55 protein-coding genes (1 of these 55 running past the window's edge) are annotated in these 56279 nt (G+C 68.6%); 22 read left to right on the top strand and 33 right to left on the bottom strand.

Annotated elements, in window-relative coordinates; translation table 11 throughout:
• Together DW307_RS09495 and DW307_RS09490 are read right to left on the bottom strand one after the other, a co-directional pair.
• On the bottom strand, positions 1–269 hold the beginning of the coding sequence (locus tag DW307_RS09495) for an alanine racemase (protein WP_051667882.1). It extends 991 nt beyond the left edge of the window; 269 of the gene's 1260 nt are visible here — the first part of the coding sequence; it begins with the start codon at positions 267–269; its stop codon lies beyond the left edge, outside the window.
• Positions 266–1615 (bottom strand): MFS transporter, encoded by a 1350-nt coding sequence (locus tag DW307_RS09490; protein WP_029265625.1) that lies wholly within the window; start codon positions 1613–1615, stop codon positions 266–268. The genes DW307_RS09495 and DW307_RS09490 overlap by 4 nt, the downstream gene beginning before the upstream one ends.
• A gap of 157 nt (positions 1616–1772) precedes the next feature.
• Between DW307_RS09490 and DW307_RS09485 the strand changes: the two genes are divergently transcribed.
• Genes DW307_RS09485 through DW307_RS09475 form a run of 3 tightly spaced genes read left to right on the top strand, consistent with a single transcriptional unit; the run spans position 1773 to position 3528 of the window.
• On the top strand, positions 1773–2489 hold the full coding sequence (locus DW307_RS09485; RefSeq protein WP_021200172.1) for a helix-turn-helix transcriptional regulator: 717 nt from the start codon (positions 1773–1775) through the stop codon (positions 2487–2489).
• Complete coding sequence (locus DW307_RS09480; protein ID WP_240750593.1) at positions 2486–3124, top strand: bifunctional 4-hydroxy-2-oxoglutarate aldolase/2-dehydro-3-deoxy-phosphogluconate aldolase; 639 nt, start codon at positions 2486–2488, stop codon at positions 3122–3124. The genes DW307_RS09485 and DW307_RS09480 overlap by 4 nt, the downstream gene beginning before the upstream one ends.
• Entirely contained in the window at positions 3121–3528 is a 408-nt protein-coding gene (locus tag DW307_RS09475) for a rhodanese-like domain-containing protein (RefSeq protein WP_136024585.1), read from the top strand. Before DW307_RS09480 ends, DW307_RS09475 begins: the two co-directional genes overlap by 4 nt.
• Before the next feature lie 150 nt (positions 3529–3678).
• Here DW307_RS09475 and DW307_RS09470 read toward each other — a convergent pair whose 3' ends face one another.
• The 5 genes from DW307_RS09470 to DW307_RS09450 all read right to left on the bottom strand — a co-directional run bounded on the left by DW307_RS09470 (position 3679) and on the right by DW307_RS09450 (position 9026).
• Positions 3679–5154: a lipase maturation factor family protein gene (locus DW307_RS09470; protein ID WP_036331186.1), complete on the bottom strand. Its 1476-nt coding sequence runs from the start codon at positions 5152–5154 to the stop codon at positions 3679–3681.
• A 149-nt stretch (positions 5155–5303) separates the two neighbouring features.
• A complete protein-coding gene (locus tag DW307_RS09465; RefSeq protein WP_029258842.1) occupies positions 5304–6512 on the bottom strand; it encodes an ABC transporter permease in 1209 nt (402 codons plus the stop codon).
• On the bottom strand, positions 6509–7219 hold the full coding sequence (locus DW307_RS09460; RefSeq protein WP_029265630.1) for an ABC transporter ATP-binding protein: 711 nt from the start codon (positions 7217–7219) through the stop codon (positions 6509–6511). Before DW307_RS09460 ends, DW307_RS09465 begins: the two co-directional genes overlap by 4 nt.
• On the bottom strand, positions 7216–8271 hold the full coding sequence (locus tag DW307_RS09455; protein WP_081859691.1) for a peptidoglycan-binding protein: 1056 nt from the start codon (positions 8269–8271) through the stop codon (positions 7216–7218). Before DW307_RS09455 ends, DW307_RS09460 begins: the two co-directional genes overlap by 4 nt.
• The gene (locus tag DW307_RS09450; RefSeq protein WP_029265632.1) at positions 8268–9026 is read right to left on the bottom strand and encodes a hypothetical protein; all 759 of its coding nucleotides are present in this window, start codon (positions 9024–9026) and stop codon (positions 8268–8270) included. The genes DW307_RS09455 and DW307_RS09450 overlap by 4 nt, the downstream gene beginning before the upstream one ends.
• A 136-nt stretch (positions 9027–9162) precedes the next feature.
• Here DW307_RS09450 and DW307_RS09445 point away from each other — a divergent pair, with 136 nt between their 5' ends.
• Both DW307_RS09445 and DW307_RS09440 read left to right on the top strand, forming a co-directional pair.
• Positions 9163–9828 carry a response regulator transcription factor gene (locus DW307_RS09445; protein ID WP_021200164.1) on the top strand — a complete coding sequence of 222 codons (666 nt, stop codon included), beginning with the start codon at positions 9163–9165 and terminating at the stop codon, positions 9826–9828.
• Between the two features lie 5 nt (positions 9829–9833).
• Complete coding sequence (locus DW307_RS09440; protein WP_168441012.1) at positions 9834–11111, top strand: sensor histidine kinase; 1278 nt, start codon at positions 9834–9836, stop codon at positions 11109–11111.
• 6 nt (positions 11112–11117) lie between these two features.
• Here the strand turns inward: DW307_RS09440 and DW307_RS09435 are convergent, their stop codons facing one another.
• From DW307_RS09435 to DW307_RS09410, 6 genes are read right to left on the bottom strand one after another with little or no spacing between them, the layout of a single operon-like run.
• Positions 11118–11972, bottom strand: coding sequence for an ABC transporter ATP-binding protein (locus tag DW307_RS09435; RefSeq protein ID WP_051667784.1), 855 nt, complete (start codon positions 11970–11972; stop codon positions 11118–11120).
• Positions 11969–12763, bottom strand: a complete 795-nt coding sequence (locus DW307_RS09430) for an ABC transporter ATP-binding protein (protein ID WP_136024583.1) — start codon at positions 12761–12763, stop codon at positions 11969–11971. The genes DW307_RS09435 and DW307_RS09430 overlap by 4 nt, the downstream gene beginning before the upstream one ends.
• Positions 12764–12766: 3 nt before the next feature.
• The gene (locus DW307_RS09425; RefSeq protein WP_136024582.1) at positions 12767–13615 is read right to left on the bottom strand and encodes an ABC transporter permease; all 849 of its coding nucleotides are present in this window, start codon (positions 13613–13615) and stop codon (positions 12767–12769) included.
• The gene (locus DW307_RS09420; protein WP_029258835.1) at positions 13612–14562 is read right to left on the bottom strand and encodes an ABC transporter permease; all 951 of its coding nucleotides are present in this window, start codon (positions 14560–14562) and stop codon (positions 13612–13614) included. Before DW307_RS09420 ends, DW307_RS09425 begins: the two co-directional genes overlap by 4 nt.
• Positions 14563–14567: 5 nt before the next feature.
• Entirely contained in the window at positions 14568–16211 is a 1644-nt protein-coding gene (locus tag DW307_RS09415) for an ABC transporter substrate-binding protein (RefSeq protein WP_136024581.1), read from the bottom strand.
• 34 nt (positions 16212–16245) lie between these two features.
• Positions 16246–17430 (bottom strand): C45 family autoproteolytic acyltransferase/hydolase, encoded by a 1185-nt coding sequence (locus DW307_RS09410; RefSeq protein WP_136024580.1) that lies wholly within the window; start codon positions 17428–17430, stop codon positions 16246–16248.
• A 103-nt stretch (positions 17431–17533) separates the two neighbouring features.
• Between DW307_RS09410 and DW307_RS09405 the strand changes: the two genes are divergently transcribed.
• The gene (locus DW307_RS09405) at positions 17534–18421 is read left to right on the top strand and encodes a MurR/RpiR family transcriptional regulator (protein WP_021200156.1); all 888 of its coding nucleotides are present in this window, start codon (positions 17534–17536) and stop codon (positions 18419–18421) included.
• A gap of 97 nt (positions 18422–18518) precedes the next feature.
• On the opposite strand, the gene DW307_RS09400 is transcribed toward DW307_RS09405, so the two are convergent.
• The 4 genes from DW307_RS09400 to DW307_RS09385 form a co-directional block, all read right to left on the bottom strand.
• On the bottom strand, positions 18519–19427 hold the full coding sequence (locus DW307_RS09400) for a glycine betaine ABC transporter substrate-binding protein (protein WP_136024579.1): 909 nt from the start codon (positions 19425–19427) through the stop codon (positions 18519–18521).
• Between the two features lie 52 nt (positions 19428–19479).
• Entirely contained in the window at positions 19480–20475 is a 996-nt protein-coding gene (locus tag DW307_RS09395; RefSeq protein WP_136024578.1) for an ABC transporter permease, read from the bottom strand.
• Entirely contained in the window at positions 20475–21776 is a 1302-nt protein-coding gene (locus DW307_RS09390) for a quaternary amine ABC transporter ATP-binding protein (protein WP_021200153.1), read from the bottom strand. Before DW307_RS09390 ends, DW307_RS09395 begins: the two co-directional genes overlap by 1 nt.
• 353 nt (positions 21777–22129) lie before the next feature.
• Positions 22130–23341, bottom strand: coding sequence for a class I SAM-dependent methyltransferase (locus tag DW307_RS09385; protein ID WP_029264728.1), 1212 nt, complete (start codon positions 23339–23341; stop codon positions 22130–22132).
• A gap of 90 nt (positions 23342–23431) precedes the next feature.
• Here DW307_RS09385 and DW307_RS09380 point away from each other — a divergent pair, with 90 nt between their 5' ends.
• The 7 genes from DW307_RS09380 (at position 23432) to DW307_RS09350 (ending at position 30041) form a co-directional block, all read left to right on the top strand.
• Positions 23432–24424, top strand: a complete 993-nt coding sequence (locus DW307_RS09380) for an ABC transporter ATP-binding protein (protein WP_136024577.1) — start codon at positions 23432–23434, stop codon at positions 24422–24424.
• Positions 24424–26046, top strand: a complete 1623-nt coding sequence (locus DW307_RS09375) for an ABC transporter permease (RefSeq protein WP_029264727.1) — start codon at positions 24424–24426, stop codon at positions 26044–26046. Before DW307_RS09380 ends, DW307_RS09375 begins: the two co-directional genes overlap by 1 nt.
• A gap of 10 nt (positions 26047–26056) precedes the next feature.
• On the top strand, positions 26057–26572 hold the full coding sequence (locus DW307_RS09370) for a GbsR/MarR family transcriptional regulator (protein WP_029264726.1): 516 nt from the start codon (positions 26057–26059) through the stop codon (positions 26570–26572).
• 187 nt (positions 26573–26759) lie between these two features.
• Positions 26760–27149: a GntR family transcriptional regulator gene (locus tag DW307_RS09365; RefSeq protein WP_029258829.1), complete on the top strand. Its 390-nt coding sequence runs from the start codon at positions 26760–26762 to the stop codon at positions 27147–27149.
• Positions 27146–28060, top strand: a complete 915-nt coding sequence (locus tag DW307_RS09360) for an ABC transporter ATP-binding protein (protein WP_136024576.1) — start codon at positions 27146–27148, stop codon at positions 28058–28060. Before DW307_RS09365 ends, DW307_RS09360 begins: the two co-directional genes overlap by 4 nt.
• Entirely contained in the window at positions 28060–28746 is a 687-nt protein-coding gene (locus DW307_RS09355) for a hypothetical protein (protein WP_021200146.1), read from the top strand. Before DW307_RS09360 ends, DW307_RS09355 begins: the two co-directional genes overlap by 1 nt.
• Before the next feature lie 185 nt (positions 28747–28931).
• Positions 28932–30041 carry an FUSC family protein gene (locus DW307_RS09350; protein WP_031207473.1) on the top strand — a complete coding sequence of 370 codons (1110 nt, stop codon included), beginning with the start codon at positions 28932–28934 and terminating at the stop codon, positions 30039–30041.
• Between the two features lie 14 nt (positions 30042–30055).
• Here the strand turns inward: DW307_RS09350 and DW307_RS09345 are convergent, their stop codons facing one another.
• Entirely contained in the window at positions 30056–30646 is a 591-nt protein-coding gene (locus DW307_RS09345; RefSeq protein WP_136024575.1) for a winged helix-turn-helix domain-containing protein, read from the bottom strand.
• 74 nt (positions 30647–30720) lie between these two features.
• Here DW307_RS09345 and DW307_RS09340 point away from each other — a divergent pair, with 74 nt between their 5' ends.
• The gene (locus tag DW307_RS09340; RefSeq protein WP_136024574.1) at positions 30721–32034 is read left to right on the top strand and encodes an MFS transporter; all 1314 of its coding nucleotides are present in this window, start codon (positions 30721–30723) and stop codon (positions 32032–32034) included.
• Positions 32035–32067: 33 nt separating this feature from the next.
• Here DW307_RS09340 and DW307_RS09335 read toward each other — a convergent pair whose 3' ends face one another.
• A complete protein-coding gene (locus tag DW307_RS09335; protein ID WP_029258825.1) occupies positions 32068–32286 on the bottom strand; it encodes an SCO4848 family membrane protein in 219 nt (72 codons plus the stop codon).
• Between the two features lie 69 nt (positions 32287–32355).
• On the opposite strand from DW307_RS09335, the gene DW307_RS09330 reads away from it, so the two are divergent.
• The 4 genes from DW307_RS09330 to DW307_RS09315 all read left to right on the top strand — a co-directional run bounded on the left by DW307_RS09330 (position 32356) and on the right by DW307_RS09315 (position 37711).
• Positions 32356–33036, top strand: coding sequence for an RNA polymerase sigma factor (locus DW307_RS09330; protein ID WP_231479796.1), 681 nt, complete (start codon positions 32356–32358; stop codon positions 33034–33036).
• Positions 33033–33488 (top strand): hypothetical protein, encoded by a 456-nt coding sequence (locus DW307_RS09325; protein ID WP_021200140.1) that lies wholly within the window; start codon positions 33033–33035, stop codon positions 33486–33488. The genes DW307_RS09330 and DW307_RS09325 overlap by 4 nt, the downstream gene beginning before the upstream one ends.
• A gap of 57 nt (positions 33489–33545) precedes the next feature.
• Positions 33546–35117, top strand: coding sequence for a S8 family peptidase (locus tag DW307_RS09320; protein WP_136024573.1), 1572 nt, complete (start codon positions 33546–33548; stop codon positions 35115–35117).
• Positions 35118–35260: 143 nt separating this feature from the next.
• Positions 35261–37711: a CHAT domain-containing protein gene (locus DW307_RS09315; protein ID WP_136024572.1), complete on the top strand. Its 2451-nt coding sequence runs from the start codon at positions 35261–35263 to the stop codon at positions 37709–37711.
• A gap of 253 nt (positions 37712–37964) precedes the next feature.
• Here the strand turns inward: DW307_RS09315 and DW307_RS09310 are convergent, their stop codons facing one another.
• Genes DW307_RS09310 through DW307_RS09290 form a run of 5 tightly spaced genes read right to left on the bottom strand, consistent with a single transcriptional unit; the run spans position 37965 to position 42446 of the window.
• Positions 37965–38741 carry a DeoR/GlpR family DNA-binding transcription regulator gene (locus DW307_RS09310; protein ID WP_021200137.1) on the bottom strand — a complete coding sequence of 259 codons (777 nt, stop codon included), beginning with the start codon at positions 38739–38741 and terminating at the stop codon, positions 37965–37967.
• Positions 38741–39595, bottom strand: a complete 855-nt coding sequence (locus tag DW307_RS09305) for a class II fructose-bisphosphate aldolase (RefSeq protein ID WP_136024571.1) — start codon at positions 39593–39595, stop codon at positions 38741–38743. Before DW307_RS09305 ends, DW307_RS09310 begins: the two co-directional genes overlap by 1 nt.
• The gene (locus DW307_RS09300; protein WP_136024570.1) at positions 39592–40536 is read right to left on the bottom strand and encodes a 1-phosphofructokinase family hexose kinase; all 945 of its coding nucleotides are present in this window, start codon (positions 40534–40536) and stop codon (positions 39592–39594) included. The genes DW307_RS09305 and DW307_RS09300 overlap by 4 nt, the downstream gene beginning before the upstream one ends.
• Positions 40533–41525 (bottom strand): ROK family protein, encoded by a 993-nt coding sequence (locus DW307_RS09295; RefSeq protein ID WP_081859622.1) that lies wholly within the window; start codon positions 41523–41525, stop codon positions 40533–40535. The genes DW307_RS09300 and DW307_RS09295 overlap by 4 nt, the downstream gene beginning before the upstream one ends.
• A gap of 24 nt (positions 41526–41549) precedes the next feature.
• Complete coding sequence (locus tag DW307_RS09290) at positions 41550–42446, bottom strand: SIS domain-containing protein (protein WP_021200133.1); 897 nt, start codon at positions 42444–42446, stop codon at positions 41550–41552.
• Between the two features lie 325 nt (positions 42447–42771).
• On the opposite strand from DW307_RS09290, the gene DW307_RS09285 reads away from it, so the two are divergent.
• Genes DW307_RS09285 through DW307_RS09275 form a run of 3 tightly spaced genes read left to right on the top strand, consistent with a single transcriptional unit; the run spans position 42772 to position 45948 of the window.
• Positions 42772–44016: an extracellular solute-binding protein gene (locus DW307_RS09285; protein ID WP_021200132.1), complete on the top strand. Its 1245-nt coding sequence runs from the start codon at positions 42772–42774 to the stop codon at positions 44014–44016.
• Positions 44017–44047: 31 nt separating this feature from the next.
• Positions 44048–45019 (top strand): carbohydrate ABC transporter permease, encoded by a 972-nt coding sequence (locus tag DW307_RS09280; protein ID WP_029264718.1) that lies wholly within the window; start codon positions 44048–44050, stop codon positions 45017–45019.
• Between the two features lie 2 nt (positions 45020–45021).
• Positions 45022–45948 (top strand): carbohydrate ABC transporter permease, encoded by a 927-nt coding sequence (locus tag DW307_RS09275; RefSeq protein WP_205810450.1) that lies wholly within the window; start codon positions 45022–45024, stop codon positions 45946–45948.
• An 81-nt stretch (positions 45949–46029) separates the two neighbouring features.
• On the opposite strand, the gene DW307_RS09270 is transcribed toward DW307_RS09275, so the two are convergent.
• The gene (locus DW307_RS09270; protein ID WP_029258817.1) at positions 46030–47196 is read right to left on the bottom strand and encodes an ROK family protein; all 1167 of its coding nucleotides are present in this window, start codon (positions 47194–47196) and stop codon (positions 46030–46032) included.
• 164 nt (positions 47197–47360) lie between these two features.
• Positions 47361–47660 carry a chorismate mutase gene (locus DW307_RS09265; RefSeq protein ID WP_021200128.1) on the bottom strand — a complete coding sequence of 100 codons (300 nt, stop codon included), beginning with the start codon at positions 47658–47660 and terminating at the stop codon, positions 47361–47363.
• A gap of 62 nt (positions 47661–47722) precedes the next feature.
• Here DW307_RS09265 and DW307_RS09260 point away from each other — a divergent pair, with 62 nt between their 5' ends.
• Complete coding sequence (locus DW307_RS09260) at positions 47723–48940, top strand: AI-2E family transporter (RefSeq protein ID WP_029258816.1); 1218 nt, start codon at positions 47723–47725, stop codon at positions 48938–48940.
• A gap of 63 nt (positions 48941–49003) precedes the next feature.
• On the opposite strand, the gene DW307_RS09255 is transcribed toward DW307_RS09260, so the two are convergent.
• From DW307_RS09255 to DW307_RS18225, 7 genes are all read right to left on the bottom strand, one after another.
• Positions 49004–49918 (bottom strand): ABC transporter substrate-binding protein, encoded by a 915-nt coding sequence (locus tag DW307_RS09255; RefSeq protein ID WP_029258815.1) that lies wholly within the window; start codon positions 49916–49918, stop codon positions 49004–49006.
• Positions 49919–49999: 81 nt separating this feature from the next.
• Positions 50000–50725, bottom strand: a complete 726-nt coding sequence (locus tag DW307_RS09250; protein ID WP_136024569.1) for an ABC transporter permease — start codon at positions 50723–50725, stop codon at positions 50000–50002.
• Positions 50722–51405, bottom strand: coding sequence for an ABC transporter permease (locus tag DW307_RS09245; protein ID WP_021200124.1), 684 nt, complete (start codon positions 51403–51405; stop codon positions 50722–50724). The genes DW307_RS09250 and DW307_RS09245 overlap by 4 nt, the downstream gene beginning before the upstream one ends.
• The gene (locus DW307_RS09240; protein ID WP_021200123.1) at positions 51402–52274 is read right to left on the bottom strand and encodes an ABC transporter ATP-binding protein; all 873 of its coding nucleotides are present in this window, start codon (positions 52272–52274) and stop codon (positions 51402–51404) included. Before DW307_RS09240 ends, DW307_RS09245 begins: the two co-directional genes overlap by 4 nt.
• 79 nt (positions 52275–52353) lie before the next feature.
• Positions 52354–52656: a DUF427 domain-containing protein gene (locus DW307_RS09235; protein ID WP_021200122.1), complete on the bottom strand. Its 303-nt coding sequence runs from the start codon at positions 52654–52656 to the stop codon at positions 52354–52356.
• Between the two features lie 177 nt (positions 52657–52833).
• On the bottom strand, positions 52834–54270 hold the full coding sequence (locus tag DW307_RS09230) for a dihydrolipoyl dehydrogenase family protein (RefSeq protein WP_136024568.1): 1437 nt from the start codon (positions 54268–54270) through the stop codon (positions 52834–52836).
• A 1442-nt stretch (positions 54271–55712) separates the two neighbouring features.
• Positions 55713–56279: hypothetical protein (locus DW307_RS18225; RefSeq protein ID WP_205810449.1), on the bottom strand; the 567-nt coding region annotated here is incomplete at its 5' end.

The following is a 56279-nucleotide window of genomic DNA, read 5'->3' as shown; positions in this document are numbered from 1 at the left end:
AGCGCGCCCGCATCCCTCTGCCGCTTCCACAGCGCAGGCGCCATGGTGGTCTTGCCGTGGGGCATGAGGGCGAGGCCCCGCTCCGCGCACCACTGCGCCATCGTGGCGACGTTCGCCGTCATCGCTGCGTCGTCGAGCACGATCAGCGGAGTCCAGAACTCCTCGAGTCGTGGGGCTGTCGCGAGGAACTCCGTCACCGTCAATCCGGCCGCACGCCCAGGTAGGCCCTTGTCGCGCGCGGTGAGCACTCCTGCGTCATCCATCGTCATCGCGTCTTCACCGGCGTGCTCGTCTTCAGCTCGTGCAGGCGCCCCGCACCCTCGACATCGGGCTGGACCGAGGCGACCAGTGTGGCGATCACACCGACCACCGCGATCACCGCCGCGTACACGACGACCGGCCAGAAGGCGCCTCCGGCAGCCGCCACCAGTGCCGTGCAGATCAGCGGGGCGAGGCCGCCGCCGAGGGTGTTGGAGATCTGGTAGCCGATGTTCACGCCTGTCGTCCGAGCCTCCGGATCGAACATCTCCACGAGCATCGTCGAGAGGGTCGCCTGCATCGCAACGCCGAAGACGACGAACCCGAGGATCTGTCCGAGCCAGATCAGCCACATGTTCCCCGTGCTGAACATCATGAAGGCCGGATAGACCATGGCCGCGAAGCCGAGACAGCCGATGATGTAGACCGTCCGCCTGCCGATGCGATCGGAGATCGCACCCCACAGCGGAGCGACGACGATCTGCAGCAGACCCACGAGCATGGTGCCGGCGAACCCCATCCAGGCCGGCAGATGCTGGTTCGACACGATGAACGCCAGACCGTACGTGAGGATGACGTAGCCGGCGATCGACTGCGGCAACCCGATGAGGATGCCCATGATCGCGTTCTTCGGGTGACGGAAGACCTCGATGAGCGGGTTGGGCTTCTTGCCCGTGGTGGCGAGGAGAAGCGTCTGCGTGTCGGTGAACGCCTCAGACTCCTCGAGCTGGCGACGAAGCAGCACTGCCGCGATCGCGAGCACGATCGAGAAGACGAACGGGATGCGCCACCCCCACTGCAGGAACCACGATTCCGGCGTGAGCCCGAGACCTGCCATCAGACCGCCCGAGACCACGTTGGCGACACCCGCACCGCTGATGAGGAAGGCTCCGTAGAGCCCTCGCTTGCCGGTCGGCGCGGCTTCGACGACCATCGTGGCCGCACCGCCCATCTCGCCGCCGACGAAGAAGCCCTGGCAGAGCCGGAAGAACAACAGCAGCAGCGGTGCAGCGATGCCGATCATCTGGTCGGAAGGGATCAGGCCGATGCCCGTGGTCGCTACCCCCATGCCGATGACCGTGCTCATGAGCACGACCTTGCGTCCCCGGCGGTCGCCGACGATACCCCAGATGATGCCGCCGACCGGACGGAGGAAGAATCCGACGGCGAAGGTCGCGAACGACGACAGCTGGGCGATGACGGGGTCGTTCGAGGAGAAGAACACCGCGGGGAACACTGCCGCAGCCGCGAGGCCGTAGAGGTAGTAGTCGTAGTACTCGATCAGCGTTCCGATCGCCCCACCGGCGATCGTCTTGCGCTGCTTCGGGGTCAGGCCAGATGAGGCGACAGTGGCCATCCGGGGCTCCTTCTTCGGGGAATGCAGGGCCGCATACGTTGCGGTCCGGCCTCGACGGATCGTCTGGGCGTGGATAAACTAACAGCGGAATAGACAATCTGTCTATCACTCGTATTTTTTGTACGCCTGTATCGTTGCTCCGGATTGGAGTCACAGAATGTCGACATCGACGACAGCAGAGAACGCGGTTGCAGCCCTGGCCGATGATCTCGCACGGGAGACGTACGAGAGTGCAGAAGAGGTCCTCCGCCTCTATCGACCCGTGCTCCGTGCCCTCGCCACCGCGGCCGGACCGACCGTCGAAGTCGTGCTCCACAATCTCGACGGCACCGACGTCGACCTGGGTCACACGATCATGGCCATCGAGAACGGGCACGTCACCGGGCGCGCTGTCGGGGGCCCCTCGACCTCTCTCGGTCTGGACGTGCTCAAGGACCGCCGGGGGAACCACGACGCCTTCGGCTACACCGGCTACACCAGCGACGGGCGGGAACTGCGCTGTTCCTCGGTCTACTTCCACAATGGCGCCGGCGACATCATCGCGTCGCTGTGCGTGAATGTCGACCTCAGCCCGCTGCTCCTCGCCCGCAAGACGCTCGACGCGCTCCTCCCGGCGCCCGTACCCGCGAACGCTCCGAAGGAGCACTTCGGCGCCGACCTCGTGTCGGTGATGGATTCGATGATCACCGAAGCCATCCGCGAGATCGGGCGACCCCTCGAGAGCATGTCGCGCGATGACAAGATCACCGTGCTGGAGCGGCTGGATCAGCGTGGTGCCACACAGATGCGCAAGTCGGTGGAGGCCATCGCCAAGCGCCTGGGCATCTCCCGGGTGACCGCCTACTCGTACCTCGAAGAGGCCAGGACGCGATGACAGGACCGACAGGGAACATGATGGACAACTCCGGCTTTGATGCGATCTTCGGTGGCACGCGCCTGATGGCGATCCTGCGCGGCATGGGGGCGGAGCACAGCCTCGCCCTGTCGACCACCGCGTGGAACCTCGGGATCGACGTCGTAGAACTCCCCATCCAGACCCCCGACGACGTCGAGGCGCTGCGCGTGGTCGCCGCCGCCGGACGCACGCGCGGCAAGGCCGTCGGCGCCGGCACCGTAGTCTCGGCCGAGCATGTCGCGCAGGCGCTCTCCGCCGGCGCCACGTTCACCGTCAGCCCCGGGCTCGATCTCGACGTCGTGCGCGCCTCGCACGAGGCCGGAATGCTCAGCCTTCCCGGTGTCGCCACGGCCAGCGAGGTGCAATCCGCCACTTCCGCGGGACTCACCTGGCTCAAGGCGTTCCCCGCGTCCGTACTCGGTCCGCAGTGGCTCACGGCGATGAACGGCCCCTTCCCCCAGGCACGATTCGTGACCACGGGTGGCATGAACGCGGCCAACGCCGCCGAGTACCTCGACGCCGGCGCCAGCGTCGTCGCCGTCGGCTCGGCGCTGGAAGACGCCGCGCAGCTGCCGCAGCTCGCCGCGCTGCTCGGTGCGGGCGCGCGGCGATGAGCTCTCTCGACGCGAGGCTCGCCCACGTTGACGCGCGTCTCGCGTACGAGATCGATGTGGTCGCCGCCCGCGAAGCCGTGGCCTCCGGAGAGGCGGTGCTGGTCGATACGCGGCGCCTCGAGTCGTGGAATCACGGCCACATCGCCGGGGCGATGCATCTGCCCAAGACCGCGGTCGACGCACGGCTCGCGACGCTCCCCCGCGATCGCACGCTCATCGTCTACGGCTGGGGCCCCGGGTGCAACGGCGCCACCTCGACCGCCCGAGTGCTGCTCGCCGCCGGGCTCGATGTGCGCGAGCTGCTCGGCGGCTACGAGTACTGGGTGCGCAACGGCTTCGAGGTCGAGTCGTCCGGGGTCGTCTCCCGGCGTCGTCCCGACCCTCTGGTCACGGCCGAGCCCTGACGGCGTCCCGGCCCGTCCGCCCTCTCGTTCCGGTCGCACTTACTGTCGCCAAAAGGCCGCCCGCACGACAGAAAGTGCGACCGGAACGAGGGAGCGGGAGCGCCGGAGGGGACGGAGTTGGAGGGAAGGGACCGAGGACTGGGGGAGGCGTCACCGGAGCCCGAAGGGCGCGAGCACCACACGGCGGTCCGTCCGCACCCACACCGCACCATCGGCACGCTTCTCGGCGCGGGTGGCGAAGCGGTAGCGGTACGACACCGCACGCACCCACCGCGGTCTTTCGCCCTCGAACGGGTCGATGCGCAGCAGCGCGAGGGTCGGAGCATCCGCTTCCAGCAACCGCACCAGGAACGCGGTGAACCAGTCGTCGAGCGAATGCCCGAGCGGAAGGAACCACATCAGCCAGTCGAGCCGCAGATGGTAGGGAGCGAACTGTCGCGGCATCCTGCGCACATCACCGGGCTTGCCACGGAACTCGTACTCGCGCCACTCCACCCCCTCTTCGTCGGCTGAGCCCTCGACGATGATCTCGATGCGCTCCTTCGTGACCGTGCCGAATGCGCCGTAGGCGTTGGCGAGCTGCCAGCGGTTGAAGCTCGCGTTCATCAGCTGCCGCCGCGCGAAGAGGTTGCGCAGCGCCGGCACGCTCAGCACGACATACAGCAGCCCGACCGCCGAGGTGACCACGACCCAGGCCAGCGGCATCCCGTCGATGATCCAGGGAGGATCGGTCCGCGGGGCGGCCACGGGCATCCCGACTCCCGGCAGCCCGATCACGGAGAACGCGATGACCATCGTCGCCGCGTTCAACCACGCGAAGTTTCCGGTGACGACGAGCCACAGCTGCGTCAGGATCACGATGGATGCCGCCACCGCACCGACGACCTGCGGTACCGGGCCGCGCACCCACAGCGCCAGGACCGGCGCGAACAGGAAGATCGGCACGACCAGCTGCGCGAAGTGGTTGCCCAGCACCTCGCCGCGATGGAACCAGCGCGGCAGCAGATGCGCCTGCCTGCTGAGCGGACCCGGCATGGGCTGCGTCTCATGGTGGTACATGAGTGCCGTCAGGTCGCGCCATTCGCGTCCGCCGCGGATCTTGATCATCCCGGCACCGAACTCGAGCCGGAAGACCAGCCACCAGAACAGGACGATCACGACGGTGGGCGGCGGCTGATCGCCCGAGCCGAGGAACGCCGCGAGGAACCCCGCCTCCAGCAGCAGCATCTCCCACCCGAACGAGTAGAACGTCTGCCCGATACTGACGATCGACATGTACCCGAGCCACAGCGCGAGGAAGCACAGCATCGGAACCCACGGCGGCCCCCACTGCGGGATGCCGACCACGAGAAGTGCCGCGACCACGATGCCGGCCGCGCACAGCAGCACGAGGCGGCGGTCGGTATAGCGGATGCGCGAGAACAGGGTCGGATGCAGCATCCGTCGTCTCGCCTTGTCGCGGCCGACCCATTCGAGCAGCGCCGGCGCGGGAAGCAGTCCGTGTTCGCCCAGCAGCGGCCGGAACTGGTTCAGGCTGGAGACGAACGCGACGAGATACAGCGCCGCGATGCCGCGCTGCAGCACCTCACGCGCGAATCCGAAGTCGACCGCCGCGAACCCGTCCACGGCCACAGGCTACGCCCGGGCTCGTGAACGGGTCAGGGGGTTGCACCGCGTCGGGAGGAGGTCTCCTCGTCGGGAGGAGGTCTCCGCGTCGGGAGGAGCCTCGAGGTCGAGATCTCCGCCCGAACGCGAGATCTCCTCCCACCGCGCGCTCACACCGTGCGCAGCGCCGACGTGGGCGAGAGGCGGGCGGCGCTGATCGCCGGATACAGCCCCGCGATCACACCGACCACCAGCGCCACGGCCGGGCCCCCGACGAGCACCACGAGGGGTATCGTCGCCGCCTGCCCCTGGATGCCGGCGTAGACGAACACCCCTGCGGCCCCCAGCAGCAGACCGGCGACGCCCCCCAGGCCGCCGAGCACGATCGCCTCCGCCACGAACTGACCCGCGATCTGACCCGAACGCGCGCCGAGCGCCCGCCGGAGTCCGATCTCGCCACGCCGCTCCAGCACCGCCACCACCATGGTGTTCGCGATGCCGATCCCTCCGACCAGCAGCGCGATCGCCGCGAGACCGACCGCGAGGCCGGACAGCGAGTCATCCGCGGTGTCCCGCGCCCCGGCGAGGTCGCCGAGTCCGGTCACCTGCACGTACGGGGACGACGGATTCGCGGCGCGCGCGATCGCGTCTCGGACCTTCTCGCCCGTGCCGCCGTCGGCCATGCGCACGTAGATCGAGGCGATCGTGTCATCGCCCTTCGCCGACACGTGCTCGGCCGCCCAATGATCGCCGAGGAAGGCACTCGCGTCGATGTCCTCCGCGAGCCCGGCCGAGTCGAGGATCCCGATCACGGTGTACCACTGCTCGCCGATCCACACTCGCACGCCCGGCTCCGTGATGCCCATGCGCGCAGCTGCCGCTGACCCGAGCACGGTCACCGGCAGGGAGCGGTCGGTCTCGTCGAACCACGACCCCTTCGCGACCGATCCCTCCACCGACGAGAGGAAGTCGGGACTCGCCGCATACGCGGTCAGCCCGTTGCCCTGGCTCTTCGGCATGAGGTCGTTGCGATACACGCCGGTACCGTCCGGCACCTTCTCGAGCACCCCGACCTGCTCCACCCCCGTCACCCGCTCGATCATCCCGCCGGCCGTCTCGGGCAGTGCGACCGGTTTGTTGTCCGGCCCGTACCCCGGCTGCACCACGATCATGTTGGCGCCGAGCGCGTCGAGCTTGGCCAGCAGCTCCGCCTGGTTCGATGCGGCGATACCCGTGATGGCGGTGAGTGCCGCGATGCCCACGGCGACGCCGAGCGCCGACAGGGCCGTGCGCATCTTGCGGCTGCGCGGCCCGATGAGCGCCGTGCGGATGCTGTCCGCGACGCTCAGCCGCGGCATCCGCTCCCCTCGGCGCCTCATGCCGCGACCTCTTCCCGATCCGGTGAGCCCGTATCGCTCACGATGCGTCCGTCGTGGATGCCGACCTGCCGCTGCGTGCGCTCCGCGATGTGCGGGTCATGAGTGATGATCACGACCGCAGTGCCGGAGTCGGCGATCGAGGTGAGGAGTTCGAGGATGCGTTCGCCCGTGGTGGAGTCGAGCGCCCCCGTGGGCTCGTCGGCGAAGAGCACCGACGGATTCCCGACGATCGCGCGGGCGATGGCCACCCGCTGCTGCTCCCCGCCGGAGAGCTGCCCGGGACGGTGCTTCATGCGGGCGCCGAGACCGACCCGTTCCAGGGCGGCCGCCGCACGCACCGAGCGCTCCGCCGCGGGCACTCCCGAGTAGAGGAGCCCGAGCGCCACGTTGTCGACCGCGCTGAGCGCCGGCAACAGGAAGAACTGCTGGAACACGAACCCGATGCGGCGAGCGCGCAGCACCGCCCGCTCGCGCTCGGCGAGGGCTGCGGCATCCGTCCCGTCGATCAGCACGGTGCCGCTGGTGGGATCGTCGAGCGTGCCCATGATCGAGAGCATCGTGCTCTTGCCGGATCCGGATGCCCCGACCACGGCCACCAGTTCTCCGCTCTCGATCGCGAGACTCATGCCGTGCAGCACGCGCAACGGTGGACTTCCCGGATACTCCTTGATCACGTCGACGAGCTCGACCACGGTGTCCGGCGTCATCGCGCCACCACCACGGCGTCGCCGGCAGCGAGGTCTCCGCCCGTGACCTGCACCTTGGTGTCGGCGATCAGTCCGACCTCCACGGCGACCCGTTCGACCTTGCCGCCCTTGCGCAGCACGTCGACCGCATAGCCTCCGTCGGTCGTCGCCACCAGGGCGGTGACCGGCACGACCAGCGCGTCCTTCACCTCCGAGGTCGCGAACACGACCTTGACCGCACGCAGTCCGATGCCCTCGGCGACGGCCGGATCGTCGAACTCCACGTTCGCCGTGGCGGGCGTGGTCTCGCCCTCCTTCTCGGTCGGCTGACCACCGGGGTCGACGGCGGTCACCGTCGCGGGCACCTCCGTCCCGTCCGGCAGCACCACGGTCACCCGGGTCCCCGGCAGGATCTCGCGGGCCTGCGCGTCGGTGAGCTTGGCGACCACACGCAGGGTGGTGCTGGTGTAGGTCAGCGGACTCGTCCCGGCGGGGTCTCCCAGCTTTCCCTTCACCGACTCGATGCGCACCGATGCGGCGGTGATCGCGACCACGTCTCCCAGCTTCACGATGCCGTCCTGCGGCACCCCGAGCGACTTCTGCCAGGCCTTGACGTTGGTCTCCGTGACCGCGGTGAACTCGTCGTCCACCGTCATGTTCCTGCCGAAGCCGAGGTCGGCGAGCGCCTGCTCCAGCTGGCGCACATCCGGGCCCTTCTCGACGCCGACGCCGAGGTCGCGCCAGAACGGACGGTCGCCGCGCATCGCGATCACCGGCTTCCCGTCGACCTCGTAGATCGCCTGGCCGACGCCGATCACCTCACCCGCGGTGGGCAGGCGTGTGATGGTCCCCCCGCGCCCCGGCAGCGCGATGGATGCTCCGTAGCTGAGGGTGCCGTTCAGCCGCAGGTCGGAGGTCAGCGTGGTGAGCTCGGCCGTGGCGGTGACCGGCTTCTCGGCGTCGTCCGGAGACTCGGCCACCGAGCTCCACGGCTGCAGCACAGCGAGTGCCACCGCCGCGGCCACGAGCAGCACCCCGACCGGCAGCAGCACCTTCGTCACCCGGCGGCTCATTCCTCGCCTCCGGAGGGCATGACGGTCCCCGCGGTGAAGGCGCCTTCGAAGTATTCGCTCATCAGGGCGAACCAGTCGAAGTCGACGGCTTCGATGCTCTCCTGCGTGAACATGGGCGGCATGTCGCCCGCCTTCTCCGCACACGCCTCGAGGAGGGTGCGCGCCTCGTCTTCGGTGATGCCCGTCGGCAGCGTCAGCATGCCGTCGGAGTCGGGGTCGGCGAAGTCCGTGAAGCCGTTGTCCCGTGCGCACGACGCGAAGGCGAGCCCGGCCTCCGTGAGCTCCTCGGGGGAGATCATCTGCGTCTCGGCGCCCGCCTTCATCGAGATGTCCGGCTCCGGCTGCGTGAACTCGGGGACCTTCTCCTCGCACGCCTCCCACGCCGCGCGCTGGCCGCCGTCCTCGGGGTAGCCGGATGCAGCTGTCGAGGCCATCCACGTGCCGTCGTCGTCCGTGAAGATCATCGTCATCGCCATCTCCTCTCCGGCGCCGGCAGAGGCGGTACTGTCGCTCAGCGTGCCCATCGCCCCGTCACCGGGAGCATCCGGCATCAGCAGCCCGACCTGACCGCCTTCGACGATCTTCGCCGTCTGGCCCTCGTCGGTCAGGCAGCTCACGAACCGCGCAGCGGCCGCATCGTTCGCGCCGTCCTTCGCCTTGTCGTCCCCGGACGGGGCGGTGCACGCAGAGAGCGCGAAGAGCGCCACGACAGCGGGCATCACCACCATGGACCGGCGTGCTTTCGAGTCGAACATGACTTTCCCTTTCTCGCGGTCGCAGCTCGTCCGCGACGTGCAGTCAGTTCTACGGATGCGCTGGTTTGCTGGGGGTATGACGGCGCCTAACCGGAAACTAACCGCGCACCGCGCACCCTCGGAGACGGGAGGTGCCATGCGACTGCTGCTGGTGGAAGACGAGGCCGACCTGGCCGACACCCTCGCCGACGGCCTGCGCCGGGAGGGATACCTCGTCGACGTGGCGCGCGATGGGGCGAGCGCCCTGACCGCCGCCGCATCGAACGATGTGGACGTGATCGTGCTCGACCGTGACCTGCCCGTGCTGAGCGGCGATGCCGTGTGCCGCACCCTCGTGGCGCAGGAGTACCCGGCGCGCATCCTGATGCTCACCGCCGCCGGCACCCTCAACGACCGCGTCGAGGGCCTCGACCTCGGTGCCGACGACTACCTCGCCAAGCCGTTCGCGTACGTCGAGCTGCTCGCGCGCCTGCGTGCTCTCGGCCGCCGCGGACACTCCGCGCGCGCGAGTGCGGTGCTCGAATTCGCCGGGGTGCGCCTCGACGTCGTGCGGCGCATCGTGGAGCGCGACGGCACGCCGATCCGCCTCACGCTCAAGGAGTTCGGGGTGCTCGAGACGCTTCTCGCGGCGGAGGGCGGCTACGTCAGCGCCGACGATCTGCTCGACGAGGTGTGGGACGAGCCGCACGAGCGCACCCGAGGCGTGGTCAAGATCGTGGTGCACACGCTGCGCCGCAAGCTCGGGGCTCCCGAGGTCGTCCAGTCCGCGGCAGGGCACGGGTATCGAGTGGGGACGACATGAGACGCATGAGCTTCCGCACCCGGCTGGTCGTCACCATCGCGGCCGTGTTCATCGCCGCGGGTGCCGCACTGCTCTCGGTGCAGTACCTGGTGGTGCAGTCGCTGTTCGCCTCGGCCATCGACACGACGGCCGCGACCTGCGTGCCCGCGCTGTCGGTCACACAGGTCGCGCCGGGGACGCCGGCCGCGGACAGCACCGACATGAGCAGCATCTCCCCGCTCACCGAGAGCGGCGATCTCCTCTACGGCACGACCGGCACCGGATGCGCCTACTTCGCCGAGACCACCGATGTCACCGGCTTCGCGGTGGCCACGCCGATGCAGACCGTCGCGCTCGACGCCGTGGAAGGAGCGGTGCTGCAGCAGTCGACGTTCCTCGCGGACGAGGTCGGCAGCGGGCTCCTCCTGTGGTCGATCGTGGTGCTCGTCGCCTTCACCGGTGTCGCCGCCGCGATCGCGTTCTGGCTCGCACGGCGCTCACTTGACCGCATCGGGGAAGTCACCGCCGCAGCCCGCGACATCTCGGAGCGCGACCTCGGGCGCCGCCTCGATCTGCCGGGCCCCGACGACGAGATCAAGGAGCTGGGCGACACGATCGACGGGATGCTCGACCGGCTGCAGTCGGCGTTCACCGCGCAGGATCGCTTCGTGGCCAACGCCTCGCACGAGCTGCGCACCCCGCTGACCACGACCAGGACCGCCCTGGAGATCCCGCTCGAACAGGGGGCGGTGCCGGCGGACCTGCAGGCCAACATGCAGCGCGCGCTGCGGGCCACCGAGCAGAGCGAGCGTCTCATCACGGCCCTGCTCGCCCTCGCCCGGGCCCGCACCGGGCTGGACGAGGTCGAACCGGTGCAGTTGAGCACGCTCATCGAGGACCAGGTCGACGACCTCGACGCCCAGGAGATCGAGGTGCACGCGAACCTGCGCGACCTCACGGTCGAGGGCGATGCGGTGCTGCTGGCCAGGGCCGTGCGCAACCTGCTCGAGAACGGCATCCGCCACAACGTGCCCGGCGGTGAGCTGTGGGTGCGATGCCGGCGGGAACGCGGACGAGCCGTCATCGAGGTCGAGAACACCGGGACGCCGATCACCCCTGCCACCGTGCAGCTGCTCACCGAGCCGTTCTACCGCGGCGATGCGAGTCGCACCTCGGCCGGCCCGGACGGCACCGGGCTGGGACTCGCGATCGTGCAGAGCATCGCCAAGACCCATGGCGGCGAGGTGCGTCTGCGCGCCCGCAAGGGCGGCGGCCTGATCGCCGCGATCGTCCTCCCGCTCTGACCCGACCTACCTCCGGTCGCCCCGACCGACGACCTCCATGCGTTGCGTGAAGGTCATCCGGTCCTGCACGACCCGCTCCGGGTCCCACCCCGGGCCGGGCGTCGAGGCGATGAGGAGCTGCGAGTACGGGTGTTGCGGGCTTCGCAGCACCTGGCCGGTCTCTCCCTGTTCGACCACCGTGCCGCGGAACAGCACGAGCACGCGGGAGCAGAGCTCGCGGATGACGGCGAGGTCGTGACTGACGAACAGATAGCTCACCCCCGACTCGCGCTGGATCTCGGCGAGGAGTTCGAGCACCTGCGCCTGCACGGAGACATCGAGTGCGGACACGGCCTCGTCGAGCACGACGAGGCGCGGAGACACCGCCAGTGCGCGCGCGATCGCGACGCGCTGCCGCTGACCGCCCGACAGCTCATGCGGCTTCGCGTCGGCGTGCCGCTCGGTCAGCCGCACGCGATCCAGCAGCTCTCCGATCGTGCGGTCGATGTGCGCGCCCGCCCCCTGTTCCCGCAGACGCAGGGTGCGCCGCAACGCCTCGCGCACGGTCAGCCGTCGATCGAGCGAACCGTTCGGGTCCTGGAACACCATCTGCACCGCACGAGCCCTCGCACGGCGCTCGGCTCTGCCGCGCGGCCTGCTCAGGCGGTCGACACCGTCGATCACCGCCGACCCCGCGTCGGCGCGTTCCAGACCGACGAGGATCCGAGCGATCGTCGACTTGCCCGAACCCGATTCACCGACGAGGCCGAGCGCCTCACCCGATTCGATGGCGAAGCTCACGTTGTTCACCGCGACGACGCGCTCGGCTCCCGGACCCATCCGAAAGGCCCGATACAGCTCGGAGACCTCCACCAGACTCATGACGCCTCCTTCGTGTCGAGCACCGGGGCCGCGGCGATCAGCGAGAGCGTGTACGGATGGACGGCGTCCGCGAACAGGCCCGGTGTCGTCAGCGTCTCGACGATCTCGCCCTGCCGCAGCACATGGATCCGATCGCAGATCGCTCCGGCGAGCGCCAGGTCGTGGGTGATGAAGAGCATGCCGAGACCGCGGTCGCGGATCTGCCGTTGGAAGATCGCGATGATCTCGGCCTGCGTCGTCACGTCGAGCGCACTCGTCGCCTCATCGGCGAGCAGGAGCGCGGGATCGGTGCTCAGTGCGGAAGCGATGACCACGCGCTGGAGCATGCCGCCCGAGAGCTCATGCGGGTACTGTCGCATTCTCCGCTCCGGGTGGGTGAGTCCCACCGCGGCGAGGAGCTGGACGATATGCGCCTCGGCGCGACCTCGTCGCCAGCCGTGCACGCGGACGAGTCGTTCGGTGAGCGAGTCCCCGATGCGCCGCACCGGATTGAGCGCGGCGCGCGGATCCTGCTGCACCAGCGAGACGGAATCGGAGCGCACTCGGCGCCGGGTGCTCCCATCGGCGGCGACCATCTGGGTGCCGTCGACGCGGATGCTCCCCTCGATCGACGCCTCATCGCCGTAGAGCGCGAGGACGGCGCGAGCCGTCGTGGACTTGCCCGAGCCCGACTCTCCCACGAGTCCGACGAGCTCACCGCGGTCCACCGTGAGGCTGACACCGGCGAGGATCCGAACCGCGTCGTCTCCTTCGCCGAAGGCCAGGTCAAGGTCCTGGATGTCGAGGAGCATCTTTCATCCCTTCGCAAGCAGTCGGTCGGCCACGCGCACCCCGGCGACGTTCACCGCGATGACGACGATGGCGATGGCGGCACCGGGGACGAGCGTGGGAAGGAACTCCCCCTGGATGATTCCGGGTTGCCCCTCCTGGACCATCAGGCCCCACTCCGAGCTCGGAGGCTGCGCCCCGAACCCGAGAAAGCTGAGCGTCGCGAGACTCATGAGGGCTTCGCCGAAGAGGACGACGAGATACCCGACGAGCGGAGGGAGCAGGTTCGGGATGACTCCGCGCACGCAGATCGTCAGGCCGCCGAGCCCCTGAACCCGGTACGCGTCGATGTAGGGCCGCGTCATCTCGCTCAGGGCCAGGCTGCGCGTGTACTTCGCGATGACCGGCGCGTATGCGAGCGCGAGCGCCACGATCGCCGTGGCCGGCCCCTTGCCGAACACGGCGATGACGAGCACGACGAAGAGCAGCCCGGGGAACGCGAACATCACGTCGGTCGCGCGGGCCAGGACCGTATCGATCCATCCGCCCCGCCACGCCGCCAGGACACCGATCGCCACTCCGAGCACGGTGGCGAGCGCGAGCAGCACCACCGGCCCGACGAGCGTTTCACCCGCTCCGATGAGAAGCCGGGAGAAGAGGTCGCGTCCGAGCTGGTCCGTGCCGAGCAGGTGCTGTGCGCTCGGCCCTTCCCAGATAGCGGCGAAGTCGACGCTGTCGGCCTGGAAGGGGGCGAGGAGCGGGGCGAACGCGGCCGCCGCCGCGATGAGTGCGAGGAGGCCGCAGGAGATCCAGAAACCGAGATCGGATCCGGACCGCCGACGGCGGCGCACCCGCGGGAGGATCACGGAGGTCATGCGGACACCGTCCTTCGTCGGATACGGGGGTCGAGCACGGGAAGGAGCAGATCGACGATCGTCGTGACGATCATGTAGGCCACGACCATGAACAGGAGCACCGCCTGCACCACCGGGAAGTCGTGCGTGTTGATCGCGTCGACGAGGAGCGAGCCGACGCCGGAGATCCCGAACACCGTCTCGACCGCGACCGTTCCGGCGATCATGCTCGCGATGACGAGCGCGACCATGGTGATGATGGGTCCCCAGGCCCCGCGCAGGACGTGATCGCGCACGATGTACCGCTCGCGGAGACCCGAGGCACGGGCGGCCTCGACGTGCTCCGAGGAGAACTGCTCGATCATGGACTGTCGTGTCACGCGGCTCACGATGGCGAGCGCGGTGATGGCGAGGGTGAGTGCCGGGAGTGTGAGCGCATACAGACGATCGAGTCCAGCGGACCCCGCACCTGCCACGGGGAACCATCGCAGTTCCACGGCGAAGAACGCGACGAAGGCGATTCCCAGCACGAAGGAGGGGATGCTCGCGGCGAGAGTCGTGAATCCGATGATGGCGGTATCGGCCGCCTTTCCTCGGCGCACGGCCGCGACGATGCCGAGGCCGATGCCGACGACGGTGAGCACGACGGCCGCGTAGGCGACGAGCGACAGGGTGATGGGCACCCTCGCCGCCAGGAGCGCGCTCACGGGCTGGTGGTACTGGAACGACTGTCCGAAGTCGCCGGTGAGGACTCCGGAGGCCCAGTGCCAGTACTGGACGAGCATCGGCTCGTCCAGGTGGTACTGGGCCCGGACGCTCGCGATCCGCTCCGGGGTCAGGTTCTCGGGGTTGCCGATGAGGAACGTGACCGGGTCACCCGGCGCTGCGTACATCGCAGCGAAGATGATGAAGGAGGCGATCACCAGCGTGAAGACCATGCCGGCGAGCTTGCGGAGCGCGAATGGCATCGTGACTACCCCTTCGCGCTGCCGAGATCGACGGCCCACGGGTAGTAGATGAACGCCGCAGAGGCGGGGACACCCGTCACCGTCTTCGACATGATGAGCGTCGACGGCGTCGCGACGACCGGGATCCACACCGCGTGCTCCACCCAGCGCTTCTGCAGCTCTGTCGTGATCTCGGCGCGCTCGACGTCATCGGTCGCGGCGTAGCCCTCGTCCACCAGCGCATCGTATTCCGGGTCGGAGAAGACGCCGAAGTTCACGCTCGCATCGGACGCGCCGTTCTTGTAGAAGCCGAGGGGGTCGTTCTTCGAGATGTAGTACTCGTCGGGCCACAGATCGGCCTGGCCTCGGAGGTCGGGGTCGGAGTAGAAGTCGCCGTACTGCACCTGCGGGATCACGGTGATCTCCGCCTCGAGCCCGATCGATTGCGCCGCGGCGACCAGCGCATTCGCGATCACGTTGTGCGTCGAGGAGCCGTTCGAGGCGACGACGATCGGGGCGGAAGGGGCGCCGGCCTCGGCGATCAGGTCCTTGGCCGCCGCGAGATCGGCCTCGCTCGGCTTCGCGGGCGCGCCCTCGAGAGCGTCGTAGGCCTGCTCGAAGGTGTCGACCTCGTATCCCCATGCTCCCGAACCGACGGGTGTCTTCCATGGCTGGGCGAGACCGCCGAAGGCAGCCGTGGCGACACCGGTCCGGTCGAGGGCGAGCGAGAGGGCCTGACGGATGCGCTCATCCGTCAGTGCGCCGCGATCGGTCGCTTCGAGCACCCATGCGTTCGTCGAGGGTCCTTGATAGACGGACACGTCGGCGCTGCCGATGAAACTCCGGGCGGCGCCGGCGTTCTCGAGGAACGACCCCTGGGCCTCACCGGTCGTGACCGAGTTGGCTATCGCGGTCTCGTCGGCCCATCGGAAGACGACCTCGTCCGTGAGGGCGTCGACGTCGGAGTCCCAGTAGTCGGGGAACCTGGTGATGGTGAGCTGCGACCCCGCGTCCCACGACGTCACCTGGTACGGCCCGCTGCACGCGGAGGCCGAACCGGGGCTGCCGAAATCCTCTCCTTCGGCTTCGATCACACGCGGGTTCCAGACGATACCGCCATCGCCCGCCATCGCCTGGAGCAGGATCGCATCCGGCTGTGATGTCGTGACGGTGATCTGGTCGGCGCCGGTCTGCTCGATCGAGACCACGTTCCGGTACTCGTCGGATTCGGCGGCACCGTCCTCGGAGTGGCGCTGCATGCTCCACACGACGTCCGCCGTGCTCACGGGGCTGCCGTCGTGGAACAGCGCCCCCTGCCTGATGGTGAAGACGAGATGGGTGTCGTCGGTCCACTCGGCGTCCGATGCCAGCCCGGGGCCGAGGGTCAGATCGGGCTGCACCTGCATGAGCCGGTCGCAGACGTTCGCGAGAACCGTGTCGTCGGCGGTGGTCGCATCGATGTCGGCATCGAGTGTCGTCGGCTCTCCGCCGAGCATCCACGTCACGCTCTCGAGCGGGCCGGAGGCGGCGGGTGTCGTCGCGCCGAAAGGCACGTCGAGCGCGGCGTCGCCGTCTTCGCCCTTCGAGCCCGAACTGCAGCCGGCGAGCACGAATGCCGAGGCGGCGAGCACGCCGATTGTCACGGTGATGGGGTGATGCTGCTTCTTCATTGAACGCTATCTCCTCGGGTTCTCAATCTGTCGGTCAGGGGGAGGGGAGTTCGACGTGCGGGCCGTCGTAGAGGTTCCAGGGCAGCACCTCGTACTCGGTCTCGCAGGGGAATCCGTTCGCGACGCGGTACTCGCCGGTGGTGAGGTCGACACAGCTCGAGAGGAGCGTCGACCACTGCTTCACCGAGGGGGAGTCGGGATGCGGATGCGTGCAGACGCCCTCGGGGAAGCCGAGGTGATCCGACATCGCCTCACGCACGAGCGCGTAGCTCTGTTCGGGGTTCTCCGCACGCGCGACCGCCGCCAGCCCGGCCTGGACACGCGGCAGACGAAGCAGCGAATCCGCTGCCACCGGAAGGTAGGACCCGGCGAGCTGCGGCGGCACGGACGCCTGGAAGTGGTTGGTGTGCGCGATCACGCCGCGTTCGGGATAGATCCAGTCCACGCCGCTCGGCGTGGTCTCGAGGTCGATGCCGAATCCGCTGCGGTCGGCGAGGAGCGCATTGCTCGCGATATGGGGACGGGTCTTGACCAGCATCCTGAGCGCGCTCGCGATATCGCCCTGATCGAGCACGAGTCGGCGGATCAGGGTCTGCGGCACGCCGACCGCCGCTCCGAAGCTCCCCCCGAGCCCGTTGGCGTTCAACGAGATGCCGGCGGAGTTGGCGCCGTGGCGTCCCACCTGCCCGGCTTCCACCTGCATGATCACCGTGGGAAGCGGATCCTGCACGACGCGGACGATGAGGGTCGTTCCCGCGGTGCGCGTGCGCCAGTCCCAGTTCTGCCCGACGAGCGTGTGCCCGGTGCCGCTGCCCTCACCCGTCAGGAAGAACGACGTGCATCCGTCGACGGCGTCGTCGCGCTCGTCGTCGGCGGCACGGACCGTGGTGCTCGTGACGCGCGACGGTCCCTGGTGGTCGTAGACGAACTCGCCGCGCACGTTCAGCGTGACGATCTCGGTGAAGGCGACACCCGCCCCCTCCGCGATCCCCCGCATCTCCTCGACGAGGTGCGGCGCGATCTGCTCGCTGATCGGAACCCATCGCGAGACGGAATCCGTGATCGCGGCCCAGCTCATGCCGGTCTGCTGGGTCAGCGCTTCCGTGTAGTACTCGATCGAGCCGGCGATGAGGTCGGCGGCGGCCTCGCCGTATCGGCGCCCGCGCTCGCGGGGCGCCCCACTGATCTCGATCGTGCGGATCGGTGTCATGGCCGCCATGTGACCTCCCTGTCAGGTGCGCCTGTTGCGCAATGTGGTTGCACCCGAGATGATTGAATCATCCGTTACGGATGATGCGCCTCTCGAACAGAATGATACAGCAATGGAACCGTTTGTAACAAGCGATACAGAGAACCCCGCGCTCTCCGGCCTCCGCGCGCGCATCGCCAGGACGTGGAACGATCTCTCGAAATCCGAACGTGCCGTCTGCCGCGTGCTCTCATCGACGTCAGCCGAGCACATCCTCTATGCGAGCGCCGCCGAACTGGGCACCCAGAGCGGCACCTCGAACGCCTCCGTCGTGCGCACCCTGCAGAAGCTCGGATACTCGGGCCTCTCACATCTGAAGCAGGAGGTGGCCGCTCCGTTCTCGAGCAGCGTCTCGCCCGAGGTGCGCCTCAAGACCCGCATCGAGCACATCGGCCAGGATCTCGCCCGCATCCAGCAGGAGACCTGGGATGAGGCGGCGTCGCTCATCGAACTCGCCCGCAGCTCGAACGACGACGACGCGTATTCCGCCGCCATCACGCTGCTCATGCGCGCCGAGAGCATCTATTGCTACGGCCTCGGCGCCTCCGGGATCGCCGCCGAGAACCTCGCACTGCGCCTACGACGCACGGGACTCTCCACTCGACGGCTCAGCACCGACGGATTCCGTCTCGCAGACGAGGTCCTGAACCTCGGGGCGAAGGACGTCCTCGTCATCTTCGCGCCTGGACGGGTCACCCGCGACATCGATGTGCTCCTGGACCACGCGCAGTTGATGGGCGCCGGCGTCATCCTCGTGACCGACGAGCTCCACGAGAGGCTCTCCTCCCGTGTCGACGCGATCCTGACCGCACCGCACACCCCCACAGGGCTGACCTCCGAGAGCCTCTCGGCGATCCTGATCTCGGACGTGCTGGTCCAGGGCATCTCCGCCGTCGCCCCCGATGCGGCACTGCGTTCTTCACAGCTGCTCAACGACGTTCGGGCACGACTGGGCTACTGAGCCCCCACGCAGAAGCTCCGGTCGCCCTTCCTGTCGCCCGGCGGACCGGGAAGCGGCAGGAAGTGCGACCGGAGCACACCTCTGAGACGGGTTCGCGTCAGCTGGTGACGGCCCAGTCGAACTGGTCGCCGTACTCCTTCAGCCACGCGTCGACCGCGTCGGCTTCCTTGCCCTCGCCGTACTCGTTCACCACGAGGTCTTCGAGTGCGCCGTACTGCGCGTCGTCGAGCTTGATCTTCTCAATCAGCTCAGCGGCCTCGGGGAACTCCTCCGCGAAGCCCTTGGTGCCCAGGAAGTGCAGGCCCTCGGCCTTGCCCATAGCGCCCTTCGGGTCTTCGAGGTCCTTCACGGGGAAGGCATCGTTGGCCCAGAACGGACGCCACAGCGTCACGACGATGTCCTCCTGCTTGTCGGTCGCGGTCTTCAGCTCGGTGAGCATGGCCGCGGTCGACGAGGTCACGAGTTCGTACTCGCTGTCGAGTCCGTACTCGGGCATCATCTTCTGGGTCTGGGCGGTGAGACCCGCGCCCGGCTCGATGCCGTAGATCTTGCCGTCGAACTCGGCACCCTTGCCCACGAGGTCCTCGATCGAGGTGAGCTCGGAGTACTCGGGTACGGCGAGCGTGAGCTTGGCGCTCTCGTAGTACTTGCCCAGATCCTCGATGTCGTCGCCGTACTTCTCCATGTACGAGGCGTGGGTGAGTTCGGGCCACGCCGACGGGTACATGTCGACGTCACCCTGCGCGAGTCCGGTGTAGAGCGGTCCCGCCTCGGTGAGCGTCTTCATCTCGACCGTGTAACCGATCTTCTCGAGCTGGTCCTGCAGCAGGTATGCGGTGCTGAGGCCGTCGGTCCACGAGGGCAGGAAGCCCAGCGTGATCGTGCCCTTGTCATCGGCCGAGCCGTCGCCGCCGCCCGTACCGCCGGCGCCGTCGCCGCTGCATCCGGCGAGGGTGAGCGCCGCTGCGGCACCGAGCGCTGTGATTGCGAGGATCTTCTTCTTCATGTGATTTCTCTCTCTTGCGTTCCGTATGGGTGTTGTTTCGTAGGGGTGTGAGTCAGTGCACTCCGCCACCGACGGCGTTGCGTCGCGGAGCGGCTTCGGCACGTTCCGCCGCAGCCGCGGCATCCTGCTGCTCGATGACCTCGGGAGCGGGAGCGGATGCTGTTCCGCCACCGTTCGGAGTGCGTCGACGCTCGATCATGCCGAGCAGCGACGACCGGTTCTCGCCCGGCGCGCCCAGCGCCGCGGTGACGCGGTCGAGGAAGACCGCGATCAGCACGACGCCGAGGCCGGCCTCCACGCCCTTCGGGATGTTGATCGTCGAGATCGCCTCGACGACCATCTTCCCGAGACCGTCCGCGCCGGCCATACCGGCGATGACCGCCATCGACAGGGCGAGCATGATGACCTGGTTGACGCCGGCCATGATGGTCGGCATCGCGAGCGGCAGCTGGATACCGCGCAGGATCTGGCCGGGCTTCGCACCGAAGGCCTGTCCCGCCTCGACGGTCTCGGAGTCGACGCCACGGATGCCGAGTTCGGTCAGGCGCACGCCCGGAGGCAGCGCGAAGATCACGGTGGCCACCAGGCCCGGCACCACGCCGATGCCGAAGAACACGATCGCGGGGATCAGGTACACGAACGCCGGCATGGTCTGCATGAAGTCGAGCACGGGCTTGAGCACCGCGCGCACCGTGGCGTTGCGCGCCGACCAGATGCCGAGCGGCACGGCGATCATTACCGCGATCACGGCGGCGACGAGCACCAAGGCGAGAGTCTGCATGGCGGGGACCCAGAGGTCCATCCCCACGATCAGCGCGAACGACACGATCGTGCCGATCGCGAGCTGCCACGAGCGCACGACCCAGGCGATGAGTGCGGCGATCACGATGATGACCACGAAGTTCGGGGCGAGGAGCGCTCGGGTGAGACCGTCGACGAGGAAGCTCATCACGAACGAGATCACATCGAGCAGGCCGTCGAGGTTGTCCTTGATCCAGTCGACAGCGGACTCGATCCAGGTTCCGATGGGAATGCGGAAGCCATCCATCAGCGCACCTCCTCCGTGGTCGGGGCGTCGACCGGGTCGGCGGTCCACCCGTCATCGAGCACGGCATCGATCTCGGCCTGGGGCATCGGCATCATCGGCAGGGTGATCTCCTCGGTCGCGCCGGGCCCGGGGCCGAGGGCGGCGAGCAGGGTGACGCGCGGGATCACACCCACGAGACGGCCGTCGGCGTCGATCACGGCGAGCGGCAGCGGAGACTCGACGGCGGGAACGAAGAGGTTCATCAGCACGTCGTCCTCGCGCACGCTCTGCAGCACGGGCTTGATGATCGAATCGAGGGTGGTCGCGCCGTTGCGCACGAGCTTGACCGCATCCCGGTCGGTCACGACGCCCACGAGCTGCCGGTCGCGGCCGACGACGTAGGTGGCCGACATGTACGCGTCGCGCATCTGCCGCAGCGCCGTGCGGGGGCCGGCGGTGTGCGGCACGACGGGGCGCGGGCGCTCCATCACGTTCGCGGCGGTGAGCACGCGAGCGCGGTCGACGTCCTGCACGAACTGCTCGACGTAGTCGTTGGCCGGGTCCATCAGGATGTCCTCCGGCGTGCCGATCTGCACGATACGGCCGTCGCGCATGACCGCGATGCGGTCGCCCAGGAACATGGCCTCGTTCAGGTCGTGGGTGATGAAGACGATCGTCTTCTGCAGCTTCTGCTGCAGTTCGAGCAGCTGCTCCTGCATCTCGCGGCGGATCAGCGGGTCGAGGGCACTGAACGCCTCGTCCATCAACAGGATGTCGCTGTCGGCGGCGAGCGCACGGGCGATGCCCACGCGCTGCTGCATTCCGCCGGAGAGTTCGGAGGGGAGCTTCTCGCCCTGGCCCTCGAGGCCGACCAGGGAGAGGATCTCCTCCGCCTTGGCCAGACGCTCGGCCTTGGGAGTGCCCTTGAGCTCGAGCGGGTAGGCGACGTTCGCGGCGACCGAGCGGTGCGGCAGCAGGGCGAAGTGCTGGAACACCATCGAGATGCGGTCGCGACGGATCTCGCGGAGCCTCGATGACGGGATGCCGGTGATCGGGTCGCCGTTGACGGTGACGGTGCCGTCGGTGACGTCGTGCAGACCGTTGAGCATGCGGATGATGGTGGACTTGCCCGATCCGGACAGCCCCATGATGACGAAGATCTCACCGCGGTTGACGGTGAAGCTGGCGTCGATGACCGCCGCGGTACCGGCATCCGCGACGGCGGCACGGCTCTCACCGGCTTTCAATCGACGGACGGCGGTGTTCGGATTCTTACCGAAAACCTTGTACAGATGGCGCGCTTCGAGAGCGATTTCGGACACGTTTCCCCCGCGGCTCGCCTTCGGGTGGCTGAGCCTGCTTCGGTTACGCCCGGGTGAGGCTCTCGGGGCCGTTCGACGTGTTCGCTGTGGCGGCACAGACGGCGGATTTCGGATCCGCCGCGATAGAGCATCGACCGTACGTCCACGCCTCTTCGCAGCACAGCTCATCGAAAGAAGGACGTGGTCGCGGACTGGTCTTCGGGCCGTCAGGCCCACGTTCCAACGTAACGAAATGGCCGATCAGGGGCAAATCCTGGGTCCGCGGCACGCTCGGGTTTCCGTCGCTGACCGGGGAATTGCACGGGTATTCAACAATCCCTCCGCGCGGCTGGCGGCAGGCCGGAATCGCCCTCTCAGGAGCCGCGGATGCTGCGTGTCACGGTGAACTTCGGTGTGCGTTCCACCTGCACGGTCGCACCGACCAGCCGGGTGAGTTCGGGGCGGTACGCGAGCGAAGAGTTGTAGACGGTGAAGAGTTCGCCGCCCGGTCGGAGCAGGCGTGCCGCGGCCTCGAACAGGCGGGTCGCCGCCCCCGTGTGGATGCTCGCGCCGAGGTGGAACGGCGGGTTCAGCAGGATCACGTCGAAGGAGGCGTCCGGCAGCTCGGAGGCCGCGTCGTCATGGGTGACCGTGACCCGGTCGGCGACGCCGTTCGCGGCGACCGTCGCCTGCGCGGATGCCACAGCGGCGGCGGATCGGTCGGTCGCCGTCACACGTGCATCGGGGTGAGCGAGCGCGTACGAGACGGCGAGCGCTCCCGTGCCGCAGCCGAGATCGAGCACGCGTGGCGCGGCGGCCGGCGGCTGAGCACGGAGCGCGTCGAGCAGCACACGCGTGCCGATGTCGAGGCGCGCGCCCGCGAAGGCTCCGCCATGGGCGACCAAGGTCAGCCCGTCATGCTGCGCGGTCACGGGGTACGGCGGATCGACCGGGACCGGCAGGGCTTCCGACGCCACGATCAGACGCGACTTCCGCTCGGCGCGTTGGGGCTGAACCCGCGCGAAGCTGCGTCCCAGCACCTCGTTCTGCGTGAGGGTCATGTGCTTCACCCGCCCTCCGGCGACGAGCACCACGTCGGGAGCCGCCCAGCGGGCGACCGCATCCGCGATCTCCTCGAGCTCCGCGAGCGCCTTCGGCAGCTGCAGCAGCACCAGTTTCGCGCCGGTGAGCAGTTCGGCATCGAGCTCGCGGAGGCGGAACGGTTCGTCGAAACCCAGACCATCCGACTTACCCTCGGCGTGTTGCGGGGCGACGCGCCGCACCGGGGCGCCCTCGTCTCCGTTTCGGCCGTCCGCGACGGCGAGTCCGAGCTCCTCGGAGTTGCGCAGCAGAGCCCGCCGACCGGTCGCGAGGTCCTGATGCACGCGGATGCCGTGTCTCCCGGCGGCGACGAGAGCGAGGGTGATCGCACCGTACTCGTCGCCGATCACCACGGTCTCGGAGCCGGCGACATCGAGCGCGAGCGCCCGTTCGACGAGCAGCAGATCGGTCGCGTCATGAGCCTGGAGGTTGTCCGCCTCGACGTCGGGCCAGCGGCGCAGGCGGCTGTAGGGGAACTCCGGCACCAGCCCACTGTACGCGGCGGCCGTAAGGATTTCGCATGCGTTGTTTTCGCCCGATTCACAAGTTTGTGAATCGGGCGTACGCTCCCGCGCATGACCACCGTCATCACCACCCGGAACCTCACCAAGCACTACGGCCACGTGCACGCTCTCGACGGCCTCGACCTCACGGTCGAACACGGCCAGGTGCACGGCTTCCTCGGCCCGAACGGTGCGGGCAAGTCGACCACCATCCGCGTCCTCCTCGGCCTCGCGCGGCGCACCGGGGGCGAGGCGACCGTGTTCGGTGAGGATCCCTGGAATCGCGCGGTCGAGCTGCATCGACGCATCGCGTACGTTCCCGGTGACGTCAGCGTCTGGCCCAACCTGTCGGGAGGTGAGGCCGTCGATCTGCTCGCCCGGCTGCGGGGAGCGCACACCAAGGACCCCGCCTACCAGCACGAGAAGAAGCGGCTGATGGACGCGTTCCAGTTCGATCCGCGCAAGAAGGGCCGCGCCTACTCGAAGGGAAACCGGCAGAAGGTCGCCCTCATCGCGGCGTTCGCGGTGCCCGCCGACCTCTACATCCTCGACGAGCCCACCAGCGGCCTCGATCCCCTGATGGCGGTCATCTTCCAGCGCGAGGTCGCCCGTGCGCATGCGAACGGTGCGACCGTGCTGCTGTCGAGCCACATCATGAGTGAGGTCGAGCAGTTGTGCGACCGGGTGTCGATCATCCGCGCCGGCCGCATCGTCGAGACCGGCACGCTCACGGAGCTGCGGCACCTCACGCGCAGTGACGTGTCGTTCACCCCCTCCGGAGCCACCCTCGAGCAGGTCGCCCGCATCCCGGATGTGCACAGCCCGGAGCAGCAGGGCGACCGCATCCGCCTCGCCGTCGACAGCGACCGCACGGCCACCGTGCTCCCCGCGCTCGCGGCCCTCGGCATCAGCGACCTGCGCGTCGCGCCGCCTTCGCTCGAGGAGCTGTTCCTGCGCCACTACGGCGATGACCTCGCGACGCTCGAGGCCGCGGAGGACGGTCGGACGGACGACGCGAGCCCCTCCACCCGCCGCGAGCGGCGTGCGCAGAAGGAGCGTGCGTGATGAGCGCCTTCGGAGTGCTGCTCCGACAGCGGCTGCGGCGTGACCGGCTGCAGCTGACCCTGTGGATCGTCGGCACGGCGCTGATGGCGTTCGCGGGGTACGCCGGTGTCAGCCAGTCGTACGCCACCCTCGCCGACCGGCAGAACATCCTGGCCGCGGCGCTCGCGAACCCGGTGATCCTGATGTTCCGCGGCCTCCCCTCCGGCACATCCGAGGGCGCGTTCCTCGCCTTCGAGGTGCTGCCGTGGCTGGCACTGCTCGCCGCGCTCATGAGCACGTTCCTCGCCGTGCGGCACACCCGCGGCGATGAGGAGGCCGGGCGCGCCGAGCTCGTGTGGGCGACTCCGGCCGGACGCCGCCTGCCGACGATCGCCACCATCGTGCACGGCATCCTGGCGAACGTCGTGCTGGCCGCGCTCACAACGCTCGCGCTGGTCGCCACCGGACTCCCGGCGGGAGGATCGCTCCTCACCGGAGCTGCGGCCGCGTCGTGCGGCATCGCATTCCTCGGCATCGGCCTGCTGGCCGCACAGTTCATGCGCACCTCGCGCGGGGCGAACTCCCTGACGGTCTGGGTGCTCGTGGCGACGTTCCTGATCCGCGGCATCGGCAACGCGGCAGGAACCCCGAGCGATGACCTCACGAGCATGACGAGCGCCTGGCCCGCCTGGCTCTCCCCCTTCGGCTGGGTCGAGCAGACCCGCCCGTACGACACCGATATCGTCTGGCCGATGCTGCTCGGGCTCGGTTTCGGGTTCGTGCTCGCCGGTGCCGCCGTCGCCCTGCAGTCGCTGCGCGACATCGATGCCGGTTTCGTCGCGGAGCGCCTCGGCCGGGTCTCGGCACGACCGACCCTCGCCTCGCCCCACGCCCTGGTGTGGCGGCTCACCTCCGGCTCGATCGTGGGCTGGGCGATCGGAGGCGCCATCACGGGTATCCTCGCCACCACGCTGAGCGGGCTGGTCGACCAGATCTCGGGCGAGAATCCGGCCGTCGCCGACATTCTGAAGAAGATCGGAGGCGCGACGGGCGGACTCGACGAGGTCGTCGTCACGGTGTTCTTCACCCTGCTCGGGATCCTGGCCGCGTGCTGTGCCGTACAGACGGTGGTGCGCGCGCGACAGGAGGAGGCCCATGGCACCGCCGAGGCCGTGCTCGCCACCCCGGTCGGTCGCGTGCGCTGGCTCGCCGACTTCGTGATCGTCGGGATCGTCGCGGTGCTGATCGTGGTCGCCGCCGCGGTGCTCGCCGGCTGGGCGGGTGTCTGGTCGAACGGCGGCGACGCGTCGCTCTACCGCATCGTCGCGGTGGCCGGGCTCGGCCAGGCGGTCGCGGCCTCGATCTTCGCGGTGCTCACGGCGCTGGTGTTCGTGCTCCTCCCCCGGGCGACGACAGCGGTGGCGTGGAGCCTCGTGCTGCTCGCGGCCCTGCTCGGCATGTTCGGCCCCCTGTTCGGCCTGCCGGAATGGAGTGCGAACCTCTCGCCCTTCGCCGTGACCCCCGTGGTGGACGGCAGCGGCGTGGACGTGCGCGGCCTGTGGTGGCTGATGCTCGCGCTGGCCGCTGGAGCTGCAGGATCCCTGGCCCTGATGAGGCGGCGCGAACTCGCCCCCGGAGCATAGGAGGACTCCGATGGCCGACGACAGCACCGACGACCTCGACCCCGAGGCGTCGATTCGCCACAGCGACTCCCACCGCGGGATGGAACCCGCTGAGCAGGCCGCGGCCATGATGACCGCGGCCGGGATGCCACGCATGCCCGCCCGCGTGATGATGGCGCTGATCGCCGCCCCCGAGAGCGGATACACCGCCGCCCAGCTCGGCGAGCGCCTCGGGGTCTCGGCAGCCGCCGTCTCCGGTGCGGTGCGCTACCTGCAGCAGCTGCACTTCATCCAGCGCCGCTCACGACCCGGCGACCGGCGCGACCGCTACGAGTTCGTGCACGATCCGTTCTACAGCTCGATCGTCGGGAACATGCCGGTGTACTCGCGCCTGTCGGAGTACATCGACGACATCGCCGCCGCGCACGACGACGACCGGGGCGCGCATGACCGGGCCGTCGAACTGGCCGAATTCTTCCGCTTCCTCTCCGTGCGCATGCTGCAGATCGTCGAGGACTGGCGCGAGCACCGCCGCGACGCCGACTGACCGCAACATCCACCCGTCGGCCGAAACGGAGACCATCCGCGTGCGCTCCGGCGTGCCGCGCGTCGACGCGCCGAGCCCGAGACGAATGCTCTGGGTTTTCGCACGCGAGACGACGAGGGGTTGACACCCGCGCGGGTTGCATGGTTACTTAGTCGAGTAAGTAACCCACTAACCCAGCGGAGGACTCGTGATCGAAGAAGGCAAGCCGCTCTTCCTCCAGATCGCCGAGCAGATCGAGGACTCGATCGTCGACGGCTCGCTCGCCGAGGAGGCGCAGGCCCCTTCCACGAACGAGCTGGCCGCGTTCTATCGCATCAACCCCGCCACCGCAGCCAAGGGAGTCGCCATGCTCACCGACAAGGGAGTGCTCTACAAGCGCCGAGGCATCGGCATGTTCGTCGCCGACGGCGCCAGGGAGCTGCTCCTCGGCGAGCGCCGTGCCGCCTTCGCCGACCGCTACATCGACCCGCTCCTCGCCGAGGCCCGCACGCTCGGGCTCGGCGCCGAAGACCTCGCGGCCCTGCTCCGGCATCGCGCCGCACTGACCACCGACGCAGAAGGGAAGACCCCCGCATGACCACCGTCATCGAGGTGCAGAACCTCAGCAAGCGCTACAAGGAGAAGCGAGCCCTCGACAACGTGTCGCTCGCCATCGAGGGTGGCGCCATCTACGGCCTCCTCGGTCGCAACGGGGCAGGGAAGACGACACTCATGTCGATCCTCACGGCCCAGAACTTCGAATCGTCCGGCACCGTGAAGGTGTTCGGCGAGCACCCGTATGAGAATGCGCACGTGCTCAGCCGGATCTGCTTCGTCCGCGAGAGCCAGAAGTACCCCGACGACGCGTACCCCAAGCACGCCTTCAAGGCTGCGAGCCTGTTCTTCCCGAACTGGGACCAGTCGCTCGCCGACGAGCTCATCGCCGAGTTCCAGCTGCCGATGAAGCAGACCATCAAGAAGCTCTCCCGCGGACAGCTCTCCGCGGTCGGCGTCATCATCGGACTCGCCTCGCGCGCCGAGATCACGTTCTTCGACGAGCCCTACCTCGGCCTCGACGCCGTCGCCAGGCAGATCTTCTACGACCGTCTGGTCGAGGACTACGCCGAGCACCCGCGCACCGTCATCCTCTCGTCGCACCTGATCGACGAGGTGTCCAACCTCATCGAGAAGGTCATCGTGATCGACAACGGCCGGATCCTCCTGAACGAGGACACGGATGCGGTGCGGGACCGCGCCGTGACCGTGGTGGGCGACGCCGCGGAGGTCGACGCCTGGGTGGGAGCCCGCGAGGTGCTGCACCGTGAGGCGCTCGGCCGCGTGGCCTCCGCCACCGTCCTCGGTGCCGTGTCCCCGGCGGAGCGTGCGGAGATCACGGCCTCCGGGCTCGACCTCGCGCCGGTCTCGCTGCAGCAGCTGATCGTGCGCCTCACCCAGAAGGCCGAGGCCGACTCCGCGAGATCGGCCATCACGAAAGAGGAGGTGCGCTGATGCGACGCACGCTCAACGTCATCCGCCTGCAGATGATCAATCGACAGACGTTCATCTGGGTCCCGCTGATCGTCCTCGCCGGAGCAACACTGATCTCGGTGCTGATCTACGCGATGATCCCGGGGGACTCCCCTAAATACGGCGGCGGCGGCCAGGCGCCCCTCTGGTACTTCTTCGCCATCGGGCTGTCGGCGATGACGCTCACGTTCCCGTTCTCCCAGGCGATGAGCATCACACGTCGCGAGTTCTTCTTCGGCACGATGCTGACCGCGGTGCTCGCCAGCACGTTCATGGGCGCACTCTTCCTGGTCGGTGGCGGCATCGAGGTCGCCACGAACGGCTACGGCGTGAACGGCTGGGTGTTCTATCTTCCGTGGTTGTGGGAGGCGGGACCGCTCGGGGCCTTCATCGTCTACTTCACGCTCGCGCTGTTCTTCTTCGTGGTCGGCTTCACGGGCGCCACGATCTACAAGAGCTGGGGGCTCACGGTCCTGACGATCACGTGGATCGCGCTGGCACTGATCCTCGTCGGAATCGTGTACCTCGTGACCAGGCTCGAGCTGTGGGGACAGGTCTGGACCGGGATCGGCGATCTGGGGGCCCTCGGCCTCGCGCTGTGGGGCCTCGTGGTCACCGCGGCCCTCATGGGCGTCTCGTTCCTCGCCTTTCGCAGAGCCATCCCGTAGACCCACCGACCGCCTCGTCGACGCCGGTCGCCCTCCCGGGCGGCCGGCGTCGCGTGTACGCGCTACCCGTACGTCCCCGAGGACGCAACCCGCTCGCCCCCGACGCACAGGACGCATAGGCTCGCGGGACCACCCGCCCCTACCGCACACGCCCCGACCGCGCCCACCCCGACCGAGAGGACGCCGTGCCCCAGACCCGCACCCGGCTCCGGGTACGACGAGCAGGAGTCCAACGCGCACTCCACGACGCCGTCCGCCCCGCCCGCCTCCTGCTCGTGGCCAAGACGACCCTCGCGGTCGGACTGGCCTGGATGATCGCCCCGCACATGCCCGGGGTCACCGACGAGTACCCCTACTACGCTCCGCTCGGGGCCCTGTTGAGCATGTACCCGACGCTGATGGGTTCGGCGAAGTCGAGTCTGCAGACCCTGCTCGGCCTCGCCACGGGCATCGGGCTCGCCACGATCGTGGTGCTGACGATCGGCCCGACCTGGTGGAGCATCCCGCTGGTGGTCGGGGTCGGAGTGCTGCTCTCCGGCACGGGCTGGTTCGGTGTCGGTCGCGAGTACGTGCCGATGGCCGCGCTGTTCGTGCTGATCATCGGCGGGCAGGACGCCGATGACTACTCGCTCGGCTACCTGACCCAGACGGCCGTCGGGGTGATCGTCGGGTTGCTGGTGAACCTCATCATCGCGCCGGCACCGCTGACCGTCGCGGCAGCCGGGCGGGTGGCGGCCTTCCGGGAGCAACTGGCCGCGCACCTACACGACATCGGCTCCGCGGTCTCGGAGTCGTGGCCTCCTGAGCACGAGCAATGGGCCGACGATGCGGCGTCGCTCGCCGACACGTCCTCCGCGCTGCGCTCGGCTCTCACGGAGGCGGACGAGAGCAGACGCGGCAACCCTCGCGCCAAGGGCCATCGCACCCGGATCCAGCAGAGCCACGATGAACTCGCCGCCCTCGATCGCATCGCGCACCTCATCCGCGACATCTCCGACGAGATCGCCGACACCATCTGGGATCGACCGGCCGGCCTGGCGCTCGACCCCGCCCTGCCGGATCCCCTGTCCGCGGCCTGTCACGCGGTCGCCGACGTGATCGCTCGCGGTGACGCCTCCTCCAGTGACGATCACCGCGCTCGCGGAGAGGCGGCCCGTGCGATCCGACTGCTTCTCGAGACCGTCGACGACCGCACCATCGATGTCCGGCGGTCGATGGGACCCGGCGTGCTCACCGCCATGCATCTGCGGCGGATCCTGATCCTGAGCGGGACGCCCGCCCCGGCGGAGGAGTAGCAGCCTGAGCCGCGTCAGATGGTGTCGTCGGCGGCGATCAGATCCAGTTGCCAGTACCGACCCTCGGAGTCGGAACTGTCGTGGGCATCATCGGCGGCGCTCAAGACGTCGTTGATCTTCACCATCACATCGTCGAACTCCGACTCGGTGAGCCGGATGGTGCGCTGGGTGAAGGCGGCGTGCACCTCGGCCGTGCGCCCGGCCACGTACTCCGGGGTCCAGGCCATCACCCGGCGGATCAGATCCTGATGGTCCTCGACGAGGGCGGCGATCACCGCAGAGCCGAGAGCCTCGTCGGCGACGGGGCTCTCGGGCCCTCCGACGTTGAGCGCACCCTTGTGTCCGGTCCAGACACGATCGCGCCGATCGCGGGCCTTGTCGGGCGCCTCTTCGATGAGCCCGGCGTCGGCGAGCGCGCGCAGATGGAAGCTCGCACTGTTCGCCGGCACGCCCAGTTCCGTCGCGATATCGGCGGCGCGGAGGAACTCCCGCCGCGAGAACAGCCGGATCATCTGGCGCCGCAGTGGGTGCGAGTAGGCCTTGAGCATGGCCGAGGTCATCCAGACGGGATCGTCGCTGGTGCTCTTCGCGGTGTCCTCCGTCATGTGCCGATCCTACCCGCACCCAGAATTGCGCAATAAGAGTTGCGCAATAGTTCTTGCGCATCTATTCTCAAGACATGACCACCGTCACCGCGCCCCACCGCCTGTGGCGCAACACCCGATACCTCACCTGGCTGGTGAGCGACACGAGCAAGGGCCTCGCGGCCTCGCTGTTCGGCTTCGCCATCCCCCTGCTCGCACTGATCGTGACGAACGATCCCGCCCAGGCCGGCATCATCGGCGGTGCCGGCATGGTCGCCCGACTCCTCATGACCCTGGCCGGCGGCGTGCTGGCCGACCGCCACCGCCGCATCGCGTTGATGCTCCTCGGCTCCCTCATCGGCATCGTGCTCGCGGGCGGCTTCACCCTTCTCGCCCTCGGCGATGCGATGACGTTCGGGTCGCTGCTGGTGATCGACGTGCTGCTCGCCGCGCGCAGTGGACTCTTCGACGTCGCGGGCGAGAGTGCGATCAAGGAGATCGTGCCCGACGACGCGATGGGCCGTGCCCAAGCCGCGAACCAGGGACGCGATGCCGCTCTCCAGCTCGCAGGCGGTCCACTCGGCGGCCTGCTGCTGGGCGTGGGCGGATGGCTCGTCGGCGTGGTCATGACGCTGTGTCACGCGATCGCGGCCCTGACCGCGTGGATGCTGGGGCGTCAGGTGCGCCGTGCTGGGATGATCGACACGGGTGCGGGTGACGTCGCCGAGCCGAGTACCGTCGTCGAGCCCGGTGTGGCCGTGAAGCCGAACGCCTGGGCGGAACTGCGCGAGGGATTCGGCTGGCTGCTCTCCCGCCCCGACCTCGGCGGAGTGCTGCTCATCACGACGGTCATCAACCTCGGCTTCAACGCCACGATCACGACCATCATCTACGCCCTCCAGCAGGACGGCTACTCCGAGCTGCTGATCGGCACCCTGAGCGCGTCGATCGGAGCCGTGATGCTCGTGGGCGCTGTCTGTGCACCGCTGCTCGTGCCGAGGATCAAGGCCGGCGTCCTGACCATCGCCGGGCTCACGGTCGTCTCGATCGGCGCGATCGCCCTCTCGATGGTGACCGATCCCTGGGCCATCGCGGTGGTACTCGGCGCCTCGGTCCTCCTGATCCCCGCGCTCAACGCCGGGATGATGGGCTACTTCATGGTCGCCACCCCGAGCCATCTGCTCGGTCGCGCCAACAGCGCCGCCGGAGTCCTCGGCATGGGTGCGATGCCGCTCGCACCGCTCATCGCGGGCTTCGGGCTCGCGTGGATCGGGAGGGAGTGGACCATCCTGATCTGCGCCGCACTGTGCCTGATCTCGGTCGTGCTCGCCGTGAGCAACCGTGCGCTGCGGGCGCTCCCGGTCGAGTCAGGCTGGGCCGCGCACGCGAAACAGTACGAGACGGTTTGACGCCGCGCGGCGGCGAGGCCCGACTCTTCCGGCCTAGAGAACGCCGGTCAGCGCCGCGATACCGGCGAGCAGGGAGACCAGGGCGAGCACGAGCGCGATCCCGATGAGCACCGCGTGCACCTTGAGGAACGCGGTGGCCCTGCCGTTCTCATCCCGCGCCCGCGGATCCTTGGCGACGCGCTTGTAGAACTGCGGCCAGACGAGAGCGTTGAAGACGGCATTGAGGAAGAGCACGACGGCGAGGGGGATCACCCCTCCACGCTATCGGCGTCACCTATGCGCGCGACCCACCGGGGAGCCGCGGGATTCTTGGATGCAGACATGTATCAGAAAGCCCTTGCCGCGCTCCTGGTAGGTGTGATCACAATGGGCTTCATGATCGACGGTGCACCCGGCACCGCTCACGATCCTGCCTCGGACGACGGGCGCGCACGCTGGGAGCGCGCCGCGGATCTGTTCGGTGCATGGCGCGAGAGCGACGGCCGCGCGATGGACGAGCTCGTACGGCTGATGACGCCCGTGCTCTGGCACGTCGTGCGCGCGTACGGGCTCGAACGCACGCTCGCCGAAGACGTCGTGCAGACCACGTGGCTGCAGCTCGTCCGCGGTCACGGGTCGATCAGCGATCCTCGCGCCGTGTCTGCCTGGCTCACGACCACCGCGCGCCGCGAGGCCTGGAAGGTCGCGAAGGCGCATGGCAAGGTCGACACGGCCGAAGCAGACGACCTCGACACGCTTCTTCCCGAGCAGGCCTCGGCTGAGGAGCACGCGGCGCTCGGCGACGAGAACCGTCGCCTGTGGTCGGCCGTGCGCCGCCTCAACGAACGCTGCCAGAAGCTGCTGCGTGTGATCGCTTTCGAGGATCGCCCCGACTATGCGCGCATCGCCAGCGACCTCGCCATGCCCATCGGCAGCATCGGCCCCACACGCAATCGGTGCCTCGCCAAGCTGCGCGCCCTGCTGGACGCGCCGCCGACAGCGCAGACAGGGGGACTCGCATGACCGAGCATGAGGATGCCCAGATGTTCGCCCGGCTCCGCTCCCTGTGGAGCGAGGTCGATCCGATGCCCGCCGGCCTGATCGATCGCATGGTCGCCGCGGTCGCCGCCGACGGCCTGAACCGCGAGTACGCGCTTCTGACCCTCGTGGAGGGACAGTTCGGCGCGGTGCGGGGCGAAGCGGATGCGCTCACCCTGCAGTTCAGCGACGGCTCCACGAGCATCCTGCTGCACGTGACGACCACCGCGTCCGGTCACCGCCGCGTCGACGGCTGGGTCGACACCGCTGCCGCGGAGATCGTGCTGACGCAGGGCGAGAAGACACGGTCGGTCTCGCCGGAGGAGACAGGACGCTTCGTGTTCGACGATGTGCCTCCCGGCCTCACACGCGTGAGCCTGACGACCGTGATCGGGGACGAGACGCGCACCCTCGCGACCCCGCAGTTCGAGCTGTGATCGCGGGCACTGCCCGTCGATGAGGACGCGGGGTGACCCGCACGGAGAGGATGACGCATGGATCAGCCCAAGGGATGGACCTGGCAGGACCGCGCGGAGGGATCGATCCGCCGGGGCACGGCACTCGACCCGAGCACGGAACCGGTGGACGGCATCCGCGCGTTTCCAACGGCGTACCTGCCGGAGCGGCTGCTGATCACCCGCGCCCTCGGCGACGAAGAGGCCTACGACCGCGAGGTGCGCACCCTGCGTGATGCGGCCGACACCTTCGGATGGCAGCTCGAGATCGAGGACGGCACCCGCTCGGCACTCGACGGCGAGCTGGTTCCGGGAGTCCCCGGCTTCCTGCGCGCACGGCTGCGCACCCCCGACGAACCGGTCCGCGGCGAATCGCCCGTCGCACCCGACGCCTGGCGCGTGCTCCAGCGCGCCCGCCGCATGTCCCGCTCCACGATGCCGCGCACGAGCCTCGACCACGTGCTGTCCATCGACCCGGTCGGGCTCAATCCGTTCACCCGGACGAACCCGTTCACCCGCACCAACCCGTTCACGCGCACCAACCCGGTGCGCGGCGCCGGAGGGGGTGCGGGCGGCAGCGACGACTACCTCGAGCCCGGACGTGGCGCGCGACAGCCCGTCACCTGGTTGGGCCCCGCTCCGGTGCGCGGGCCCGCTCCGAAGCGCGGACGGCGGCCCGTCGTCGCGGTGCTCGACACCGGCTGCGGCGAACACGCCTGGCTGCCCGCCGACATCGTCACCCGCACGGTCGACCTCGACGGTGTGCCGGTGGGGCTGACCGACGACGCCGACCCGGAGCGCTACCCCGACCTGTACGGGCAGCTCGACGGCGAGATCGACGCGGTCGCCGGGCACGGCACCTTCATCGCCGGGCTCGTCCGACAGGCGGCCCCGGATGCCGACATCCTCTCGATCCGGGTGGCCGGAGCCCTCGGAGTGGTCGACGAGAGCACCCTGCTCGAGACCGTCGCCCAGGTCGTGACGCTGCTCGCCCGCCACCGGGAGGATCCGAACACGGGCTTCCCGATCGATGTGCTGAACCTGTCGCTCAGCTACTACCACGAGACACCGACCGACGGACTCTTCAGCCTCACGCTGTACCAGCTGCTCGCCAAGGCGCGCGAGCTCGGATGCGTGGTGGTGTGCTCGGCCGGGAACGACGCGATCGACCGCCCCTCCTTCCCCGCGTCGCTCTGGCCCTGGCCTGGTGCCGACAACGGCATCCACCCCGACAAGGACGCGCCGCTCGTGTCGGTCGGAGCTCTCAATCCGTCGGCACAGTCGGTCGCCCTCTTCTCGAACATCGGCCCCTGGGTCCGGGTCTACGCACCGGGCGCGGCCGTGGTGAGCACGTCACCCGCGTTCGTGGGCGGCACCCAGGCGGTGACGAGGGCCGACGTCGACGGTCTCCGCCGCGAGACGATCGACCCCGACGACTATCGCGGCGGATTCTCGATCTGGAGCGGCACCTCCTTCTCCGCCCCGTACGTGGCCGCGCGCGTCGCCGCGCAGCTCGGCACCGTGCCGGTCGGCGGTGTCAGCCCCGGAGCCGCGGCGAAAGCCGTCGCCGCGGTGCTGAAGTCGCTTCCGGATCCCGTGGACTCCGCCTGATCGATCGCGTCTGATGCACCCGGACTGATGTACCCCCGGGACGAGCCGTCCGTACCGATGCGGGCGGCCCGTCCTGGTGCGCGGGGTGCTCCGCGGAATCCGGGCTCTTCCCTTGCAGACCCGACGCACGGCATTCTGGAGGGATGCCCCTGTCCGCGATCGAGCTGCACCGGCGCGGCGTCGAAGCGGCGAACGCCCGACGATTCACGCAGGCACGACGCGCGCTCGACACGGCATCCACCCGCACCGACGACCCCGACCTCCGCGCGCGCATCGACGGCACGGTCGCCTACGTGCTCGCGCAGACCGGAGAGCCCGCGGCCGCCGAGCAGCTGTGCCGCGAGGCCCTCGGCCGAACGGGCCTCCGTGCGGAGACGATCACGGTGCTCAGCGGCCAGCTCGGCACACTTCTCATGCACGGCGGGCGGCTGGACGAGGCGGAAGTCGAACTGACCCGCGCCATCGACACGCTCACGGCGATCGGAGACGAGACCACCGAGCTCGCGAACTGTCTGATGAACCGTTCGGTGGTGCGGATGCAGCAGCGCGAACTCGAGACCTGCGTCGAGGATCTGCGGCGCGCGGTGGCCGTGTACGAGGCGAACGACGATGACGAGCCCCTGGCCGAGGCGCGACACAATCTCGGTTACGCGGCGCTGCTCGGGGGCGACCTCGTCACCGCGCTCACCCTGATGACCCGTTCCCGTCCGAAGCTCGCCGCGATCAGCGACCTCGCCGCGGCGATCAGCGACCTCGATCGGGCGGAGGTGCTGCGCGACGCGGGCCTCACGACCGAGGCCGAGGCACTGCTCGAACAGGTCGCCGCCCAGTTCGGCGCGCAGCGGATGCGGCAAGCCAGGGGCGAGGCGGAATTCCACCTCGCCCGCTCGCTGCTGCGACATGATCCCGCCGCCGCAGAGCGGGCGGCCCGCAGCGCCGCCCGACGTTTCACCGCACTCGGGAATCACGGGTGGGCGGCGCGTGCCGAAGCGGTGCGCCTCGAGGCGCAGCAGCGGGCGAAGCCGCACCGCCCGATCGACGGCGACGATTTCGCGCGCACCGCGAAGGCGCTCGACCAGGGCGGCTTCCGCACCGAGGCGACAGGACTCCGCCTGAGCGCTCGGCGTGACGGTTCCGGCCGGCTGCCGCGGCTGGACGATGCGGCCCCGACGCCCCTGCGCCTGCGTGCACACGAGGTGCGCGCCGCTCGCGCCGCAGCCGCCGGTCGCGACCGCGATGCCCTCCGGGCAGCCGCCGATGGCCTCGATCTGCTCACCGCCTGGCAGCAGTCGTTCGGCGCTCTCGACCTGCAGGCGTCGGTCGCGATGCACGGCAGCGACCTGATGTTCGCCGGACTCTCCGCGGCCGCTCGACGGCGCGACCCCGCCCTCCTGTTCGAGTGGTCGGAGCGTGCGCGGCACCTCAGCCAGCAGGTCGCCCCCGTGCGCCCCCCGCACGACGAATCCCTCGCGGTCGATCTGGCGGAACTGCGCATGCTCCGTGCCGAGCTGGCCGGCGCCGACTGGACGACGGATGCGAGGGTGCGCGCCCTCCGTGATCGGGTGCGCGAACGACAGTGGGCGGCGACCGGCTCAGGCGGCACGCGCGAACGGCTCGGACTCACGGAGGCGATGGCGCTGCTCGATCCCGACCTTGCCGTCCTGTCATACGTGTTCACCGGCACCGATCTGCATGCGGTCGTGGTGACCGCCACCGGAGCGACCGTCGTCGATCTGTCCTGGTCGCGGGTGCAGTCGGCGCTCGACGGCCTCCGCGCCGACCTCGACATGGCCGCCCTGACCCGTGGCGGCCTGATGGGCGAGGTCACCGAAAGGGCGCTCGCCTCGCGCCTGGCGATCCTCGACGCCGAGCTCCTCGCGCCGCTGCTGCGCGCCGCGCCGTCCGCAGCACGACTGGCCATCACGGTACCCGGAGCGCTCGGTGGAGTTCCGTGGGCGATGCTCTCCGGCATGTCGGGCACCCCGTTCACGCTCGCGACATCCGTCTCGCGCCTGCTGGCCGGCCCCTGCCGCACGATCACGCGACCGGCTTCGGTCGGATTCGCCGCCGGTCCGCGTGTCGCTCGCGCCGGTGACGAGGTCGAACGGGCAGCGGCGGCCTGGCGACGCGCCGGGGTGGCACCGCAGACCCTGCTGACCGGGGAGGCGACGGTCGCCGCGGTCACAGAACTCGCCGCAGCCACCGATGTGCTGCACATCGCCGCGCACGGCAGGCACGCGGTGGACAACCCGCTGTTCTCCGGATTCGAGCTCGCCGACGGCATCCTCTTCGGCTATGACGTCGATCTCATTCCGCGGGTCCCGGCGACGGTGATCCTCTCGGCCTGTGAGCTCGGACGCTCGTCGGTGCGCTGGGGCGAGGAGGCATTGGGCATGACGCGGGTGTGGCTGCACGCCGGTGCCGACTGCGTGATCGCCGCCCCCGTCGCGGTCCCCGATGATGTGGCCGGCGATCTGCTCAGCGCTGTGCACACCGGTCTCTCCGCGGGTGCCGCACCGGCCGTCGCGCTCGCGAGGGCCGCGGTCGACACCGGCGTGAACGCGCCGTTCCAGTGTCATGGAAACGGATTCTGACTTTTCCTCCATTCGGTGTATCAGAACCGATGCCGCACGCTCCTGTTCTTCGGAAGGTGCCATGCGAAGGGCCTCGAAGGGTGAGGCGCGAGGGAGGCGCAGTCGGATCTGGGGATCAGGCGCACTGGGGAGCGCGAGTACGACACGGACACCATCTGCTCGGGGGTGTCGCGGCATGCAGCCGCGACACCCTCAGAGGGCCTCGACGATCTGGGGACGTCGGGGCCCTCGGGGTGTCCGACGCCGTCCGGGCTCAGGCGACCAGCACCGCGTATCCGGCCGCGCGGAGGGCGGCGAGCACCTCGGGATCCGCTCCGGCGTCCGTGATGACGGTCGGGAAGAGGTCGACGCCGCCGACCGTCGAGAACGCCTCCACGCCGAGCTTGCTGCCGTCGGTCACCACGACCGCACGCCGGGCCCGCTCGGCCATCATCCGGTTCACCGCGGCTTCGCGCTCGTCCTGCGTGGTCGCACCGGCGACGGCGTCCATCCCGTTCACGCCGATGAAGGCGATGTCGAGCCGCACCCCGCGCAGCAGCTGCTCCACGAACGGACCGACCAGTTCGTAACTGCGCGAGTGGATGACGCCGCCGGTGACGACGACCTTGATGTCGGGGCGGGTGGCGAGCTGGGCGGCGATGTTCACGGCGTTGGTGACGACCGTGATGCCGCCGTTGCCCGAGAGGTCGTCGCGCGCGGCGAGCGCTGCGGCGATGGCGGTCGTGGTGGTTCCGCCCGAGAGTCCGACGACCATGCCGGGGGCGACCAGGCCGGCGGCGGTCTGCGCGATGCTCGCCTTCTCGTGCGTGCGCAGGTGGCTCTTGTAGCGGATGGGCAGCTCATAGGCGACGGTCTGCGCCACCGCACCGCCATGGGTGCGGGTGAGCAGGCGCTGCTCGGCGAGGGTGTCGAGGTCTCGGCGTGTGGTCGCCGACGAGGCCTCGAATCGTTCGACCAGCTCTTCGACCGTCACCTCGCCCTTCGCGGCCAGGAGGTCGAGGATCGCGTTCAGCCGAGCCGCCCGCTTCATCAGGCGACCGATTCCGCCGGCTGCAGCGCGAACAGCCGCAGCATCCGCGCCGCTTCACCGGCGAGGGCGTCGCGGGCGGGGGCGAGGTACTTGCGGGAGTCGACGAGACGCTCATCGGCGTCGAGCTTCTCGCGCACCGCCCGCGTGAAGAACCCGTTCAGGTGCGTGGAGACGTTGATCTTCGTCATGCCCGCCCGCACGGCGTCGGCGATCACGGCATCCGCGACGCCGGAGGACCCGTGCAGCACCAGCGGCACCGGCAGGGCCTCGTGCAGTCGTGCGATCAGGTCGAGGTCGAGGGACGCCGTGCGGTCGGTCATCGCGTGCGAGGAACCCACCGCGACCGCGAGCGCATCGACGCCGGTGGCCGCGACGAACGCACGCGCCTCGTCGGGGTCGGTGCGCACACCCGGAGCGTGCGCCCCGTCCTTGCCCCCCACCTCGCCGAGCTCTCCCTCGACGTAGACCCCCGCCTCGTGAGCACGGGCGGCGACCCCCGCCGTGAGAGCCACGTTGTCGTCGTAGGGCAGGGCGCCGCCGTCGAACATGACCGAGCCGAAGCCCAGCGCGATGGCCTCGTCGACCAGTTCGGGCCGCTCGGCGTGATCGAGGTGCACAGCCACGGGTGTCTGCGCGCGCCTGGCCACCGCGAGCGTGGCGAGCGCAATGGGCTCGAGCCCGCCGTGGTAGTCGGCACAGTTCTGCGAGATCTGCAGGATGACGGGCAGCTGCGCGAGGGCGGCGGCCCGCACCAGCCCCTCGGCGGTCTCGAGGTGGATCACGTTGAAGGCGCCGATGCCGGTGCCTTCGGCGGCAGCGGCGGAGACGAGGTCGCGAGCGGAGACGAGGGTCACGAAGGGTCCTTCCGGAACGATTCAGGATGGGGATGCGAGATGCGGAGCTGTTGTTCGAGCTCCGTCCAGCGCGACGAGATGTCGCCGGCCAGCGGGGTCAGCACCGCGGCGGCGGACCAGGCGGTGGCCCGGCGAAGGATCTGCTCGGGATCGCGCACCCCCTCGGCGTACAGCACGGCGCAGGCGGCGACCCCGGCATCACCGGCGCCCGTCGGGTTGCCCGCGAGGGGTTCGTCGAGGCGAGCGTGCACGAGTGCGGATGCCGTGACCGCGAGCATGCCCTCGGCCCCCAGCGAGAGCAGCACGAGTTCGGTGCCCCGGGCGATCAGCGATCGGGCCCCTTCGACAGGGTCGGCGATGCCTGTGGCCTCGACCAGCTCGGCCGCGTTGGGCTTGAGCACTGTGGCTCGGGCCTCCGCCGCGCGCAGCAGAGCGGGTCCGGAGGTGTCGACGATCACCGGCACTCCGGCGTCCTTCCCCACCGCGATGAGCATGGGGAGCAACGACTCCGGCGCGCCAGGCGGCACACTGCCGGACACGACCAGCACTCGCGCACCCGACAACCGTTCGACGACCTCGGCGAGCAGCGCCGCCCATTCGGCATCGGTCGGATTCGCACCCCGCTCGTTGATGATCGTGGTGTCGCCGAGCGCCTCATCGACCACCGCGATGCTGCGGCGGGTCTCCGCGGCGACCGCCACCAGCGCGTTCGGCACACCGCTCGTGCGCAGCTCCGCGGCGAACTCCTCGCCGACCCGACCGCCCACGGTGGTGACCGCGAGCACGTCCGCACCCTCGGCGTGCGCCACCCGCGCGACGTTGAGTCCTTTGCCGCCGGCACGAGCGGCCCCGGCATCCGCCCGGTGCGTTCCGCCCTCGACGAGCCGATCGACGCGCCAGGTGAGGTCGAGGGCGGGGTTCGGAGTGACGGTGAGGATCATGTGAGCTCCCGTGCGCGGAGAGCGGCGCCCAGCAGCCCTGCGTTGCCGGAGAGCTCGGCGGGGACCAGCGCCGGGATGCGATGGAAGCTGAGCCGGGCGGCCAGGCGCGTGCGCAGCTCATCGAACAGGGCGCCGCCGGCGCGGGAGAGTCCGCCGCCGATGACCACTGCTTCCGGCGCCACGACGGCGGTGAGCTGAGCCAGAGACATCGTGAGCGCGTCGAGCGCGGAATTCCAGATGTCCCCGGCCACCTCGTCGCCGGCCGCCGCGCGGGCGATCACGTCCTTCGCTCCGTCCGGAGCGATCCCGGTCGCCTCGCGATACCGCCGGGCGATGGCACCGGCCGAGGCGACGGCTTCGAGGCAACCGCGTGCGCCGCACGCGCAGATCGGCCCGTCCGCGATCGGGGAGTGCCCGATCTCACCCGCGTAACCGCCGGCGGTGTACGGGACGCCCCCGACCAGCAGCGCACCGGCGATCCCCGTGCCGATCACGAGCACCACCGAATCGGCGTAGTCGCGCGCGCCACCGAGTCGGCGTTCCGCCCAGCTGGCGGCACGGACATCGTGGTCGAAGGCCACGGGCAGCCCGAGGCGTTCAGCGGCGAGGTCGCGCAAGGGCGAGTCGTGCCAGCCGAGGTTGCTCGCGAAGACGCCCAAGCCGGCATCCGCATCGACGATCCCGGGCACGACGAGTCCCACCGCCTGCGGCACGACAGAGGGGTGCGCGGCGCGGAGCTCCTCGGCCAGCACCTCGAGACGCTCGAGCAGCACCTGCGTGCGGTCGCCCTCGGCGATCGGCGTGGGCGTGCGGCGCAGTCCGAGGGCGGTGCCGTCGGCGTCGAACAGGGCCGACTTGATGTCGGTGCCGCCCACGTCGAACGCCAGCACGGGGGCACCGACGCCGAGCGTGCGCACGGCGGCGAGCTTCTCACCGGTCGCGTCTCGCTCGACGTCGGGAACGGCATCCGTCCCGTCAGCTCGGGTCATGGTCAGCTCCGGCGGCGGGTTGCGTCATGCATCCAGGATGACGGATCGCGTGAGGTTGCGGGGCTGGTCGGGGTCGAGGCCGCGGGCGACGGCGCGGTCGAGCGCGGTGCGGTGCAGGCGCACGAGGTCGGCGAGCGGGTCGATCGACCGTTGCTCGAAGCGGGCGCCGGTGGCCTCGACCTGCGCAGCGAGTCCCTCGGGAGCCTCGCCGAACTGCCAGGTGACGCGGCCAGGGGCCGCGATCGCGATCGGACCGTGCCGGTAGTCCATCGAGGGGTACGCCTCGGTCCACGACTGCGAGGACTCGCGCAGCTTCAGCGCGGCCTCGTGGGCGAGGCCGATCGTCCATCCGCGTCCGAGGAACGTGTACTGCTCCGCGTCGCGCAGCTCGTCGTCGCCGTCCTCGGCGAGCACGGCCTCGGCATCGGCGATGGCGCCGGAGAGGTCTTCGCCGAGCGACGCCCGGAAGAGCGCCAGCGCGGTGGTCGCGAATCGCGTCTGCACGACCGACTGCTCATCGGCGAACGGGAGCAGCACCGCCTCGTCGGCGAGCGAGACGAGCGGCGAATCCGGATCGCCGATCACTCCGATGGTCGGGATGCGCCCCTTGATGCGGTCGACGAGCTCGAGCACCTCGCTCGTGGTCCCGGAACGGGTGAGGGCGACGACGGCGTCGTATCCGCGGTCGAGGAAGGCCTCGGACGCCGCGTAGGCGTCGGTCTCCCCCTGACCGGCGGACTCGCGCAACGCGGCGTACGACTGCGCCATGAACCACGACGTACCGCATCCGACGACGGCGATGCGGGCCCCCGATGCGGGGAGCAGTGCCTGCTCGGCCTTCAGATCGGCCGCCCGCGCCCACATCTCCGGCTGGGAATTGAGTTCTTCGCGCATGTGTGCGCCGGGCAGCGATTCGGACATCGAGGTGCCTTTCTGGCGATAAGTTGCAGACTTGTGATCGTTTGAAGCCTAATTCGATCATAGTATGGCGTCGAATCACAACACCAACAGCTTTGCCTTGATTTGTTTGTTCTCCTGACAAATAATCAGACGAGTTCCACCCTCGACGTCGACCCCGGCCGAAGTCGAGAGCCCCGAGCCCCGGCTTGAACGATCGCGGCTGCCTCACGGCGAAACGATCACCCACGCACTGTCGCGTGATGTGCTTGCGACTGTGCACCACACCCCCTCCCGAAGCGGCCCTGCCGCCGAGGGTTCGGACATCACAGTGAGGAATGCAATACACATGAAGAAGTCACTGCGGTTCGGCGCCGCCGCCATTGCGGCCGTCGCCACGCTCTCGCTCGCTTCGTGCGGGTTCGGCGGTTCGTCCGGCGACAGCGGAGGCGGGGACGGCTCGACCACCCTCGACCTCCTCGTCCCCAGCTACTCCGACGGCACCAAGGCCAACTGGGAGACGGTGATCGACGGGTTCGAGAAGGCCAACCCCGACATCAAGGTCAAGCTCGAGGTGCAGTCGTGGGACAACCTCGAGAAGGTCGTCTCCACCAAGATCCAGGCCGGCGAGGCACCGGACATCTACAACGGCGGACCGTTCGCGGGCTTCGTCGGCGATGAGCTGCTCTACCCGACGAAGGACGTCGTCTCCGACGACACCTACTCCGACTTCCAGGAGTCGTTCCTCAAGAACGCCGAGGTCGACGGGACCGCCTACGCGCTGCCGATGATCGCCTCGGCGCGCGCCCTGTTCGTCAACAACGCGCTGCTCGACCAGGCCGGCGTCGAGGCGCCGACCAACTGGGATGAGCTGCTGGATGCCGCCACCAAGGTGTCCGCACTCGGCGGCGGTGTCGCCGGCTACGGCATGCCGCTCGGATCGGAAGAGGCACAGGCGGAAGCGGCCGTGTGGCTGTGGGGCGGCGGCGGATCGTTCGGCGATGCCTCCGAGATCACGATCGACACCCCGGAGAACCTCCCCGGTGCCGAGCAGATCAAGAAGATGATCGACGCCGGTGCGACGCAGGCCGACCCGGGTTCCACGCAGCGCTCCCCCCTGATGGACATCTTCATCCAGGGCAAGATCGGCATGCAGGTCGGCCTCCCGCCGACGGTCGGCCAGATCAAGGAGAACAACCCCGACCTGGACTACTCCATCGTTCCGATCCCGACGAAGGACGGCTCGCCCTTCACCCTCGGCGTCATGGACCAGCTGATGGCGTTCCAGAACGATGGTGACAAGCAGGAGGCGATCACCAAGTTCTTCGACTACTACTACTCCGCCGACGTCTACGTGCCGTGGGTGCAGGCCGAGGGCTTCCTGCCGGTCACCAAGTCCGGCGCCGAGCAGCTCTCCGGCGAAGAGGCCCTCAAGCCGTTCCTCGACGTGCTGCCCGACGCGCAGTTCTACCCGTCGACGAACCCGAAGTGGTCCGCTGCCGACGGTGCGTTCAAGTCGCTGTTCGGTCAGATCCAGTCGAAGCCGGCACAGGACGTGCTGACCGAGATCCAGGCACAGGTCGACGCGGGCTGAGCCCGCTGATCGGAGAGGTTCGGGTACCCGAATGAGCCAGAAGACAGAGTCCTCGAACCTCGCGGGGGCGGCGAAGAGCCGCCCCCGCACTCCGAAGACCCCGGATGCCACGCGTGGCAGGCCGGGCGGAAAGGATCTTCTCCAAGCGCTGCCGTGGATCGCACCGGCGCTGCTGCTCATCATCGGCGTCGTGCTGTTCCCCGCCGGGGTGATGTTCTTCAACTCGACGCGTGACATCTCCCTGTCGGGCCTCGACAAGGGGTCCGTGGGCTTCGACAACTTCGTCACGGTCTTCACGTTCACCGAGTTCTGGCCGATCTTCTTCCGCACGATCGTGTGGGTGGTCGCGGTCGTGACCCTCACGGTCGTGATCTCGCTCGGTCTGGCGCAGATCCTGAACAAGGCCTTCCCCGGGCGCCAGCTCGTGCGCATGGCCGTGATCGTGCCGTGGGCCGCATCCGTCGTGATGACGACCATGGTGTTCTACTACAGCCTCGAGCCGTACTTCGGCATCTTCAACAAGTTCCTCTACGACATCGGGCTCTCCGATGACGCGGTGGGCTACGGCTGGACGAAGAACCCCGCGACGGCCTTCACCTGGTCGATCGTGATCGCGATCTTCGTGTCGCTCCCCTTCACGACCTACACGATCCTCGCCGGACTCCAGTCGGTCCCGGCCGACGCGATCGAGGCGGCGAAGATGGACGGCGCCGGCCCTGCCCGCACCTACTGGTCGATCGTGCTGCCGCAGCTGCGCAGCGCTCTGGCCGTGGCCATCCTCATCAACATCATCAACGTCTTCAACTCGCTGCCGATCCTGAAGGTGATGACCGGGTCGATCCCCGGCTACGGCGCCGACACGATCATGACCCTGATCTTCAAGTACATCGAGCTGCAGAAGAAGGTCGATGTCGCGAGTGCCCTGTCGGTGGTCGCGTTCCTCATCGTCATCGTGATCGTCGCGGCGTACGTGAAGATCGTCAAGCCCATGAAGGAGGTCTGATCATGACCATGACCGAGACCGAGCTCGTGACCACCGCCGGAGGCCGCGGTCGTCGCACGCCGCCGACACCCGGCCGCAAGCGCCGCTACACCGAAGACCAGGTCACGCTCCCCCGTGTGATCCTGCGCACCGTCGCCGGATTCCTGGTGCTCGCCATCTTCGTGCTGCCGTACCTGATCATGTTCTTCGGCTCGGTGAAGACCAAGTCGCAGATCCGGTCGGTCGATCCGACCTACCTCCCGATCGAGTGGCACTGGGAGAACTACATCTCGATGTGGTCCACCCCCGAGACGCCCCTGCCGTACAACCTGATCTCGACCATCGTCATCGCCGTGTTCGCGACGCTGCTGGTCCTGCTGGTCTCGCTTCCGGCGGCGTACTACACGGCGCGCTTCAAGTTCCCCGGCCGCATGGTGTTCCTGTTCCTGGTCATCGTCACGCAGATGCTGCAGCCGGCCGTGCTCACCTCGGGTCTGTTCCGCCAGTTCACCGTGCTCGGACTCGGCGACACCTGGATCGCGATGATCTTCATCAACGCGGCCTTCAACCTGTCGTTCGCGGTGTGGATCATGCACTCGTTCTTCGCCGGCATCCCCAAGGAGGTCGACGAGGCCGCGCAGATCGACGGCGCCGGGCGCTTCACCGTGCTGTTCAAGATCAACCTGCCGCTCGTGTGGCCCGGCATCGTCACGGCGATCGTGTTCACCTTCGTCGCCTGCTGGAACGAGTTCGCGGCGTCGCTCGTGATCCTGTCGACCGACAAGAACCAGCCGTTGTCGGTCGCTCTGACCAAGTTCGTCGGTCAGTACGAGACGAGCTGGCAGTACGTGTTCGGCGTCTCGATCGTCGCGATCCTGCCCGTGGTCATCCTGTTCATGCTCATCGAGAAGCGTCTCGTCGGTGGCTTGACGGCGGGCAGCGTCAAGTAGCCCTCCGCATCCGCGCGTCGACATCCGCTTGACGACATCCGCCCGATGGGAGCACCCGTCGGGCGGATGTGCGTCTGCCGGTCAGGAGCGCGACGTCGATGCCGCGCGCAGCTGCTCGGGATTCCAGCGCACGCCGAGCGCCGACGTCAGTGCGGCCTGGGCGGCTCCGGCGGCGAGCGACACACGAGGATCGGCGTAGCGCACCGGAACCTGCGCCGTGCCGCGGGCGGGGTACTCGGTCTCACGGCGCACGCGATCGAGGAAGCGCGGTCCGAGCTCGGTTGCCGGGCCGCCGATGACGACCTCGATCGGGTCGAGCAGCGCGCCGATGAGCTTGACGGCTCTGGCCAGCGCGCGAGCCCCCTCATCGAGTTGCTCCTCGTCGGCCTGAGCCGCGAGCGCGCGGATCTCCGGGGCATCCATGGCGTCGGAGAACTCGTCGCCGAGCATCGCCCCGAGAGCGGCGGCCGATTCCAGGCAGCCGCGCTGCCCGCATCGGCAGGCGCGCGCGGCGTCGCCGAACACGACCTGCACATGTCCGATCTCACCCGCGCGGTCTCGGGGGCCGGGAGCCAGCTCGCCGTCGAGCGTGACGGCCGCGCCGACACCGCCGCCGAGATGGATGAAGAGGCGGTAGCCGGACGGCGACTCCTCCATACCCGCCTCGGCGATGGCTTCGGCGTCGACGTCGTTGATCAGCAGCACGGGCGCTCCCAGCACACGCTCGAACCGGTCGGCGAGGGGGACGTTCTGCCACTTGAGCTGCACGCTCTCGAGCACCGATCGCCCATCGGTCGTGCCCGGCAGCTGCACGCCGGCGGCCAGGAGCCGTCCGCCGAACTCTTCCGCCACGGCCGACACCGCCTCGTCGAGGGTGCGGTCGCGGTTCTCGGCGGTGTAGCTCACGCGACGGAGGTCGACCTCGGTGCCGTCGAGCGCCACGAGAGCGATGTCGGCGTGCAGGGGCTGGATCACCAGCACCAGGATCAGGTGATGGTCCGCATCGACGCTCAGAGTGGTCGCCCGCTTGCCACCGGTGCTCGCCGCCTGCTCCCCTTCGACGATCAGCCGGTTCTCGATGAGTTCGGCGACCAGCGATGACGCGGTGGCGGCGGTCAGACCGGTCGACCTCGCGATGCCCGCGCGCGTCTGCGTGCCCGGATTCCGGAAGACCAGCTGCAGAGCCCGGCGCAGGTTCGCACGCCGAACAGACGCCTGGGTGTCGAGGCCGTCATCCGTGCTGAGCATGTGTTCCCGTTCCGACGCTCGCCCGTCGCGAGCTGTTGACAGATCGTGGCGCGATCCGTAGTCTCTCCCTAAGTTTATTCATTGAACTTAGTTGGTCAATGAATCTCACAAAGCTCCGGACGGGCGAGTGCTGCACACACCGTCGCCCGTCCGGCTCCTCCTCCTCAGCGGCTCTCGGCCGCTTCGGTGTGGTGACGGATGACCTCTGCCACCACGAAGTTGAACCACTTCTCCGCGAACTCCGGGTCGAGGTGCGCTTCCTCGGCGAGAGCACGCAGCCGGGCGACCTGCTGTTCCTCCCTATTCGGGTCCGATGCCGGCATCTCATGCTCCGCTTTCAGATGCCCGACCTGCTGAGTCGCGCGGAAGCGCTCGGCCAGCATGAAGATCAGTGCGGCGTCGATGTTGTCGATGGTGGCGCGAAGCCGGAGCAGTTCGGCCTTCGGGTCCTCGGCGGCGGTCATGCCCCTACTCTAGAGCCGCGTGACATCCTGGTTTCGATCCATGGCACCGCTATCGTGAGCACATGAGCAACGAAGAGCCGCCGGAATCCGCGCCCCACGACGACGACGCATCCGCCGCGACTCCCGCCGCGCCGGCGACCGGCCGCCGCAAGGCCGCACCCGCATCCGTGCCGGCCGTCGCAGACGCTCCGATCCCGGTCGTGATCGAGCCGACGACGCCGAGCCGTTCGTTCTGGACGCGCATCGACCGCCCGTTCGTGTTCGGCTTCCTCGTGACGCTGGGTGGACTCGGGGCGATCGTGATCGGCCTCGCGCTGTCGAACCTGTCGACCGTGCTCATCTACATCGCCCTCGCCCTGTTCGGTGCGCTCGGACTCGACCCCGCCGTACGGTTCCTGGAACGCCGTGGCCTCTCGCGTGTGATCTCGGTGGTCATCACGATCCTCGCACTCATCGTGGTGTTCGCCCTCGTGCTCTGGATGATCGTTCCCGTCGTGATCGATCAGATCGTGAGCTTCGTGCAGTCCGTGCCCGGCATGATCAAGGACTTCACACACAGCGACATCTACGCGACCCTCGAAGCCCAGTTCGGCGACCAGTTCCAAGAACTGGTCGCCCAGGTGCAGTCCTTCCTCACCGACTTCGGCAACCTCGCGACGATCGGCGGCGGCGCCCTGGCCGTGGGCGCTTCGATCGCCACCAGCATCTCCGGAGCCATCGTCGTGCTCGTGCTGACGTTGTACTTCCTCGCGTCGCTGCCGTCGATGAAGCAGGGTCTGCTGCGTCTCGCCCCCGCCCGCGACCGCGCTCGTGCCGGCGACATCACCGACCAGATCACCGACTCGGTCGGCGGCTACGTGATGGGCATGGTCGTGCTCGCGTTCTGCAACGCGACGCTCGCGTTCCTGCTCTACCTCTTCCTCGGGTTGCCGTTCCCCCCGCTGATGGCGGCCATCGCCTTCTGCATCACGTTGATCCCGCTGGTCGGCTCGGTGCTGTTCTGGATCCTCGGCACCTGCCTGGCGCTGTTCACCAACCCGATCGCCGCCCTGATCTTCGCGGCGATCTACCTCGTCTACATGCAGATCGAGGCCTACGTGATCACCCCTCGCGTCATGAACAAGGCGGTCTCGGTGCCGGGTTCTCTCGTCGTGATCGGTGCTCTCGCCGGCGGCACGCTGCTCGGTCTGCTCGGGGCGCTGGTCGCCGTGCCGGTGACCGCGTCGATCCTCATCATCATCAAACAGGTTCTCGTCCCGAAGCAGGACGCCCGGATCTGACCCGCCCGCAACGCAGAAGCGCCCGGACCCTCAGGGGCCCGGGCGCTTCTGCGTGGTGGCGACTCAGCTGAGGTCGTTGTCTGCCAGCCACTTCTTGGCGATGTCCTCTGCCGACTTCTGGTCGACCGTGCTCTGCACGTTCAGCCCCACCAGCTCCTCGGCGGTGAGCTTCTTGCTGACCGCGTTGATCACGTCGGAGATCTCGTCGGCGACGTCGCTCGATGCGATCGGCACGACGTTCGAGGCCAGGATGATGTTCTCCGGGTCTTCGAGCGCGACGATGTCTTCGGTCTGGAAGGCCGGGTCTGCCGAGTAGATGTCGGCGACCTGGATCTCACCGGCCAGCAGGGACTCGAGCGTGGTCGGGCCGGTGGCCGAGAAGCCGAGATCGACGCCGTAGACCTCCTTGGCCGCAGCCGGACCGTACGGACGCTGCTCGAACTCCGGAGCGGCACCGATCGTCACCGGGGTCGTGACCTTCGAGAGGTCGCCGATCGTGGTGAGACCGTTTTCCTCGGCGAAGCTCTTCAGCACGGTGTAGGTGTCCTGGTCAGAGGCCTCGGCGTAGTCCAGAGCGGTCAGCCCCTTGGGCAGAGCTTCCTTCAGAGCGGCGTAGACGTCTTCCGGGCTGGTGGCGGTCGCGTCCTTGTCGAGGTACTCGAGCAGGTTGCCGGTGTACTCCGGGAACAGGTCGATCGCGCCGGACTCGACATCGGGCATGTAGGCGTCGCGCTGTCCGATGTTGAACTGGCGGTCGACCTTGATGTCGGCGCCCTCGAGAGCCTGCGCATAGATCTCGGCGATGATCTCGTTCGAGTAATACGCCTGCGAGCCGATGACGATCGTGTCGCCGCCGGAGCTCGAGCCTTCGCTCGGGGCGTCGAGCGGGTTGCTGTTCGCGCAGCCGCCGAGGACGAGCACCGCGGCGAGCGCGGCACCACCGGCAAGGGCGAGTCGTGACTTACGTGCTGTGAACATGAGGACTTCCTCTTCTCTGGGACAACGGGGATGGTGCTGTGGGACGGTGTGAGGGCTGTGGGATGAGTCGGATGATGGGCGTCAGGCGGTGGCCGGTGCCGGCGAGGCAGCGGCCGCGCGCGAGCGACGTATGGTGGTCGGTGCGCGCACCCCCGCGGGGACGGCGGCGTGCTGGAGCAGGGCGAAGATCAGGTCGACGACCAGGGCGAGCACCGCGACGAGGATCGCCCCTCCGAGCACCTGGTCGAACTTGCGCAGCGGAATGCCCTGGATGATCGGCCAGCCGAGTCCGCCGAGGTTCACGTAGGCGGCGATCGTGACCGTGGCGATCACCTGCAGGAGAGCCGCGCGGATGCCGCCGACGAGCAGCGGGAGACCGAGCGGGACCTCGACCTTCCAGAACACCTGCCACTCGGTCATGCCCATCGAACGCGCGGAGTCGAGCACGCGACGGTCGATGGCTTCGAGGCCGGTGTAGGCGCCGGCGAGGAGCGAGGGGATCGCGAGGAGCACGAACGTGATGATCGCGGCCTCGGGAACGCGGAGCACGCCCAGGATCAGCACGAGCAGCACCATGAGACCGAAAGACGGGATGGCACGTGCCGCGCCGGAGACCGCGACCGCGATCTCACGGCCTTTGCCGGTGTGACCGATGAGCCACCCCAGGGGAATCGCGATGATGCCGGCGATGAGCACCGAGATCAGCGTGTAGTACATGTGCTGGCCGAACAGGATGGGCAGCGAGTACGGCCCCTCCCAGCGGTCAGGGGAGAAGAGCCAGGCGAAGGCGTCGGTGAACACGTTCATGCGGCGGTCCTCAGGGTGGCGGCCTGTCGTGCGGCCGACGGTGTCTTCGCCGCGCGCGTCCACGGCATCAGTGCGCGACCCAGGAGAAGGAGCAGCAGGTCGATCACGAGCGCGATCACGACCACCGCGATGACGCCGGCGAACACCTCGGCGAGGATGCGACGCTGCAGGCCGTTGGTGAACAGGTAGCCGAGGTTGTTCACCCCGACCAGGATGCCGACCGTGGCGAGGGAGATGGTGCTGACGGCTGCCACGCGGAGACCGGCGAGCACGACGGGACCGGCGAGCGGGAAGTCGACGGTCCAGAACCGGCGGAAGCCGCCGTAACCCATCGCGGTCGCGGATTGCCGGATGGCGGGGTCGACCGAGTCGAGGCCGTCGGATACCGCGCGCACCAGGATCGCGACCGCATAGATCGTGAGGCCGATGATGAGGTTGACCGGGCTGCGCGCGGGGTACCCGGCGACGGACGGGAGAAGGATCAGCAGCGCGAGCGAGGGGATCGTGTAGAGGAGTCCGGTGAGAACGATGACCGGCCCCTTCACCAGCTGATAACGCCATGCGACCCACCCCAGCGGCAGCGACAGCACGAAGCCGAGCACGATGGCGATCGCGCTCTGCTGCAGGTGGATCCCGGTCAGCTCGAGGATGAGGCCGAGATTGTCGCCGATCCAGTTCACGGAGCGCCCTTCGTCGCGCTCTCCTCGCTCAGAAGCGCGTCGGTCACGGCATCAGGAACATCGATGATCGCCCCCTGGGTGCGACCCTCGCCGTCGACCACCACGGTGCCGTGCGGCGTCTGCTTGAGGTGCAGAGCACGGCGTCCGCGTTCGGCGCCGATGAACGCCGAGACGAAGTCGTCTGCCGGGTTCTCGATGATCTCGCTGGGGCTGCCCACCTGAACGATGCGCGCGCCCTTGTCGAGGATGACGACCTGGTCGCCGAGCAGGAACGCCTCGTCGATGTCGTGCGTGACGAACACGACCGTCTTGTCGAGCTCGCGCTGCAGCCGCAGGGTCTCCTGCTGCAGGTCGGCCCGCACGATGGGGTCGACCGCACCGAAGGGCTCGTCCATGAGCAGGATGTTCGGGTCGGCGGCAAGACCGCGGGCCACACCGACGCGCTGCTGCTGACCGCCGGACAACTGGCTCGGGTACCGCTCGGCGAGCGCCTGGTCGAGGCCGACCGTGTCGAGCAGTTCCCGTGCGCGCTTATGGGCGGCAGCCTTCTTCACGCCGGTCAGGCGCAGCACCGTGGCCACATTGTCGATGACCGTGAAGTGCGGCATGAGGCCGGAGTTCTGCATCACGTAGCCGATGCGTCGACGCAGGGCCACCGGGTCACCCTGGAGCACGCTCTCGCCGTCGATCTCGACCTCGCCGGAAGTCGGCTCGACCATGCGGTTGATCATGCGGAGCAGAGTGGTCTTACCGCAGCCGGACGAGCCGACGAACACCGTGGTCTTGCGCGAGGGCAGCACGAGGCTGAAGTCATTGACGGCGAGGGCGCCGCCGGGGAAGCGCTTGGTGACGTTGCGGAACTCGATCATGGGCTGGTCTCCAGTCGGTCGATCGATGTGCGAGCGGACGAGTATTGCTCTTCAGATGTCTACGGGGCTCTTCTGATGGCTACGGGCCGACCTCGACACGGGGGTCGAACGCCACGAACCCGGAGAAGTCCTTGCCCACGCGATCGAAGGCGGAGGGGTAGGGATTCGGATACGACCAGGCGTAGTCGGTGTGGAGCTCGCCCTCGGTCTGTACCGAGTAGTACTGAGCGGCACCCTTCCACGGACAGGTGTAGGGCGTGGGGCTCTCGACGAGCACTCCGGGCGTGATGGACGCCGGTGGGAAGTACCAGTTCCCCTCGATGCGGGCGAGATCACTCTCGTCGGCTTCGGCGATGACGGTTCCTGCGAGTACAGCCTTCATGGTCCTGCCTCCTCGGATGTGGGTATGAGCGTATAAGACGGTGCGGACATCGGGGGTGAGGGTTGCGCCGCGGCCGTCAATATGAGAAACAATCCGGATCCTGTTCGATGCGATCGGAAGAACGGATTGCCCTGGATTCGGGTCAGGCCCGATGTCGGGATCGATTCCCTCCGCGGGTCACGCGGAGTCGCGGCCGTACCCCTCGAGCAGTCGCAGCCAGATCTCGCTGATCGTGGGGTACGACGGCACCGCGTGCCAGAGGCGGGCGATCGGGACTTCGCCGACGATCGCCACGGTGGCCGCATGAACGAGTTCGGCCACCTCGGGACCGACGAACGTCGCACCGATCACGACGTCGCGGTCGGTGTCGACCACGAGCCGCGCCTGGCCTTCGAAGCCGTCTTCGTAGAGGCTCGCGCCGGCGACCCAGCCCAGGTCGTAGTCGACGGCCTTCACCGCGATACCGGCCTTGACCGCCTGGGCCTCGGTGAGCCCCACGGAGCCGACCTCGGGGATCGAGAACGTGACCTGCGGGACGGCGGCCTGGTCGGCGGTGGCGACGTGACGGCCCCACGGGGCGTCGTCGACATCTTCGCCCTGGGCGCGGGCGACGATCACATCGCCGGCGGCGCGCGCCTGGTACTTGCCCTGGTGGGTGAGGAGCACGCGCCCGTTGACGTCGCCGACCGCGTACAGCCAGTCCGATCCGGGGACGCGGAGCGTGTCATCCGTCTCGATCCAGCGGCCGGGTTCCAGTCCCACCACGTCGAGGCCGATGTCACCGCTGCGGGGTGAGCGACCCGTCGCGGCGAGCACCTCGGTCGCGGTGATCTCCTCACCGCCGTCGAGGGTGATGGCCACGCCGTTCGCGCCGCGATGCACGGATGTCGTTCCCGTGCCGGTGCGCACATCGACGCCCAGTTCCTTGAGGCCTGCGGCGACACGCTCGCCCGCGAAGGGCTCCATCCCGCCGAGCAGGCCGCTGCGGGCGATCACGGTGACGGTCGAGCCGAGTGCGGCGTAGGCGGTCGCCATCTCGACGGCCACGACGCCTCCACCGATGACGGCCAGGCTCTCGGGAAGCTCTTCTGCGCTGGTGGCCTCGCGGCTGGTCCACGGGGTGGATTCGCGCAGTCCGTCGATGGGCGGGATGACGGCGTCCGATCCGGTGCTGATCGCGACGGCGTGCCGAGCTTTGAGCACGCGCTCCGCGCCGTCGGCATCCGTCACGGTCACCTCGCGCTTACCCGTGATGCGGCCGTGGCCGCGGGCCAGGTCGATGCCGGCCGAGTCGAGCCACTTGACCTGACCGTCATCCGACCAATTGCTGGTGAACGAGTCGCGACGGTCGAACACGGCGCGCACGTCGAGCTTTCCGGTGACCGCCTGGGAGGAACCGCCCACGTGCTGCGCGGCACGGAGCGCCTGTGCCGAACGCAACAGCGCCTTCGACGGCATGCACGCCCAATAGGAGCACTCACCCCCGACGAGCTCGCTCTCCACGATGATCGCGGTGAGTCCGCCCTGCACGGCTCGGTCGGCGACGTTCTCGCCCACCGGACCACCGCCCAACACGATCAGGTCGTACTCGTCGGTCTTCTCCGCAGCATTCATGCGTCGCACCTCTCCGTGAGCCGATTACGTGGCCCAGTCTCGCTCATGAGCAACGCCGAGTCACGGGTGAGTTGTTCCCTGCGGCGTGGCGCGAGGGAGAGATCCTGACGATCTCAGCGCGGAGGAAGGTCTAGCGCCTCGCGCATCCGTCGAGCCAGGAGCAGCACATGGTTTCGGCGACCGATTGTCGACGGCAACGGAACTCGCTTGCCGTCGACACGCTCCAGCTCGATCATCCGAACCGAACCCACGAACGGGAGCCAGCCGACGCCCGCCCCTCCGGCACCGTAATGGAGCTGCTTGTCGACGGCCGCGATCTCTCCTGATCTGAAGTGGCGTCTACGAAACCAGGCGCACACGACAACCGCACCTGGCTCCACCCACACCCCGAGGAAGAGCGAACGTACGACCGCGGCCGCCGCCAAGAAACACACGCATGCACCAATCCACCACGAGGACGTGCCCCAACTCACCGCGACCGTCAACGCACTCGCGGTTGCGCCCCAGAGGAGGCCACCCACTCGAGCACCCGTCGCCGAGCCCGCTACCTTCTCCAACTTCGTCCCATCGCTTCCCTGCGGTGACCGCTGGCTATCCCCGCCCTGTAAGCGGCCTCAGCTGCCTCGAAGTTACCCGGCTCCTCGGTGAGGATATTGCCAAGCAGAAGCGCTGCTCCGTACATGTCCGCGCGCACCAATCGCTCCAAGAGCTCGCGCGCTTCTGCCACCTTTTGCTGAGCAAGGAAAAGCTTCGCCAGCGGTACCCCAAACTCTTCGGATTCCGCAAGGCCCCGCTTGAGGAGATGCTCAGCTTCAGTGAACTTAACCGAGCACCCCGCGCTTAAAGACTCTCGCCCAGGAGTCCTGCCAGACGTGCGGCATCTCCGGCGTTCGCAGAGATCGCCTTCGCAACCCGAGCGTGGCTTCTTCGTGGTCACCGATCCAATTGAGACCTTCACCGAGCGCTGCGAGCGCTGCACTCGAGCCGCCACTCGCGCCTTCGCGGAACATCGAGATCGCGAGAATTTCGCATCAGCGGAACCCTCTTCTTGATCGCGCGCATCGCCTTGGAGTTGGTCACGGGCAACTGACTCTGCTGAATCGAGAATGGTCACGACAACAAAGCGCTACACCATTTATCAAATCAGGCTACATCATTGATCAGGCTAATTTTGTATGTCTTAAGATCCCGCATTTCCGAGAGTCTAAGGAATCTAACGGTCTTTGCCTGAGGGTCGAGATGAAGCAACGCGCGAAATGGAACCAAGATCAAGAATGCCCAAAGGATCTGGTCGTACCAGCAGACAGCTTGTGCCACTGACGCTTTCTGAGCCCACCAGTGGACTGCCGTCCAGGCCAAGACCGCGAAGGGGACAAAGAGCCAGAGAAGCACTCCTCGAACAAGCAAAAGAACGAGCCACATAAGCCCCGTGAAGAATCTCACTACATGCCTCCCAGCATTCCGACCCAACCCTCCGATACCGCGGGCAGCAAGCCCCACACTACATCCATGGCCCATTCGCTCGCCGTTGATTTGACGTATGGGGTATCAAGCGCTTCGGTTATTTGCCCCGCTCCACGAATTGCTCGCATACCACCCGTAACTATGTTGAACACTCCGACAACTACAGCCGGTATAGAGATTGCCCAACCAACAACCGGGACCGTGAACGCCAAGGGGGCGCGCAAGATGAGCGTGGATATACCGCTCCCCACCTTGACAGCTCCCCACACCAGATTGATTGTTCCCGCGACCGCCTTGGGGTTGATCCACCCCGACTTAGCTCGCGAGGTTGGCCTAGGTGCGGCCACAGGCTGCCTTATGCTCTTCGACGCCACCGTGGCTTTCGCCGCGGAGACTCGCGTCATCTTCTTGCCGATCCATCGCTCCCCGGTGAGGTCGTGTCCGTTGATCGGGTCGGTGGGCCAGGAGTAGTCGTTCGCCCCGCCACCTTCGATGGGGTCGACTTGCAGGAAGCGTCCGAGGGCGGGGACATACAACCGCACCCC

It is taken from the genome of Microbacterium sp. K27 (genome assembly GCF_004794435.1).
Lineage (GTDB): Bacteria > Actinomycetota > Actinomycetes > Actinomycetales > Microbacteriaceae > Microbacterium > Microbacterium maritypicum_A.
This window is presented reverse-complemented; position numbering and strand designations above follow the sequence as displayed.

Excerpts from the sequence above, each read along its gene's own strand:
- DW307_RS09450 (WP_029265632.1), bottom strand. The coding sequence starts at position 9,026 with ATGTTCGACTCGAAAGCACGCCGGTCCATGGTGGTGATGCCCGCTGTC.
- DW307_RS09240 (WP_021200123.1), bottom strand. The coding sequence starts at position 52,274 with ATGATCGAGTTCCGCAACGTCACCAAGCGCTTCCCCGGCGGCGCCCTC.
- DW307_RS09315 (WP_136024572.1), top strand. The coding sequence starts at position 35,261 with ATGCCCCTGTCCGCGATCGAGCTGCACCGGCGCGGCGTCGAAGCGGCG.
- DW307_RS09355 (WP_021200146.1), top strand. The coding sequence starts at position 28,060 with ATGCGACGCACGCTCAACGTCATCCGCCTGCAGATGATCAATCGACAG.
- DW307_RS09290 (WP_021200133.1), bottom strand. The coding sequence starts at position 42,446 with ATGTCCGAATCGCTGCCCGGCGCACACATGCGCGAAGAACTCAATTCC.
- DW307_RS09285 (WP_021200132.1), top strand. The coding sequence starts at position 42,772 with ATGAAGAAGTCACTGCGGTTCGGCGCCGCCGCCATTGCGGCCGTCGCC.
- DW307_RS09255 (WP_029258815.1), bottom strand. The coding sequence starts at position 49,918 with ATGTTCACAGCACGTAAGTCACGACTCGCCCTTGCCGGTGGTGCCGCG.
- DW307_RS09480 (WP_240750593.1), top strand. The coding sequence starts at position 2,486 with ATGACAGGACCGACAGGGAACATGATGGACAACTCCGGCTTTGATGCG.
- DW307_RS09280 (WP_029264718.1), top strand. The coding sequence starts at position 44,048 with ATGAGCCAGAAGACAGAGTCCTCGAACCTCGCGGGGGCGGCGAAGAGC.
- DW307_RS09440 (WP_168441012.1), top strand. The coding sequence starts at position 9,834 with ATGAGCTTCCGCACCCGGCTGGTCGTCACCATCGCGGCCGTGTTCATC.
- DW307_RS09235 (WP_021200122.1), bottom strand. The coding sequence starts at position 52,656 with ATGAAGGCTGTACTCGCAGGAACCGTCATCGCCGAAGCCGACGAGAGT.
- DW307_RS09410 (WP_136024580.1), bottom strand. The coding sequence starts at position 17,430 with ATGGCGGCCATGACACCGATCCGCACGATCGAGATCAGTGGGGCGCCC.
- DW307_RS09250 (WP_136024569.1), bottom strand. The coding sequence starts at position 50,725 with ATGAACGTGTTCACCGACGCCTTCGCCTGGCTCTTCTCCCCTGACCGC.
- DW307_RS09375 (WP_029264727.1), top strand. The coding sequence starts at position 24,424 with ATGAGCGCCTTCGGAGTGCTGCTCCGACAGCGGCTGCGGCGTGACCGG.
- DW307_RS09310 (WP_021200137.1), bottom strand. The coding sequence starts at position 38,741 with ATGAAGCGGGCGGCTCGGCTGAACGCGATCCTCGACCTCCTGGCCGCG.
- DW307_RS09425 (WP_136024582.1), bottom strand. The coding sequence starts at position 13,615 with ATGACCTCCGTGATCCTCCCGCGGGTGCGCCGCCGTCGGCGGTCCGGA.
- DW307_RS09265 (WP_021200128.1), bottom strand. The coding sequence starts at position 47,660 with ATGACCGCCGCCGAGGACCCGAAGGCCGAACTGCTCCGGCTTCGCGCC.
- DW307_RS09270 (WP_029258817.1), bottom strand. The coding sequence starts at position 47,196 with ATGCTCAGCACGGATGACGGCCTCGACACCCAGGCGTCTGTTCGGCGT.
- DW307_RS09325 (WP_021200140.1), top strand. The coding sequence starts at position 33,033 with ATGACCGAGCATGAGGATGCCCAGATGTTCGCCCGGCTCCGCTCCCTG.
- DW307_RS09460 (WP_029265630.1), bottom strand. The coding sequence starts at position 7,219 with ATGACGCCGGACACCGTGGTCGAGCTCGTCGACGTGATCAAGGAGTAT.
- DW307_RS09435 (WP_051667784.1), bottom strand. The coding sequence starts at position 11,972 with ATGAGTCTGGTGGAGGTCTCCGAGCTGTATCGGGCCTTTCGGATGGGT.
- DW307_RS09400 (WP_136024579.1), bottom strand. The coding sequence starts at position 19,427 with ATGAAGAAGAAGATCCTCGCAATCACAGCGCTCGGTGCCGCAGCGGCG.
- DW307_RS09360 (WP_136024576.1), top strand. The coding sequence starts at position 27,146 with ATGACCACCGTCATCGAGGTGCAGAACCTCAGCAAGCGCTACAAGGAG.
- DW307_RS09405 (WP_021200156.1), top strand. The coding sequence starts at position 17,534 with ATGGAACCGTTTGTAACAAGCGATACAGAGAACCCCGCGCTCTCCGGC.
- DW307_RS09260 (WP_029258816.1), top strand. The coding sequence starts at position 47,723 with ATGAGCAACGAAGAGCCGCCGGAATCCGCGCCCCACGACGACGACGCA.
- DW307_RS09300 (WP_136024570.1), bottom strand. The coding sequence starts at position 40,536 with ATGATCCTCACCGTCACTCCGAACCCCGCCCTCGACCTCACCTGGCGC.
- DW307_RS09340 (WP_136024574.1), top strand. The coding sequence starts at position 30,721 with ATGACCACCGTCACCGCGCCCCACCGCCTGTGGCGCAACACCCGATAC.
- DW307_RS09295 (WP_081859622.1), bottom strand. The coding sequence starts at position 41,525 with ATGACCCGAGCTGACGGGACGGATGCCGTTCCCGACGTCGAGCGAGAC.
- DW307_RS09320 (WP_136024573.1), top strand. The coding sequence starts at position 33,546 with ATGGATCAGCCCAAGGGATGGACCTGGCAGGACCGCGCGGAGGGATCG.
- DW307_RS09415 (WP_136024581.1), bottom strand. The coding sequence starts at position 16,211 with ATGAAGAAGCAGCATCACCCCATCACCGTGACAATCGGCGTGCTCGCC.
- DW307_RS09395 (WP_136024578.1), bottom strand. The coding sequence starts at position 20,475 with ATGGATGGCTTCCGCATTCCCATCGGAACCTGGATCGAGTCCGCTGTC.
- DW307_RS09490 (WP_029265625.1), bottom strand. The coding sequence starts at position 1,615 with ATGGCCACTGTCGCCTCATCTGGCCTGACCCCGAAGCAGCGCAAGACG.
- DW307_RS09330 (WP_231479796.1), top strand. The coding sequence starts at position 32,356 with ATGTATCAGAAAGCCCTTGCCGCGCTCCTGGTAGGTGTGATCACAATG.
- DW307_RS09345 (WP_136024575.1), bottom strand. The coding sequence starts at position 30,646 with ATGACGGAGGACACCGCGAAGAGCACCAGCGACGATCCCGTCTGGATG.
- DW307_RS09420 (WP_029258835.1), bottom strand. The coding sequence starts at position 14,562 with ATGCCATTCGCGCTCCGCAAGCTCGCCGGCATGGTCTTCACGCTGGTG.
- DW307_RS09275 (WP_205810450.1), top strand. The coding sequence starts at position 45,022 with ATGACCATGACCGAGACCGAGCTCGTGACCACCGCCGGAGGCCGCGGT.
- DW307_RS09430 (WP_136024583.1), bottom strand. The coding sequence starts at position 12,763 with ATGCTCCTCGACATCCAGGACCTTGACCTGGCCTTCGGCGAAGGAGAC.
- DW307_RS09455 (WP_081859691.1), bottom strand. The coding sequence starts at position 8,271 with ATGAGCCGCCGGGTGACGAAGGTGCTGCTGCCGGTCGGGGTGCTGCTC.
- DW307_RS09475 (WP_136024585.1), top strand. The coding sequence starts at position 3,121 with ATGAGCTCTCTCGACGCGAGGCTCGCCCACGTTGACGCGCGTCTCGCG.
- DW307_RS09380 (WP_136024577.1), top strand. The coding sequence starts at position 23,432 with ATGACCACCGTCATCACCACCCGGAACCTCACCAAGCACTACGGCCAC.
- DW307_RS09370 (WP_029264726.1), top strand. The coding sequence starts at position 26,057 with ATGGCCGACGACAGCACCGACGACCTCGACCCCGAGGCGTCGATTCGC.
- DW307_RS09230 (WP_136024568.1), bottom strand. The coding sequence starts at position 54,270 with ATGAATGCTGCGGAGAAGACCGACGAGTACGACCTGATCGTGTTGGGC.
- DW307_RS09465 (WP_029258842.1), bottom strand. The coding sequence starts at position 6,512 with ATGAGGCGCCGAGGGGAGCGGATGCCGCGGCTGAGCGTCGCGGACAGC.
- DW307_RS09445 (WP_021200164.1), top strand. The coding sequence starts at position 9,163 with ATGCGACTGCTGCTGGTGGAAGACGAGGCCGACCTGGCCGACACCCTC.
- DW307_RS09485 (WP_021200172.1), top strand. The coding sequence starts at position 1,773 with ATGTCGACATCGACGACAGCAGAGAACGCGGTTGCAGCCCTGGCCGAT.